Origin of the sequence: Arsenicicoccus sp. UBA7492 (genome assembly GCF_002479615.1) — a bacterium.
GTDB classification, from domain to species: Bacteria; Actinomycetota; Actinomycetes; order Actinomycetales; family Dermatophilaceae; genus Arsenicicoccus; species Arsenicicoccus bolidensis.
In genome coordinates, this window is the sequence record NZ_DLOE01000048.1 from 52,155 (window position 1) to 107,532 (window position 55,378).

Here is a 55,378-nt window from a genome sequence, read left to right on the forward strand (position 1 = left end):
CTCATGCTGCAGGGCGAGACGACCTCGGCGGGGTGAGACCGCGCGCTGGTGGCGAGGTCGTCTCAGGCTGCGGGGCGAGACGCGTTCGGCGGGGTGCGACTGCGCGCCGGCGGCGAGGCTGTCTCATGCTGCAGGGCGAGACGACCTCGCCAAGGGTGGGCCGGTGCGCCGGCACCGACTCAGCGGGACCGGCGCGTCTCCGTCGGGTCGTTGGCCAGCAGGAAGGCCTGCAGGCCCACCAGGTCGTCGGTGTTGATCTGGTCGACGTCCGCCGCGACGAGCTCGCGCCAGACCGCGTCGCGAGCGGGGCCGGCCAGGTCCGGGGTCGCCCAGAAGCGCACCTCGTAGCCCGCACGGTGAGCGGCGTCGACGATCTCGTGCAGCTTCGCGCGCTCGGCTGCGGGCATCGGGCCGACGCCCTGCCAGGTGAAGGTCTTGGTCCAGTTGTCGCTCACGACCGGCATCAGCTCCGCCGAACGCCCCGAGTGCAGGTCGGCCAGGCGGCCGTCATACGCCGAACGACGCACGCGGGCGCTCGTCATCGCGACCAGGTCGCGGTTGCCGGAGACGACGACCTCGACGGGTCGATCGATCCGTCGGCCGTCGCGCCAGGTCGTCACGAGCTGGGGATAGCGGGCGAGGATCCGCTCGAGGGTGGCCCAGGTCTCGGGGCCGGACTTCACATCGACGTAGAGCCGGAACCGGCCGTCGTAGCCGCGGTAGACGGAGTGGGCGTTGCGCCGGACGCGGCGCGCGAGCGGCTCGAGGTACCCGTCCTCGAACGTGCGCGACAGGTCGGGGGCGTCGTGCCCGAGGTAGAGCTGCCCGTCGACCAGCCAGACGTCGGCCTTCACGCTGGTGAAGCCTTGGTCCAGCGCGTCCAGCAGGGGACGGTCGTGCTCGTAGTCGTTGTGCGCGTGTGCGCGCTCGAGGGGCTGCACGTCGCCGGGACGGGGCTTCGGCGCGGCCTGGACGGGGACGGTGGTGGTGAGGGCCAGCAGCGCCGCGACGAGGGCGACGAGCATGGCGCGCAGGGGGATTCGCATGGGCCAAGGTTTCCGTCGCCCGGGCGACGTCGGGCGAAGGCCGGCCCAACTCCAGGACACGGAGAGCCGACGACTGCCTGCGCCACCAGTGCGCGCTGGTGGCGAGGTCGTCTCGTGCTGCAGGGCGAGACGCGTTCGGTGAAGCGAGACGGCGGGGCGAGACGGTGGCGCGCCGGAGGGTCTGTCGGTGGGCCGTGGGAGGCTGTACGCCGTGACCGCAGCCCCCGCCTCGCGCATCCCGCCGCTCGTCCTCGTCGCCGGGCCCGAGGGGGTGCTCGCCGACCGGGCGCTGCGCTCGACCGTCGCCGAGATCAAGGGGCTGCACCGCGACCTCGAGACCGTCCCGCTGCAGGGCTCGGCCTACGAGGGCGGCGAGATCGCCATGCACGCCAGCCCGTCATTGTTCGGCAACGCCAAGGCCATCGTCGTGCGCGACCTGGACGAGGCGACCGACGAGCTGCAGACCGACCTGCTCGCCTACCTCGGGGCGGCGCCGGCCGACGACGTCTGGCTGATCGTGACGCACAAGGCCGGCAACCGCGGCAAGAAGGTCCTCGACGCGATCAAGAAGGCCGGTGCCCGGGTGATCGACTGCCCGGCCATCAAGTCCGACGCCGACAAGGCGAGCTTCGTCACCAACGAGTTCCGCACCGCACGCCGCAAGGCGACCCCGGATGCGGTGCGCGCGCTCGTCGAGGCCGTCGGAAAGGACGTGCGCGAGCTCGAGTCCGCCTGCTCCCAGCTCGTGCAGGACACCACCGGGACCATCGACGAGGGCGTGGTCTCGACCTACTACGCGGGGCGGGTGGAGGCGACGGGCTTCCGGGTGGCCGACGCGGCCATCGCGGGCAACGCCGCCGAGTCGCTACGCCTGCTGCGGCACGCCATCGCGGGGGGCGACAACCCCGTGCCGATCGTCGCCGTGCTCGCGATGAAGCTGCGCCAGCTCGTCAAGGTCGGCTCGGCCGGGCGGGGCCCGTCGGGACAGCTGGCGAGCTCGCTCGGCATGGCGCCCTGGCAGGTCGACAAGGCTCGCCGCGAGCTGTCGGGCTGGGAGGCCGAGGCGCTGGGCCGGTGCATCCAGGCGGTGGCGCAGGCGGACTACGACGTCAAGGGTGGCGGTCGCGACCCGGTGTATGCCGTGGAGCGGGCGATCCTCACCATCGCCCGGGAGCGTCACGGCGGCCGCTGAGGCGGGCTTCCCGGCATACGGCCAGGCTCAGTCGACCTCCTCCAGGAAGTCGATGACCCGCTGCATCATGAGCTCGGTGGCGGCGGCGTCGTACTCGTCCGGCAGGCCCTGGTCGTTGAACAGGTGCCCGGCGCCCTCGTAGGCGAAGTCCTCGACCTGCGCGCCGCCCGCCCGCAGGGACGCCAGAGCCTCCTCCGCCTCGTCGGGCTCGTAGAAGGGGTCCTCCGCCTTGTGGTGCACCTGCACGGGGCAGTCCGCGGGCCAGGTCTTGTCGCCGAACCACTTCGTGGCGGCCGCACCCCCGACGAGGATCGCGCCGCGAGCCTGCATCTGCAGGGCGACGTGCCCCGCCATGCCCGCGCCCATCGAGAAGCCGGCCACCACCATGCCCGGCGGGACGTCGTCCTTGGCGAGCTTGAGGGCGTGGCCGAGGACGACCTTGTCGTCGTGCTCCTGCGCCGCCTTCATCCCCTCCTCGTAGGTCTCGAAGGTGCGGCCGTCGAGGTAGTCGAGGATGCGCACGTCGTGCCCGACGGCACGCAGCCGGTCGGCGAAGTCGTAGATGCCGGCGCGGACGCCGAGGACGCTGGGGAAGAGGGCTACGGTGGCCATGATTCGACCGTAGTCCGCCCGCCGCCGAGCGGCCAGGAGACGCCCCGAACTCTGGTAACGTTGGACTCTGCGTGCGCGCCTAGGTCGTGCGCGCAACGCAGCACCACCCAGCCACTCCTCATCCCACGGGTGCCCCACGCCCGGTCCCGAGGACGGCTGCCGCCCTCAACGGCAATGATCGACCTGACACACAGAAGGATTCTCGTGGCAAACATCAAGTCCCAGATCAAGCGGATCAAGACCAACCACGCTCGGACGGAGCGCAACAAGGCGTACAAGTCCGAGCTGCGCACCTTCATCCGCAAGTTCCGCGCTGCGGTGGAGTCCGGCAACGCCGAGGAGAGCGCCGTCGCCCTGCGCGACGCCTCCCGCAAGCTGGACAAGGCCGTCAGCAAGGGCGTGATCCACAAGAACCAGGCCGCTAACAAGAAGTCGGCCATGGCCAAGGCCGTCAGCAAGCTCGGCTGAGCCTGCGACACCCAGCCTTCGCAAGGGCCGTCACCTTCGGGTGACGGCCCTTCGGCATGCCTGGGGTGCGTATGACGCAGCGCGGGGTCTCGGGGTGCCGACCCCGTCTCGTGCTGCAGGGTGAGGCATCTGCGGCGGCGAGTCAGAGGGGGCGGGGTCTCGGGGTGCCGACCCCGTCTCGTGCTGCAGCGTGAGACGCGCTCGCCGGCGGAGCCAGCGCGGGCGGGTCAGGGGCGGCGGGCGCGGACGGCCGCGGCCACCTCGTCGAACCGTTCCCGCGACAGCGTCGCCCCGATCCGGCGCACCGTCGTCGGGTCCAGCTGCAGCACCCGGTCGACGCGCACCTCGCTCGGGCGGCCGCGCGAGTCCCAGGCGCCCGAGCCGATGTCGCACCAGTGGCGCCCCAGCGAGGCCTCCTGCTCCGCGTCGCGGTCGTGGTCCTTGCTCGTGAGGGGGAGCGCGAGCAGCAGCGCACCGTGCCGCCCCACCACCAGCACCGGGCGGTCCTTGCCCCGCGCGTGGTCCTCCTCGTAGGGCACCCACGCCCACACGACCTCGCCCGGGTCGGGGAGGTCGTCGGTCACGGGAGCATAGGTCAGGTCCGGCACCCCGTCGTAGTCCCCGGCATACGGGCTCGTCACCGGCTCACGGGCCGGCCTGGGCGAGGGGCGCTCCCCACCCGACCGTCCACGCTCCTGCTGCCCCGCGCGACGGGCCGCGTCGACGACCGCACCCGCGAGAGCGCGGGCGATCCTCCTGCCGAGTGATGCCATAGTGGGACGTTAGCGCTTGCCGAGGTCGCCGAGCCGCACCCCCACCCTCGTCGACGTCCAGGAGCACCCGTATGCCGCCCGCCAGCCCCCTCGCCGACCGCCACCAGGAGGCGTCCCGCCGTCACGCGGGGCTGGCGATCCTCGCTCTCGCCGTGGGCGGATTCGCCATCGGGACCACGGAGTTCGCGTCGATGGGCATGCTGCCCGAGGTGGCGCGCGGGATCGGCGTCGACATCCCGACCGCCGGGCACCTGGTGTCGGCCTATGCCCTGGGCGTCGTGGTCGGCGCGCCGACGCTGGCGGTGCTGGGATCGCGCCTGCCGCGCCGGCGGGTGCTGGTGGCCCTGATGGCCCTGTTCGCCGTGGCGCACCTGGCGAGCCTGCTGGTGACGAGCTACTGGCCGCTGATGCTGGTCCGGTTCGTGGCCGGGCTGCCGCACGGCGCCTACTTCGGGATCGCGTCGCTGGTCGCCGCCTCCCTGGTGGACGACCGTCGTCGCACGCAGGCCGTCTCCAACGTCCTCATGGGTCTGACCGTCGCCAACATCGTCGGCGTGCCTGCCGCGACCTGGCTGGGCCAGGCGCTCGGGTGGCAGCAGTCCTACGCGGTCGTCGGGGTCCTCGGCCTGGTCACGATGGCTGCCGTGTCGACGCTCGTGCCGCACCAGCCCGCCAACCCGACCGCGTCCGTGCGGCGCGAGTTCACGGCGCTGCGCCGCCCTCAGGTGTGGCTGGCCCTGCTGATCGGGACCGTGGGGTTCGGCGGCATGTTCTCGACCTACGCCTACATCTCGCCCACGCTGCAGGAGCTCGGCGGCTGGTCCTCGGCCGCGGTGCCGTGGATCCTCTCCCTCTACGGCCTCGGCTCCACGACCGGTGCGGCGCTGGCGGGCCGGGTGGCGCGGCACGGCATCCTGCGCGGCATCGCGGTGCTGCTGGTGCTGATCGCGATCCTGCTCGCGGTCTACGCCCTGCTCCTGCCGTATGCCGTGGTCGGGCTCGCGGCCACCTATGCCCTGGGGATGCTCCCGAGCATGCTCGTCCCGATGCTGCAGACCCGCCTGATGGACGTGGCGCACGAGGGCCAGTCCCTGGCCGCTGCGCTCAACCACTCCACGCTCAACATCGCCAATGCCCTGGGGGCCTGGCTCGGGTCGCTGGTCCTCGCGGCGGGCTGGGGCTACGCGTGGCCGAGCCGGATCGGCGTCGTGCTGGCGGTCCTGGGCCTCGCCGTCACCGCCTGGAGCGCCCTGCTCCAACGACGAACCGCCTGATCAGAGGGTCTGTCAGGGTCCTGCTGGACGACATCGAGGGTGTGGAGTGGCTCCTCCGTCGGGGCGACCGGCCGAGGGACAGCTGGCTCGGGTCGTGCCGGAGACGTGGTCTCGGCTGTGACGAAGGCAGATGGGAACGAACCGAGGGTGCGGGGAGTCCGACTGGCATGACTCTCCTCCACGCCGACGTGCTGGTCATGGACCAGGTCACCAGCTTCATGAGCAACGACTTCGCCATCCGGGACCAGGCTGGTGCCCAGGTGGGCGAGATCCGCACCGAGGGGTCCGCGTTGTCGCGGATGTTCCTCGGCTCCCGCAAGCTGTCCGTCCACGACACCGACGGGTCCGTGCTGGTGCGGCTCGACGACGTGATGACGATGGGCCGCGACCGGTTCACCCTCCAGGACGGGCAGGGCTACGAGATCGGTCAGCTGGTCAAGGAGTTCACGTTCTTTCGCAAGCGCCTGACCTTGCAGCTCGTCAACGGCGAGGGGCTCGACGTGCAGGGCCAGCTCTTCGACTACGACTTCGAGATCGCGGGTCCGGGCGGCTCGGTCGCGCGGGTGTCGCGGCAGTGGCCGGGCCTGGCCGCGGGGCTCCTCGGCCGCAACCGCTACGTCGTGTCGTTCAACTCAGGGGTGCCGGTCACCCTGCGGGTCGCCGTGGTCGGGGCCGTGGTGGCGCTCGACCTGATCCGCGCCAAGGAGGAGAACTCCTCCGGCGGCTGACGTGCCGGCGGCGCCCGGGAGCTGGTCGGTGAGGTCCGTCAGCAGCGCGGCATCCTCGTCGATCGGCAGCTCGGGAGCGCCATCGGTCGACACCGGAGCAAGGCCGCCGGGGGCGGTGCTCTCAGGGGTCGTGCTCTCAGGGGTCGTGCTCGGAGGCGTCGTGCTCGTCGTGCTCGTCGTCGTGCCGGGGCGCAGCTGGTCCCGCAGCCACCACAGGACGTGCGCGGCGCCCAGCAGCGTCACGACCGTGATCACGCCGAACGCCCATCGGTACGGCACCAGCGACACCACGACCGCACCGACGGCCAGCGACACCGCCTGCGGGACGCTCATGACGACCTCGGCGGCCATCGTCACGCGCGCCATCACGGCCTGCTCGGTGCGTCGCTGGATCAGCGTGGTGTAGGCCACGAACATCAGCGGCAGCCCGAACCCGAACACCGCCGAGGCGGCCAGCAGCACCGGGATCGTGCCGGCGAGCGCCACGACGGCCATGCTGGTCGCGAGGATCACGCAGGAGACGACGATGGTGCTGACCTCGCCGAGGTGCCGCACCGACCAGCTGCTGGCCAGCCCGCCGAGCACCGCGCCGATGCCCTGCACCATCACCACGATCGCCACGTAGGTCGCGGGCTTGCCGAACGCGTCCAGCACCGCGTAGATCCCCGACTCGGTGAACCCGACGACCAGCAGGGTGAGGCCGAGCCCGACCAGCACGTGCTTGAGGACGCGGTCGGCGACCAGGAGCCGCACCCCCGAGGTCATGGCGTCGACCAGCCCGGCCGTATGCCGCTGCGGGGCGGCCTCGTCGACCCGGATCCGCGCGATGAGGACCGCCGCGACCAGGAAGGACACGGCGTCGACGACGGCCACGGTCCAGCCGCCCCACGCCGCGAACATCGCCGCCCCTGCGAGCGGGGCGAACAGCCGGAAGGCCTCCTTGGTGGTGGCCAGCGCCGAGTTGGCGTCGACCAGGGCCTCGTCGTCGAGGAGCTCCTTGAGCAGGCCGTTGACGCCCGCCGGCACGATGACGAAGGACAGGCCGTAGAGGACGGCGACGCCGTAGAGGATCCAGATGTCGGAGGCGTCGTCGACGACGGTGAGCGGCAGCACCGCCAGCGCCGAGGCGACGTTGGTCCAGATCAGCAGGGGCTTGCGGCGGAACCCGTCCGCCCAGGCGCCGAGGAAGGGCGCGACCAGCGCGGGCACGAGCATGCACAGGTAGACGATCCCGACGCTGCCGTTCTGACCGGTGAGGGTCTTGGCCCAGACGCCGAGGACGAGCAGCAGGACCGAGTCGCCGAGCGCCGACGTCGACAGGGCGGCATACATGAGGGGGAAGCCTGGCCGGCGGAAGACGGCGGTAGGGGACGGTGGCACCCCATGACGGTAGCGGAGGGCGGCATACCGGCTGGTCGACCTGTGGGAGACTGGGCCGCTGACCGTGCCCTGTGCTCCCCGGACCCCAAGTTGAGGTAGTCGCCCCGTGTCTCCCATGGCCACCACCGCGTTGAAGCCCCACGCGACGCCACCGGAGCTGATCCGCAACTTCTGCATCATCGCCCACATCGACCACGGCAAGTCGACGCTGGCCGACCGCATGCTGCAGAAGACCGGCGTGGTCGAGGAGCGGGCGATGCGCGCGCAGTACCTCGACCGGATGGACATCGAGCGCGCGCGTGGCATCACCATCAAGTCGCAGGCCGTCCGGATGCCCTGGTCCCTGGAGAATGCCGCGGGCGAGCTGGAGACCTACTGCCTCAACATGATCGACACGCCGGGGCACGTCGACTTCACCTACGAGGTCAGCCGCTCCCTGGCCGCGTGCGAGGGTGCCGTCCTGCTCGTCGACGCGGCGCAGGGCATCGAGGCGCAGACGCTGGCCAACCTCTATCTCGCGATGGAGAACGACCTCACGATCATCCCGGTGCTCAACAAGATCGACCTGCCCGCCGCGCAGCCGGAGAAGTACGCCGCGGAGCTCGCCGGCCTCATCGGCTGCGACGAGTCCGAGGTGCTCCGGGTCTCGGGCAAGACCGGCGTCGGGGTGGAGGAGCTGCTCGACGAGATCGTGCGCCAGCTCCCGGCCCCCACGGGTGAGGCGGACAAGCCGGCCCGCGCGATGATCTTCGACTCCGTCTACGACACCTACCGCGGCGTCGTGACCTATGTCCGCGTGATCGACGGCAACCTCAACCCGCGCGAGCGGATCCAGATGATGTCGACGCGGGCCACCCACGAGCTGCTCGAGATCGGCGTCATCTCGCCCGAGCCGGCGCCCTCGGACGGTCTCGGCGTCGGCGAGGTCGGCTACCTCATCACCGGCGTCAAGGACGTCCGCCAGTCGCGCGTCGGTGACACCATCACCAACCTCGCCAAGCCGGCCTCCGAGGCCCTCGGCGGCTACCGTGACCCGCGCCCGATGGTCTTCTCCGGGCTCTACCCGATCGACGGCACGGACTACCCGCTGCTGCGCGACGCGCTCGACAAGCTCAAGCTCAACGACGCCGCCCTGGTCTACGAACCCGAGACGTCGGCGGCGCTGGGCTTCGGCTTCCGCGTCGGCTTCCTCGGGATGCTGCACCTCGAGATCGTGCGCGAGCGGCTCGAGCGGGAGTTCGGCCTGGACCTGATCTCGACGCTGCCCAACGTGGAGTACGAAGTCACGATGGACGACGGCAAGCTCGTCGAGGTGACCAACCCCAGCGAGTTCCCCGACGGCAAGATCGCCGACGTGCGCGAGCCGGTCGTGCGCGCCACGATCCTCGCCCCGAGCGACTTCATCGGCGCGATCATGGAGCTGTGCCAGTCCAAGCGCGGCACCCTGCGCGGCATGGACTACCTGTCCGAGGAACGCGTCGAGATGCGCTACACGCTGCCCCTCGCCGAGATCGTCTTCGACTTCTTCGACCAGCTGAAGTCCAAGACCCGCGGCTACGCCTCCCTGGACTACGAGCCCGACGGCGACCAGCTCGCCGACCTGGTCAAGGTCGACATCCTGCTGCAGGGCGAGCAGGTCGACGCGTTCAGCTCGATCGTGCACAAGGACAACGCCTACTCCTACGGCGTGATGATGGCCGGCAAGCTGCGCGAGCTGATCCCGCGGCAGCAGTTCGAGGTGCCGATCCAGGCCGCCATCGGCTCGCGCGTCATCGCCCGCGAGACCATCCGCGCCATCCGCAAGGACGTCCTGGCCAAGTGCTATGGCGGTGACATCAGCCGCAAGCGCAAGCTGCTCGAGAAGCAGAAGGAAGGCAAGAAGCGCATGAAGATGGTCGGCCGCGTCGAGGTGCCCCAGGAGGCCTTCATCGCCGCGCTGTCCAACGACGGCGGCGGGGACGGCAAGGCCAAGGGCAAGAAGTGACCGAGCCCCTCCCGGAGGAGCGCGCTTACACCGTCGGTCTCGGAGAGCCTTTGCCGCACAAGGGCGCTCGTCGGATCGTGAGCTTCGCGCGGACCGACGCCCGGTTGCAGGACAAGGACGCCCGGGCCCTCGAGCGGTATGGCGACGCCTACCTGATCGAGGTGCCCCGCGACGCGGCGCGCACCGACGTGGACCCGGCCGCCCGCCTCGACCCCGCCACCGTCTGGGGCCGGGTGGCCCCGCTGGTCGTGGAGGTCGGCGCGGGATCCGGCGACGCGACCGTGGCCGGCGCGGCGGCATACCCCGACCACGACCTGCTGTCCCTGGAGGTCTACCGCCCGGGGCTGTACGACATGCTGCGCAAGGTCGGGTCGCGCGAGCTGACCAACGTGCGGCTCATGGAGGCCGACGCGGTGCCGGTGTTCGAGACGCTGCTGCCCGCGGGGTCCGTGCGCGAGGTGTGGACCTTCTTCCCCGACCCCTGGCCCAAGACCAAGCACCACAAGCGGCGGATCGTGCAGCCGGCCTTCGCCTCGCTGGTGGCGCGGGTCCTCGAGCCCGGCGGGGTGTGGCGGCTCGCGACGGACTGGTCCGACTACGCGGAGTCGATGCGCGAGGTGCTCGACGCGCACCCGGACTTCGAGGGTGGCGACGTCGAGCGGTTCGACGTGCGGCCGATGACCCGCTTCGAGCGTCGGGGGATCGCCGCCGGCCGCTCGATCCACGACCTGACCTATCGCCGCCGCTGACCGCTCCGCCGGCGGGGTGCAGGGTGTGCGCTGCCTGGGGGACACGACCAAAGGTGACCCGTCGGGTCAGCCCTGGCGCCTGTGACGGACGTTTGATCGATCACGGCGCCCCGGCAGGTCACTTCGTGTCGGGTCGGGTCGGGGCGCGGTCTGGGCGTGAGTCGGGGCGCGCGTCGAGGGCCGAGGACGGGGCACGGGCCGGGGCACGGGCCGGGGCGCGGGTCCGGGGCGCGGGTCCGGGGCGCAGGTGCCGGGTCGGGGCCGAGGGCGGGGCGCGGGGTGGCGGTCAGCGGACCTGGGTGAGCGCCAGGACGCAGGAGTCGCCGACGCGGCGATAGCCGACTCGCTGGTAGAGGCGGCTCGACGCGGGGGAGTCGAGGTCGGTGTAGAGCAGGCAGCGGTGGCCGGCGCGACGCTGCAGGGCGCTGACGGCGGCGACGGTGGCGGCGGCATACGCGTGGCCGCGCTGCTCGGGCGGGGCGTAGACCCAGGAGATGCGGGAGACGCCGCCGTGGGGGCGGGACGCGTGGGTCATGGCGACGGGCTCGCCGTCGACGTCCCAGACGCGCATGTCGCCGCGGGACACCCACTGCTGCAACGGGAATCGCGGCGGCGCCTCGGTCCCGGTCTCCTCGAGGTAGGCCCGCGCCCAGGTGTCGAGGAGCGGGATGTCCGACTCGCGCGCGGCACGCAGCTCGCCCGGGACGCCCTCGGGGTGGCGCGGCGGGCGGGGGAGGTCGTGCATGCCCTCGCGCCGCACCACGCGGATGTGACCGCCGGACTCGAAGGCGATCGTCTCGGCGAAGGCCAGCGCGCCCGTGACCAGCCCGCCCACGCGCTCGACGTGCAGCCCGTCGGCCAGCACGCGCCGGGCGATGGCTCGCGCGACGTGGGTGTCGACCGTCGCCACGTGGAAGGGGCGCGGTGGGGTGTGCATCGCGAGGGCGGTGACGCGGCCGTCCCGCTTGGCCCAGTACCACTGGGAGCCGGGGTAGTCCGCGGGGGACTCCAGCGCGTGGGCGAGCGTCGTGGCGACGACCGAGTGGATGACGGGGGCGGCGGCGACGCGAGGGGCCGACACCTGCTGGAAGTCGCGACCGGCGGTGGTCCGCGCCACCGTGATGCCCCTCGCCGTACCCCGCTGCATGAGGGTCACTGTGTCACGCGCGGCGAGCCGGCGCCCACCCTCAGCCGGACCGCTCGCTCGTGAAGGCGAGGGTGACGGTCTCGCCGATCCGGCGGTAGCCGAGCGCGTGGTAGATCCCGTTGCTGGTGGGGTTGGCCAGGTCGGTGAGCAGCATGCAGCGGTGGCCGTGCTCCTGCTGGTGCCGCGACCAGGCGGCGACGACGGCGCTCGCGTAGCCGTGGCCCCGGTCCGCGGGCGGGGTCCAGGCGCCGCTGATGCGGGTGACCCCACCGGACGGCTCGGTCGCGTAGCACATGGACACCGGCCGCCCGTCGACCTCCCACAGGGCCGTGCGTCCCTCGAGGACGTGCGGGGAGGGGTCGGGGGGTGGCGGCTCGCTCGGCCCGTGGGCCTCGCGGTGGAAGTCCTGCAGCCAGCCGCGGACCAGGTCGAGATCGGCGGGTATGGCGGGCCGCAGCCGTCCCGGGACGGTGAAGGGCAGGTGCGGCGGCCGGGGCAGGTCGTACATCCCCAGGTCCATCACCACGTCGGCGTCGAGGTCCTGGTCGGCGCACCACCAGTCGCTGAAGGCGAACGCCCCCTCGCGCAGGCCGCCGACGCCGTCCACGGGACGTCCCCGCGCCGCGAGCTCACGGGCGACGCTGACGGCCAACAGCGGCGAGGACAGCGGGAGGTGCGGCGGGTAGGGCGGCGTGTGCATGGACACCCCGACGATCCGTCCGCCGCGCCGCAGCTCGATCCACCACGGGTCGGGGATCCGGCCCGGGTGGCGCCGCGCGATGAGCACGTTGCTCGCCAGGATCGAGTGGATGACGGGCTCGGACTCCATGAAGTCCCCGGCGTCGCGAAGGAACTCGTCGGGGTCCCTGGTGATGCGGACCGTGATGGGGCTCGTGTGCGCCATGGGCCCAGCCTCTCAGGTCGACCCAGGCGGGGTCGGAACCCTCAGGCGCATGAGACGGCACGAGGCGCGATCGGGGCGGGGCGGGTCAGGTCAGGTTGGGACGGGGTGGGGTCAGGGGAGTGGCGCGCGCCAGGTCAGGGTGGGATCAGGGGAGTGGTGCGCGCCCGGTCCGGGCGGCGATCGACACGAGGTCGGCGGCGGCGCCTCGCAGCGGGTCGCGGCGCCATACGGCCCGGAGCTGTCGCTCGAGGGTGAAGCCCTCGGTCGGCACGACCGCGAGGTGACCGTCGTGCACGGCGTCGGCGACCGCCAGCAGGCTGAGGACGGCGGGAGCGGTGCCGGTCACGGCGCTGGCCCGGACCGCGGCGTTGCTGGACAGCTCCAGGGCCGGGCCGCAGGGCTCCAGCGGTGAGAGGGCCGCGTCGAGCGCCTCGCGGGTGCCCGAGCCGCGCTCCCGGGTGACGAGCGGGGTGCCCGCGAGCTCGGCGGCGCCGACGGGGGAGGTGCGCTCCATCCACGGGTGGTCCAGGCCGATGACGAGGGCGAGCTCGTCGCGGGCCACCACGGTGCTGGGCAGGTCGTGGGGCGGCTCCGGGCCCTCCACGAAGCCCAGCTCGACTGCACCCCGGCGGACCTGGTCGATCACCACCGTGGAGTTGGCCACCGTCATGCCCGCCAGCAGCCTCGGGTGGTGACGCCGCAGCTCGGTGAGCCAGGTGGGTGCCAGGTGCTCGGCCACGGTCAGCGACGCGGCGATGCGCAGCTCGGGGATGCTCTGCCCCTGCAACGCCTCGATGGCCTTCTCGAGCCGATGCGTGGACGCGAGGATCTCGCGGGCATGCTCGACGAGCATGACCCCCGCGGGGGTGAGCTGGGCGCCCTGCGGCCGGCGGACGACGACCCGCTGCTGCAGGTCGCGCTCGAGCCGCCCCACCAGGCGCGACGCGTTGGGCTGGGCCATGCCGATCGCGCGGGCGCCGGCGCCGAGGCTGCCCTCGTCGTGCACGGCGACCAGCAGCTCCAGGGCCTTGAGGTCGGGCATCACCCTGTCGTCATATCACATTGATATGACGGGGTGCAGGACTGGGGGCTGCCGCTCACCCGTCCGCCCGGCCAGGCTGGCAGCATGACCACCGCTGCCGGCCGCGCCACCCCTGCCGGCCGCGCCACCCCTGCGGTCATCCCCGCCCGACACGCACGCCGCCCTCACCCCGCCCGGCGCGCACCACGTGTCCTCCGCACGGGCCCCGTGCCCGGGCTCGCCCTGTGCTCCGTCGTGGTGATCCTCGCCCTGCTGGTCAACCACCTCGTGCCCGTGGTGTCCCCGCTCCTCGTCGCGATCCTGCTCGGCGCCGTGCTCGCCAACGCCTGGCCGCTGCCCACCGCGCTCGCGCCCGGCCTCGCCGTCGCGGCCAAGCCGCTGCTGCGCGCCGGGATCGTGCTGCTCGGGCTGCAGGTCGTCCTGGGTCAGGTCCTCGGGCTCGGCTGGGGGATGATTGCCGTCGTCGTGGCCGTGGTGGGGCTGGGGATCGCGTCGACGCTGGCCTACGGGCGCCTGCTGGGGGTCCCCGCGGGCCTCACCCTGCTGGTGGCCTGCGGCTTCTCGATCTGCGGCGCCGCGGCCGTGGCCGCCGTCGACGGGGTCGTGGACGCCGAGGAGGAGGACGTCGCGACCGCCGTCGCCCTGGTCGTCGTCTGCGGCACCCTGATGATCCCCGTCGCGCCGCTGGTCGTCACCGCCCTCGGGATGGGCCCGTATGCCGGGGGTCTGTGGGCCGGCGGCTCGATCCACGAGGTCGCCCAGGTCGTGGCGGCGGGCGGCGCCATCGGGGGAGGCGCGCTCGCGGCCGCCGTCATCGTCAAGCTCACCCGCGTGCTCATGCTCGCGCCCGTCATGGCGACCATCTCCTGGCGGCGACGCCGGGCCCTGGCGGCCGCAGGCGGACGCGCTGACGGGGGACGGCTGCCGCCGCTGGTGCCGGTGTTCGTCCTGGGGTTCGTGGCGATGGTGCTCGTGCGGTCCTTCCTGCCACTGCCGGCGCCCGTGCTCGACGGTGCTCGCCAGTTGCAGACGGTCCTGCTGACGGCGGCGATGTTCGCCCTCGGCTGCGGCGTCCGGCTCGGCCTCGTGCGCCAGGTGGGCGTCCGGCCGTTCGTCCTGGCGGCGCTGTCGACGGCGACGGTGGCGCTGGTCTGCCTCGCCGGCGTCACCCTCGCCACCTGACCGGTGGCGCCAGGTGGTTGCTCGCGGTGAGGGGGGAGGAGCCGTTCGTGCCCTCTCACGGCTCGACGGACGGGGGAGGTCAGGCGTCGATGATGTCGCCGTTGCGGGGCAGCCACGGACGACCGTCGACGGGGTGGCGGAAGGCCATGGGCAGGCCCCGCGCCTGCTCCCAGCGCGTCGACGAGCTGACCTGCAGGTGCAGGTGCGGCTGGGTGCTGTTGCCGGAGTTGCCGCACTGCGCCAGGACGTCGCCGGCGCGCACCGGGTCACCCGCCGCCACCCGGATCGACCCGCGCCGCAGGTGCGCCAGGAGCACGACCGGGCCGCCGTCGCCGAGCGCCAGCACCACGTGGTTGCCGGCGATCCCGGCGGCGCCCGCCCGCACGCGCCGGCCCTGCGTCAGCAGGTAGCCCACCAGCAGCAGCTGCGATCGCCGCGCCTCGTGGTCGGGTTCGCCGTCGTGCACATCGACGACGGTCCCGTCGACCGGGGCCATGACGGCGGCGCCGAACCCGTGGAAGACCTCGGGCCGCTCCGTCGCCAGGGCCGTGCGCCAGCTCCACGGCCCCGAGCGTCCGCGCGCGTCGACCGGGACGAGGTCGATCGCGTGGGACGAGCCGAACGCCTGGGTCCCGTGGCTCGGCACCCGGTCGGCCGGGCTGTTCTGCACGAGCCACCGACCCCGCACGGGGAGGTCGAGCACGGTCGTCGCTGCGGATGCGCCGTCGAGGTCCACGCGTCGAGCCTGGCACAGCCGCGCCACCTGGCGGTCGCCTGACGGGGGCGGGCGCGGTCGTCATACACAATGGGCCGTATGCCGAGCGCCCTGCCCGAAGGACTGCCCGCCCCCTCCGACGGAACGCTCCCGAGCACCGCGCTGGACCGTCTGGGGCTGGGCCCGTTCGGCATCTACGTGCATGTGCCGTTCTGCCGAGTCCGTTGCGGCTACTGCGACTTCAACACCTACACCCTGACCGAGCTCGGCACGCCGGGGGCGAGCGTCGGGTCCTACGCCGACACCGTCCTGGCCGAGCTGGACCTCGCCAGGCGGGTGCTGGGCGAGGACGCGCCGGCCGTCGAGACGGTGTTCGTCGGCGGGGGCACCCCAACCATGCTCGCGGCCGAGGACCTGGCCCGGATCGTCGAGGGGATCGGCGAGCGCTTCGGCTACACCGGCGACGTCGAGATCACGACCGAGGCCAACCCCGACACCGTCGACGAGCACTACCTGGACTGGATCGCCGCTCGCGGCTTCTCGCGCGTCAGCCTCGGCATGCAGTCCGCCGTCCCGCACGTCCTGCGCACCCTCGACCGCACCCACGACCCCCTCAACGTGGAGCGTGCGGTCAAGGCCGCCCGCGCGCACGGGCTCGACGTCTCGCTCGACCTCATCTACGGCACCCCCGGCGAGTCGCTCGAGGACTGGCGCACGTCGCTGGAGACCGCGATCGCGCTGGAGCCCGACCACGTCTCGGCCTACGCCCTGGTCGTGGAGGAGGGCACCAAGATGGGTGCCCAGGTGCGGCGCGGCGAGGTCGCGCTGCCGAGCGACGACGACGAGGCCGACAAGTACGAGCTGGCCGACGGCCTCCTGCGGGCGGCGGGGTACGGGTGGTACGAGGTGTCGAACTGGGCCCGCGGCGAGGAGCACCGGTGCCGCCACAACATCGGCTACTGGAGCGACGGCGACTGGTGGGGCGCCGGCCCCGGCGCGCACAGCCACGTCGGCGGCGTCCGCTGGTGGAACGTCAAGCACCCGAGCGCCTATGCGTCGCGCCTCAACGGCGGCCAGTCCCCGGCGGCGGCGCGCGAGCTCCTCAGCGCCGAGCAGCAGTACGACGAGCGGGTGCTGCTCGGCATACGGCTCGTGGACGGGCTGCCCATCGACGACCTGGACGAGACCGGCCAGGAGGCCGTGGCGGGACTGATCGCCGACAGCCTCGTCGACGGGGGCGCGGCGCTGCGGGACCGCCACCTGGTGCTCACGCTGCGCGGACGCCTGCTGGCGGACACCGTGGTGCGGCGGCTCCTCGGCGTCTGACCTGCCCCGGCCAGGGTCTGATCAGGGTCGGATCAGGGTTGGTTCTGAGGTCCTCGAGGGATCCGACCTGGGCAGACTGGAGTCCGAAGGGTCGAGCGGCACGTCGCCGCGCCGACCACGAACCACACGGAGGGGACCATGAGCACCGACGACCAGTTCCGCAACGACCGCGAGATCCCGAGCTACCCGCAGGCCGGGTCGACCGGTCAGGGCGCGAGCCCGCAGGGTGGCTACCAGCAGAGTGGCTACCAGCAGAGTGGCTACCAGCAGGGCGGCTACCAGCAGGGACAGTCCGTCCACGGCAACGCCGCCCCGCTCAACCCCGAGTACGAGCGGCAGCTGGTCTGCGCGGCGCACTGGTCGCCCATCGCCTCGGTGCTGCTCGGTGGCCTCACGTTCTTCGGCCCCGTGATCGTCCTGCTCGTCGGGGGCGGGCGCAGCCGCGCGGTCCGGGAGCACTCGATCGATGCGCTGAACTTCCAGATCACCGTCTGGATCGCCACGGTGGCCGTGGTCCTGATCTCGCTGCCGCTCATGATCGTGCTGGTCGGCTTCGTCACGATCTGGCTGGCCGGGCTCCTGCCGCTGGCGGCCCTGGTCGTCCACGGGCTGGCGGCGATCAAGGTGTCGGCGGGCGAGCCCTACAGCTACCCCTTCACCTGGCGCATCATCACGTAGCAGCGCACCCTGGTGCGGTCGTCGGGCTGAGGCAGCGGCCCGGCAATGGAGTTGGACGGGCCGGCGCGGTGAGCGACCATGGAGGAGCACCCCGTCCGACGCTGCTCCGGGTTGCCCCCACCGCACGTCATACGACCGGAGACCCCGCATGCATCCCGACGCCCCCGTCCAGGCGACACCACTGCCCGACGTGGACCGCTCCCGAACCCGCACGATCCTCACCGTGCTGGTCCTCGCGACCTTCGTCGTGATCCTCAACGAGACGATCATGACCAACGCGATCCCGCGCCTCATGCGGGAGTTCGACGTGACCGCGTCCACCGCCCAGTGGCTGTCGACGGTGTTCATGCTGACCATGGCCGTGGTCATCCCCGCGTCGGGCTGGCTCATGGAGCGGCTCGCGACCCGGCGGACCTTCGCCCTGGCGATGGTGCTGTTCTCGATCGGGACCGCCGCCTGCTTGGTGGCACCCACCTTCGCGGTGCTGATCGGCGGGCGCGTCGTGCAGGCCTGCGGCACCGCGATCATGATGCCGCTGCTGATGACCACGCTGATGAACCTCGTGCCCGCCCACGAGCGCGGCAAGGTCATGGGCAACGTCACGCTCGTCATCTCGGTGGCGCCCGCCATGGGGCCGGCGGTCTCGGGGGTGCTGCTGCAGCTGGGCTCGTGGCGGCTGATCTTTGCCGTCGTGCTGCCGATCGCCATCGGTGCCCTGGTCGTCGGGCTCCGCTCCCTGGTGGACCTCGCCGAGCCGGGGCACAGCGACCTCGACCTGCCGAGCCTCGCGCTGTCCGCCGTCGGCTTCGGCGGCCTCGTCTACGGCCTCAGCGGTTTCGGCGAGGGCGCGTCCCACGGCGGGGCGTCCTCGGGCCTGCCGCCGTGGGTGTTCGTGGTCGTCGGTCTCGTCGCCATGGCCGTGTTCACGCGACGCCAGCTCGCCCTGCAGCGCAACGGCACGCCCCTGCTCGACCTGCGCACCCTGTCCCACCGCACCTTCACCATCGGCCTGGTCCTCATGGTGCTCTGCTTCATGGGCCTGATGGGCACCGTGATCCTGCTCCCCATCTATCTGCAGGAGGTGCGCGGGATGTCCTCGCTGTCCACCGGTCTGCTGATGATCCCGGGCGGCCTGGCGATGGGCCTGCTCGGCCCGCAGGTGGGCAAGGCCTACGACCGGTATGGCGCCCCCCGGCTCGTCGTCCCCGGCGCCGCCGGCCTGGTCGCGGGGCTGGTCATGCTCGCGCTGCTCGCACCCGTCGTGGCGCCCTGGGGCGTCCTCGTCCTGCACGTCCTCATCAGCGTCTCGCTGGCGCTGGTCTTCACCCCCGTGTTCACGGCGTCGCTCGGCGTCCTGCCCCCGCACCTGTATCCCCACGGCTCGGCGATCCTCGGCTCGCTGCAGCAGGTCGGGGCCGCGGCGGGCACCGCGACGACGGTGGCCGTCATGGCCTTCATGACCGCGCGTGCCAGCAGCGGTGGTGCGTTCGCGAACGACGCCCTGATGAGCGGCGTCCAGGGCGGCTTCGCGGTCGGCGCGGTGCTGGCCGTGCTGGCGCTCGGGGCGGCGACCCTGGTCCGCACCCCGCGGCCATAGGGGTCGCGAGCACGGCAAACGGCCGCGACAGCCGACGCGCTCAGCGGGTGCGCAGGGCCGGCAGCTTGGTGCCCGCGACCTGCCGCTCGTCGAGCACCGAGCGGCGGAAGCGGTAGAGGCGCGCCGGCCGACCGCCCGTGCCCGAGGACACCGACCCGGTCTCCTCGACCAGGGCCTGCTGCTCGACGAGGCGGCGGAAGTTCTGCTTGTGCAGCGCCTGGCCCGCGAGCGCCTCGACGCACGACTGCAGCTCGCCGAGGGTGAACTCGGGTGGCATGAGCTCGAACACCACCGGGCGGTACTGGATCTTGGCCCGCAGCCGTGCGAGGCCCGTCGCCAGGATGCGGCGGTGGTCGCCGATCATCCGCTCCCCGGGCACCAGGTCGTCGTCCGGCAGCCGCCAGGCGCCGCGCGCCTCCGGGACCAGGCCGACCTCGTAGAGCAGCTCGTAGCGCTGCAGCGCCAGGTCGGGCAGCCAGGCGTGGCCGCCGCGGCCGAAGGTCAGGTCGCAGCGGTGCCGCCGGGCCGTGCGGTCGGCGGGTGATCCGGCGGCGCCGACCCAGTGCGTCAGCTGCGGGGCGATCACCTCGTCGACGAGGCGGGTGCCGTCCCGCTGGTCCTCCCACGGCAGCAGCGCGTAGGCGTCGTACCAGTCGGTCTCCTCGGACGTCATGGACGTCGTGGACGTCATGGACGGAGCGGACCCCGTGGCCGCGTCGCCTCCCTCGGTCGCTGCGGCGCCCTCGGCTCCGGCGGTCGTCAGGCCGAGGTAGGAGATGGAGATCCGGCGGCCACTCGTGTCGTCGAGCCCGCGGTCGTGGTCGGCGAAGGTGTACAGCTGCTCGACATACCCGAGCTGTCTGCCGGTCTGCGAGGCGACCCAGGAGCGCAGGCCGGCCTGCAGGGACGGCTGACCGGCCTCGAGGGGGCCGGCCGGGAGGGCGGGTATGCCGGGGGCCGGCGGGGGAGCCGTGAGGACGCGCGGTCGCCCGGACACGACGGCCACCACGACGGCGACCAGCTCGACGGCGAGCTGCTCCTGCTCCTCACCCACGCGTGACCTCCTGCTGGCCGCTCGCGTGCTGGTCGTCGTCGAGCGGGACGGTGACGAAGTCGATCAGCTCCTCGACGCTGGCCAGCAGGGTCGGCTCCAGATCGGCGTACGTGCGCACCGTACCCAGGATCTGCTTCCACGCCCGCGCGATGTCCGCCTGGGAACGGTGCGGCCAGCCGAGGTGCGCGCAGATCCCGTGCTTCCAGGAGGTGCCACGGGGGATGACGGGCCACTGCTCCAGGCCGAGCCGCTCGGGGCGCACCGACTGCCACACGTCGACGTAGGGGTGCCCGAGGACCTTGACGAACCGCGAGTAGCCGGGGACCCGGCGGGCCTCCTCGACGATGCGCGCCTCCTTGGTGCCGGGCACGAGGTGGTCCACGAGGACGCCCATGCGACGGTCACGGTCGGGGGCGAAGTCCTTGATGACCGCGGCCAGGTCGTCGACGCCGTCGAGCATCTCCACGACCACGCCCTCGATGCGCAGGTCGTCGCCCCAGACCTTCTCCACCAGCTCGGCGTCGTGGCGGCCTTCGACGAAGATGCGCGACCCGGTGGCGACGCGGGCGGGGGCGCCGGCGACGGCGACGGATCCGGAGGCCGTGCGCGAGGAGGCCTGGCGGGCCTCGGCGAGGCGGGCGTTGCTGCCGCTCTTGTCGGGGACCAGCGTGACCGGGCGCCCGTCGACCCAGAAGCCGGGGCCCATCTCGAAGCCCCGGGTGCGGCCCTTGCGGTCCTCCAGGTGGACGACGTGGACGCCACCGGCCTTCTCGACCCGCACCACGGCGCCGACCCAGCCGGACTCGACGTCCTCGACGACCAGGCCACGGGTGGCGGGGACCGCCTCCGAGCGCCCACGGCGGGGAGCCTTCCAGTCGCCCGAGAGGACGTCGGTGCCGTATCGGTCCGCCACGGGGGCCTCCTGCTTCTGCCTGTTGCTGGCGCGACGGGTCGTGCTCGAGACCCGCCCCGACGCGGTCGTCGGACGGTGCTGAAGGCTAGCCCGAGGACCGGCGGAGTTCGTCGTGGCGCGCCACCCGGCGTAGAATTGGCACTCGCCCCACCCGAGTGCCAACCAGCGAACGTGAGGAGGTCGACGATGAGCGACGGACGCCGCCTGCAGGTCCTGCGGGCCATCGTGCAGGACTACGTCGCGACCTCCGAGCCCGTCGGCTCCAAGGCGCTGCTCGACCGGCACCAGCTCGGCGTCAGCGCGGCGACGGTCCGCAACGACATGGCCGCGCTCGAGGAGGAGGGCCTGATCTGCGCCCCGCACACGAGCGCGGGCCGCATCCCCACCGACGCGGGCTACCGGCTCTTCGTCGACCAGCTGTCCGAGATCAAGCCGATGTCGCCGCCCGAGCGCGCGGCCATCGCCGAGTTCCTCGCGGGGTCGGTCGACCTCGACGACATCGTCGACCGCACCGTGCGGCTGCTCGCCAGCCTTACCCACCAGGTCGCGGTGATGCAGTACCCCTCGCTCACCCGGTCGTCCGTGCGGCACGTCGAGCTGGTCCCCATCGGTGGGCCGCGGCTGATGGTCGTGCTCATCGTGACGACGGGTCGGGTGGAGCAGCGCGTCGTCGACGCCGGCCGCGACCTCGGCGACGTGGACGGCGAGCGCCTCGTCTTCGACCTGCGCGGACGGCTCAACGGCCTCGCCGCGGGCCGCCCGTTCCCGGAGGTGGCGCCCGCGCTCGCCGGGCTGTCCCAGGGCTTCGAGGTGGCCGACCGCCCGGCCGTCGAGGCCGTCACCACGGCGCTGGCCGAGATCGTCGTGGAGGAGCGCGAGGAGCGGGTGGTGCTCGCCGGCACCAGTAACCTCGCCCGCCGCTCCGAAGACTTCCCGACGTCGCTGCGCCCGGTCCTCGAGGCGCTCGAGGAGCACGTCGTGCTGCTCGGCCTGATCGACGCCATGCACGACGACCCGGCCCGCCCCGCCGTGGCCGACTCGGACCTCGTCTCGGTGCGCATCGGCAGCGAGCTCTCGCACGCCGGTCTGGTGTCCACCTCGGTCGTGTCGACCGGATACGGTGCGGGGCCGGACCTCGTCGCCGGGCTCGGGGTCCTCGGCCCCACCCGCATGGACTACCCCACGACGATGGCGGCGGTGCGGGCGGTTGCGGCATTCGTCTCCCGGTCCCTCGGTGGCTAGCCACCGGGCGTCGGCGGGTGCGGCGCACCCGGCCGGCTCGGCCCGCCCCGTCGTCCCCGTCCCCCCGATCGCCCCAGCACCCCACGTCACTCTCGCCAACCACTCCGTCAGGCAAGGACTTTCGTGAACGACTACTACGCAGCCCTCGGGATCGAGCGCGGCGCCAGCGCCGAAGAGATCAAGAAGGCCTACCGCCGGCTCGCGCGCAAGCTGCACCCGGACGTCAACCCCGGCCCCGAGGCCGAGGAGGAGTTCAAGCGGGTCTCGCAGGCCTACGACGTGCTCGGCGACCCCGCCAAGAAGCAGGCCTACGACATGGGCGCGGACCCCTACGCCAGCGCCGGTGCGGCGGGCTTCGGCCAGGGCTTCACGTTCAGCGACATCATGGACCAGTTCTTCGGCGCGGGGGCGGGTGGCGCGGGCGGTCGTGGACCCCGCTCGCGCGTGCGACGCGGCCAGGACGCGCTCGTGCGGGCGGACGTCGACCTGCGCACCGCGGTCTTCGGCGACACCCACGAGCTCACCCTCGACACGGCCGTCGAGTGCGGCACCTGCCACGGCGACGGCTGCCAGCCCGGCACGTCCCCGCAGACCTGCTCCTCCTGCCAGGGCCGCGGCGAGGTCCAGCAGGTCCAGCGCAGCTTCCTCGGCCAGATCATGACCTCGCGCCCCTGCGGCGTGTGCCAGGGCTACGGCACGGTGATCCCCAACCCCTGCTTCGAGTGCTCGGGGGAGGGGCGCGTGCGCACCCGCCGGTCCGTCTCCATCAAGGTCCCGGCCGGCGTCGACACCGGCACGCGGATCCAGCTGCGTGGCGAGGGCGAGGTCGGCCCGGGCGGCGGCCAGCCCGGCGACGTCTACGTCGAGATCGTCGTGACGCCGCACCCGACCTTCCAGCGCAACGGCGACGACCTGCACTGCACCCTCGACGTGCCGATGACGGCCGCGGCCCTCGGCTCGACGATCACGCTGGACACCTTCGACGGCGCCCACGACGTGCACGTGCGGCGGGGGACGCAGTCCGCCGACACCGTCACGCTCGACGACCTCGGCGTGACCCACCTGCGGGGCGGCGGTCGCGGCGACCTGGTCGTGCACCTCAACGTCACCACGCCCACCCGCCTCGACTCCCGCCAGGAGGAGCTCCTGCGCGAGCTCTCCGAGCTGCGCGGCGAGGAGAACCCCGACGCCCACGTCACCTCCCTCGACAAGGGGCTGCTCGGCAAGCTCCGCGACGCCTTCCGCTGAGCCGATGACGGCGCCGCTGTTCCTCCTGCCCGCCGGGTCGCTCGGGTCCGTGACGCCAGGGTCGTCCGTGCTCGTGGACGGCGCCGAGGGGCGGCACGCCTCCGGGTCGTTGCGCCTGCAACCCGGCGAGCCCGTGCTGCTGTCCGACGGGAGCGGGGCCGAGGTGGCCGGGTCGGTCTCCTCGGTCGCGCCGGGAGAGATCACGGTGAGCGTCGAGACCGTATGCCGTCCTGACGCCCCCACGCCGCGCTTCGTCCTGGTGCAGGCGCTGGCCAAGGGCGATCGCGACGAGCAGGCGGTGGAGTCGGCGACCGAGCTCGGCGTCGACGAGGTCGTGCCGTGGGGTGCCGCGCGGTCGATCGTGCAGTGGCGCGGCGACCGGGCTGCCAAGGCCCACCGCAAGTGGGAGCAGGTCGTGACCGCGGCCACCAAGCAGTCCCGACGGCACCGCACCCCGGTCGTCGCCCAGCACGTCACGAGCAAGCAGCTGGCTGCACGGCTGGCCTCCACCTCGCTGGCGCTGGTGCTGCACGAGGACGCGACGACGTCGGTCAACGACGTGGAGCTGCCCTCGTCCGGTGAGGTGATGGTCGTGGTCGGCCCCGAGGGCGGGATCTCCGCCGACGAGCTGGCGGCGTTCGAGGAGGCCGGGGCGCGCGTCATACGGCTGGGGCCGCACGTGCTGCGGTCTTCCAGCGCCGGCCCGGCCGCCCTCGCGGTGCTCCTCGCACGCGCCCGCTGGTGACCTACCTCAGGTGGTCATCCGCCTGGGCTCGCACGGCAGGTCGATGTGTCCAACTCAGGCTGATCCCGGAGATCGCCGACCGCCGGTATGCCGACACGCCCGCGCGGCGTGGGCGGGTGGGTTCGGCCACCGTCATGGGTGGTGGAGTCCACCCGATCCTCACGCGTGGGTGGCGGCGAGGTATCGGGTGGGTTCGGCCACGGTCATGGGTGGTGGAGTCCACCCGATCCTCACGCGTCGGGTGGCGGTGAGGTATCGGGTGGGTTCGGCCACGGTCATGGGTGGTGGAGTCCACCCGGTCGTGAATGCGTCCGTGTTGACCGAGGTCGGCACGGCCCGTCTGGCGTCGCCGCATCCGCCTGGGTTCGTCACACCAGCCTGGTCTCGTCACATCCGCCCGGCGTGCGAAGTCGGGCTGATGTGACTACCTGAGGTAGGTCAGCGGACGGTGAAGGTGCGGGTGGCTCGGCCGAGGTCGCGCTGGCCGTCGGCGGGGCTGGGCGCCCACACCTGGAGCTGGTAGCTGCCGGCCGCGAGCCGGCCGAGGTCGACGCGCCAGGTGCCGCGCGTCGGACACGCGATGGAGGCGGTGGTGTGGCCCGAGCGGACCGCCTTGCCGGCGCGCGTGAGGGAGTAGGACACCGAGCCCTCGAAGGCGCACGCCTGCCCGGTCGCCACGACCGGTCCCGCCTTGAGCGCCGCGCCCGCGCCGGGGGAGTCGATCCACACCGCCGCCAGCTCGCTGGTCTGGGCGACCCCGGCCGACCGGGAGTAGGTCTTGCTGGTGGGGAGGGTCCCGAGCACCCGGCCGTCGGGGGAGCGGAACCGGACCGGGAGGTTCTTGCCCGTGGCGGCGGTCACCGTCCACACGACGGATGCCGTGCCGATGCGCGCGGTGGCGTCGTCGACCGTGCGGGTCGGTCCGTCGAGGGTCACGTCGATCGCGCCCGCGCCCACCTTGACGTCCGTGACGGTGCGCTCGCCCCACACGTTGAGGTAGCCGCGCGACCCGGCCTCGCGCATCGCGACGTTGGCGGCCGTCTCGGCGCGCTGCTCGGTCGAGCCCGATCGCTGCGCGGGCACGAACTCGCGGAACAGGCGCAGCCGCGGCGTCGCGGCACCGCCGCCCTCGCGGACCTGGGTGCCGTCCCGACCCAGGAAGTAGACGGGCAGGGCAGCCCGTGACGGTGCCACGGACCGGGCGGCGACGTCTGGTGCGGCTGACGACGGGGCTCCGGCGGTGGTGGCGTCGACCGGTGCGGGCGTCCCGGCCTGCTCCGAGCCGGCCCCGTCGGTGCCGGCTGACGGCGTCGCGGACGAGGTGGTGGACGTGCCGGAGGCCGCGGGCGTCGTGGAGCCCGCGCTGCTGGAGGCGCTGGCGGCTCGGGACACCTGCGAGCTGGTGGTCTGCTGCGCGCACCCGGACAGTGCCACGGCGACCGACGCGGCGACCGCGGCCGTGGACATGGTGGACAGGACCTGGCGGGACGTCGTGCTCGTGCTGGTCACGTCGAGCTCCTTCGCTGACGACGACGGGGTTGCTCACAGTGTCACCCACGTCGGGGCCCCGCACCACGGCGCCCCGCCGACGGATGCTCGCCCGGCCGGGGCGGGGGTCCCTGGCTAGGCTGGCCGCATGACCCCACGTGACCCTGACTGCCTGTTCTGCAAGATCGTCGCCGGGGAGATCCCGGGGGACGTCGTGCACGAGACCGAGACGACGCTCGCCTTCCGCGACATCCAGCCGCAGGCGCCCACGCACGTGCTCGTGGTGCCCAAGGCGCACCACCCCAACGCCGTGGCGACGGCCCAGGCCGACCCCCAGCTGATGGTCGACGTGGTCCTGGCAGCAGGGCAGGTCGCCGAGCAGCAGGGACTGGTCGAGCGCGGCTACCGCCTCGTCTCCAACACCGGCCAGGACGCCCAGCAGAGCGTCGACCACCTGCACCTGCACGTCGTGGGCGGCCGCGCGCTGCAGTGGCCCCCCGGCTGAGTCCCCCGGCCGACACACGCAGAGCCTCGGCCGGCCGGCCACGTGTCCCAGGGTGTGTCGGACCCGGCACGTAGACTGACGGGACGATGACAGACACCCCACGACCCGACACCCCGAGCCCTGGTGCCGCCCCTGCCGCGCACCACGCGATCGTCATACCCGCGTCGGTCCCCATGATCTCGCTGCTGGGGCCGCACGACGAGCTGCTACGCACGATGGAGCGCGCGTTCCCGCGGCTCGACATCCACGTCCGCGGCAACGAGTTCCGCCTCGACGGCCCCTCCAGCGACGCCGCGCTGGTCGAGGAGCTGGTCGGCGAGCTCCTCGTCGTCGTCGAGGCCGGTGGCGCCATCAACCGGGACGCCGTCGAACGCTCGATCGTTATGCTGCGCAACCGCTCCGTCGAGCGGCCCGCCGACGTGCTCACCACCAACATCATCTCGGCGCGCGGGCGCACGATCCGCCCCAAGACCCTCGGGCAGAAGCGCTACGTCGACGCCATCGACACGCACACCATCGTCTTCGGCATCGGGCCCGCCGGCACCGGCAAGACCTATCTCGCGATGGCCAAGGCCGTCGCCGCGCTGCAGGCCAAGGACGTCACGCGGATCATCCTGACCCGGCCGGCGGTCGAGGCGGGGGAGAAGCTCGGCTTCCTGCCCGGCACGCTCACCGACAAGATCGACCCCTACCTGCGCCCGCTCTACGACGCGCTGCACGACATGCTCGACCCCGAGCAGATCCCGCGGCTGATGGCCGCCGGGACCATCGAGGTGGCGCCGCTGGCCTACATGCGCGGCCGCACCCTCAACGACGCGTTCATCATCCTTGACGAGGCGCAGAACACCTCGCCCGAGCAGATGAAGATGTTCCTCACCCGTCTCGGGTTCGGCTCCCGCATCGTCGTCACCGGTGACGTGACCCAGGTCGACCTGCCGGGCGGCACCCAGTCGGGCCTGCGCGTCGTGCGCGACATCCTGTCCGACGTCGAGGACATCCACTTCTCCGAGCTCTCGGCGGCCGACGTCGTGCGCCACCGGCTCGTCGGCGAGATCGTCCAGGCCTACGGCGCCTGGGACGAGTCGCAGCACGGCGGCACCTCGCAGGGCCGCACCACGCACCACCAGAGGGGACAGGCGCCGCGCCGATGAGCATCGACGTCCACAACGAGACCGACCACCGGGTCGACGTGCGCGAGCTCGTCGCGCTGTCCCAGTTCGTCTACGGCGCCATGCGGGTCCACCGCGGCGCCGACCTCGCCATCACCCTCGTCGACGAGGACTCCATGGAGCGGCTCCACGTGCAGTGGATGGACCTCGAGGGTCCGACCGACGTCATGAGCTTCCCGATGGACGAGCTGCGGCCGGGTCGCGAGGGGCAGCGGCTGCAGGAGGGCGTGCTCGGCGACATCGTGCTGTGCCCCTCGGTCGCCAAGAAGCAGGCCGCGGGGGCCGGGCACTCCTTCGAGGAGGAGCTGCTCCTGCTGACCACCCACGGCATCCTGCACCTGCTCGGCTACGACCACGCCGAGCCGGACGAGGAGCGTGAGATGTTCGACCTGCAGCGCACGCTGCTCCTCACCTACCTCGCCGGCCGCGGGCGACCGCAGGGCTGATCGTGACGATCCAGCTCGTCCTGGGTGCGGTGCTGGCCCTGGTCCTGACCTTCGTGCTGGCGCTGACCGAGTCTGCGGTGCAACGCGTCTCGCGGCACACCAGCGAGGAGATGCTCGACGAGGGCCGCCCCGGCGCGCGAGCCCTCGCCACGGTCGTCGCCGACAAGCCCGGCTACATCTCGGCCGCCACCTTCCTCCGTGTCGTCATGGAGGCGACGATGGCCGTGCTCGTCACGGTCGCGGTGACCGAGCGCCTCGACGGCCCGGTCGCGCCCGTGCTCGTCAGCATCGGCGTCATGGCGCTGCTGTCCTTCGTCCTGGCGGGGGTCTCGCCGCGGACGCTGGGGCACCAGCACGCCACGCGCGTGTCCCTGATGATGTCGCCGACCCTCGTGTGGCTGCGCCGCGTCCTCGGCCCCGTCGTCCGCCTGCTCGTCGCCTTCGGCAACGCCGTGACGCCCGGAAAGGGTTATGCCGAGGGGCCGTTCGCCACCGAGGCGGAGCTGCGCGACCTCGTCGACATCGCGAGCCAGCGCGACGTCATCGAGGACGACGAGCGCGAGATGATCCACTCCGTCTTCGAGCTCGGGGACACCGTCGCCCGCGAGGTGATGGTGCCGCGCACCGACATGCTCACCCTGGAGCACGACAAGACGCTCGGCAAGGCCATGTCGCTCTTCCTGCGCTCCGGGTTCTCGCGCATCCCGGTCGTGGGGGAGGACAGCGACGACGTGCTCGGGCTGCTCTACTTCAAGGACGTCACCCGGCGGGTCAACGACGACGAGCAGGCCAGGTCGCTGCCCGTCGAGGAGCTGATGCGGCCCATGCACTTCGTCCCCGACAGCAAGCCGGTCGACGACCTGCTCCGCGAGATGCAGCAGGACCAGGTCCACCTGGCCGTGGTGGTCGACGAGTATGGCGGCACCGCCGGCCTCGTCACCATCGAGGACATCCTCGAGGAGATCGTCGGCGAGATCGCCGACGAGCACGACCGCGAGGCGCAGGGGGTCGAGCCCCTCGAGGACGGCACGGTCCGGATCCCCGCCACCATGCACGTCGACGACTTCGCCGAGGAGTTCGGGATCGACCTCGAGGAGGAGGACGTCGACACCGTCGGCGGGCTGATCGCCAAGGCCTCCGGCCGCGTCCCGATCCCCGGGTCGCGGGTCGAGCTGCTCGGCCTCGAGCTCACCGCCGAGCGTCCGGCCGGCCGCCGGCACCGGATCGCGACCGTCGTCGTGCGCCGCCTGCCGCAGGAACCCTCGCCGGTCGACGTGTGGGAGGCTGAGCGTGATCGGGACCGCACCCTTCGCGCCGACACCGTCGACGCCGCCCGGCACCAGGAGGACCACTCATGAGCACACCCTTCCGCGCAGGATTCGCCTGCCTCGTGGGTCGCCCCAACGCCGGCAAGTCCACGCTGACCAACGCCCTCGTCGGGCAGAAGGTCGCGATCACCAGCAGCAAGCCCCAGACGACCCGGCACACCATCCGTGGCGTCGCCAACACCGAGCAGGGCCAGCTGATCCTGGTGGACACCCCGGGACTGCACAAGCCGCGCACCCTGCTCGGCCAGCGGCTCAACGACCTCGTCCGCGAGACCCTGCTGGAGGTCGACGTCATCGGCTTCTGCCTCCCTGCCGACCAGCGACCCGGCCCCGGCGACCAGTTCATCGCCGCCGAGCTCGCCGAGCTGCAGCGGTCGCGTCGTCGCCCGGTCGTCGCCCTGGTCACCAAGAGCGACAAGGTCGATCGGCAGCGGCTCGCCGAGCACCTCATCGCCGTGGACCAGCTGGGCTCGTGGGACGCGATCATCCCCTGCTCCGCCACGTCCGGCGACCAGGTCGGCGAGGTCGCCGAGGTGCTCGTGTCCTACCTGCCCGAGTCGCCGCCGCTCTATCCTGAGGGTCACCTCACCGACGAGCCCGAGGCCGTCATGATCGCCGAGCTCGTGCGCGAGGCGGCGCTCGAGGGCGTGCGCGACGAGCTGCCGCACTCCCTGGCCGTGGTCGTCGAGGAGATGGTCCCGCGCGAGGACCGGCCCGAGGACAGCCCGCTGCTCGACGTGCGGGTCAACGTCTTCGTCGAGCGCCCCTCGCAGAAGGCCATCGTCATCGGCCGCGGCGGCTCCCGCCTGCGCGAGGTCGGCACCCAGGCCCGCACCCAGATCGAGGCCCTGCTCGGCCAGCGGGTCTATCTCGACCTGCACGTCAAGGTCGCCAAGGACTGGCAGCGCGACCCCAAGCAGCTGCAGCGCCTCGGCTTCTGACCCTCGTGGCGCGGCCTGTGGATGACGGATCCGGCCGCGTGCCCCGCCTGTGGATGACGCGGGGCCGCGAGGCGGCGGTCGCCATACCCTCCTGACATCAGTCGAGCAGGAGGTGGCCCGCAGATGAGCCGGTATGTCGTGACCGTGCCGGCCGTCGTCGACGGCGGCACCTGCGTGCGTGGCGCCGCCGACGAGCTGGCCCACGCGCGCGTCGCGCCGGTGGTGGAGCCGCTCGCCGGTGCTCTCCCCGGCAGCGTCAGCGCCGAGGTGGCATCCAGGTTGGCCGAGCTGCTGGACGGCCGGCTCGCGCTGCTGCACCAGGCCCTTGGCCTGCTCGGTGACGCCCTCGTGGGCGCGGGCGAGGCCTACGGCGCGTGCGAGGACGCGGCGACGACCGCCCTGGACGGTGCGCCATGACGACGCTGGAGCAGGTGCGGCGCTGGTCGGCGTCCGGGGTCCGCGACGTGGCCGCCTCGGTCGGCGGGCGTGCCGTGACCCTCGGCGGCGTCGCCCAGCGGCTGCCCGACGAGGTCGCCGGATGGCGCGGCGAGGCCGCCGACGCCGCGCGGTCCGGGCTCGACGGCGTCAGGGCAGGCGTGCGGGCCGAGGCGGCCGAGGTCGCGGCGGTCGCCGAGGCCCTGCAGGCGGCCGCCGGACGGCTCGACCAGCTCGTCGTCGCCCTGCGTCAGCTCGAGGAGTCGTTGCGCACCACCGGGTTCGAGCTCACCGACGACGGGCGGGTCGTCGACCTGCAGGCGTGCCTCCCGGCCGTGGACGCGGCGTGGTCGCCGGCCGAGCGGCTCGGTCTGCGGACCACGGCGGAGGGCGATGTCCAGGCACTCCTGGCGACGGCTGACGACGTCGACCACTCGCTCGCCCGGGCCCTGGCCGGCATCGGCGCCGGGGAGGTGACCTCGTCCTCGGCCGTCTGTCGACCCGGCGTGGCCACGGCCACCTCCGTGGCCGCCTCGGCCGCCTCCCGCGACGAGGACCTGCGCACCCGTGCCCACCAGGTGGTGGGGGTCGTCTCCTCGCACACCCACAAGAGGGGCCGGGGCCCGGTGAGCGAGGAGTCACGGCAGCGCTATGCCGAGGACGAGGCGTTCGCCACCGCGGCGGACGAGTACTCCGACCACGGGGACGCCGGGATGCTCGCGCGCTCCGTGCTGCTGGCGACCGGCGATCACGAGCTGGCGCAGTGGGTCTACACGCACCCCTACGAGTGGGCCCACGAGGCGGAGCCGTTCGAGTCCCCGGACGGCGCGCCATACGTGATGGACGTCCCCGTGCAGCACTCGACCCTCACGCTGTGGGCTCGCGCGGCGACCGCCGTCTCCCAGGGATATCTAGACGGGCAGCGCCCCCGGGTCGTGCGCACGCCGCGGCCCGACCCGCGGGCCGTCGAGGTCGCCCGCAACCGCGCCGCCCACGACATGTTCGGCAAGGTGACCAACCGGGTGCACGTGGAGTACGGCGCCACGGCGCAGCGGATCGCCCGGGGCCACTCCTACGACAAGCACGTGCTCGGTCTCGACAAGAAGGGCGCCAAGGTCCACACCCCCGACATGCCGGAGATCACGTCGCACGCGGAGCTCGAGGAGCGCATCTTCCGCACGATGTACACCCAGCCGCGCGTCGAGCTGGCCGGTCAGCGGGCCTACCACCTGGACCGCACCGACCAGCACATCGTGATCACCAACGAGCGCGCGTCCGACGGCGGCACGAGCTTCCGCGTCACGCAGGAGGCCCACGAGCAGCGGATGCTGGCCCAGGACGCCGCGCAGCGCGCGAGGGAGGGGCTCGATCCCACGCCGCCCCCGCGGACCGCGCCGGGCGATCTGCAGCAGGAGTATGTCGACCGAAACCCCCTCCCCGAGAAGCCCCCGACGACCTGGAGGACCGAGATGACCACGACCTTGACCACGCTCAGGGACGGCACCCAGCCGACGTGGACCTGGCCGTGGAGCTCGGAGGAGCGACGATGAAGCTGCTGGCGCAGTACCCCGACGCCGTCGCCGTGTCCTTGCACGACCTGGAGGCGGAGGTCCTGACGACTGCCGCCCGCGAGATCGAGTTCATGGCGCTGCTGGACCCGGACGCGCTCGGGGCCGTGACCCTGAGCGGGCAGGACCTGCGCGCGGACCTGGCCGACTGTCGCGCACTGTCCCCTGGCCTGGCGCCCGGCAACCCCGATCATCGTCCGCTGGAGCTGTGGGGGTTCCTGCGCTCACCGGCCCCGCAGGCGCTGGAGCCGATCGACGGACGCATCGCGGACCTCCTGCAGCGTCATACGGCCCGACTGCCGGCCGACCAGCGGCGTCTCGCGGCGGAGTCGCTCGAGCTGGGCAGCGGGCCGCTCGCTCTGCTGCTGCTCATCGACGCGCTCAGGCAGTCGGCCGCCGTCCTCGACAACGAGGAGTACGAGACCTGCCAGCTGCTCGCCCAGCGCTACCTGGCCTCGTCTCGCTACACCTCTGCGCTGCGGTCCTGCTGGGGTCGTCTCGGGCAGGGGCGCAGCGACCAGCTGCGGGCGGAGGCCGCGGCGGCCGTGCTGCCCCTGACCGGCCGGTGCCTGCTCTACCTCGACACGGTGGACGGCCGGCTGCACGTCCGCGTGCCACGCACCCGGCTCCCGGACCTGCTCGCCACCGCAGCCGTGGCCCGCGACAGCATCGATCCCCTCCAGCACCGCTTCCCGGCGCACTACCGGCGCGGGCTGGAGCAGCTGCACGCCGACATCGAGGTCGTGCTGCGCTATCTCGACGCCGGCCCGGTGCATCGGACGCTGTGGCGCTGGGGCGCCGGGAGATAGGGGCTGCTAGCCGTCCAGCTGGTCGAGGATGCAGAGCTCGTTGCCCGAGGTGTCCCGCAGGACGACCCAGTGATGCCCCTGTGCCCAGTCGTCGTCGGCGCGGGTGGCCCCGAAGGTGAGGGCGAGGTCGACGAGCTCGTCCCGCGACGGATCGTCGGCCTCGGGCCGGACGTCGAGGTGCAGCCGGTTCTGACCCTGCTTGGGCGACAGCTCTCGGCAGAGCTCGAGCAGAGGGCCTCGCAGGCTCGGGTGCCGCAGCGTGACCGGCGCGGAGCCGACGACCTGCACCCATCCGGTCAGGGCGGCATACAGCGCGGCGTCGCGCTCGGGATCGGCGCTGTCCAGCGGCAGCGCGGCGATCGGCCCGGTGTCGCGAAAGGCCTCGCGATCCTCCATCACGCAGAAGGGGTTGCCGTCGGGATCGGCGAGCACGACCCACGGCACGTCGCGCTGACCGACGTCAAGGTGCCGAGCGCCCAGGCCGAGCAGACGGTCGACCACCTCCTGCTGGCGCGCGCCGCCGGCCAGGTCGGGGTGTAGCCGAGGGGAGGGGGTCGGCGCCCGGTCGACCTGCTCGACGCTGAGGTCGAGGAACAGGTCGTCGCCGAGCACCAGCCGGCCCTCGAACCCGAAGTCCGTGGGGCCGGCGTCCACCAGCCCCAGGGCCTGGGTCCAGAAGACACCGACGCGCTCGGCGTCGCGGGCCTGCATGACCAGATTCTCGAGGCGCACGCCACCACGCTAGTCGTCGGAGTCCTTGCCGGTGGCCGGCTCGACCCCGACCTGCTGCCACGCCTGTGCGACGGCGGTGCTCTCCTCACTGTCGGCACCGTAGCGGGCGGCCGCCGCGTCGAGGGTGGCCCGCGCGAACCGGGCGAAGTCGCAGTCCTGCGGGATCCGCACGCCGTGCGCCGCCGTCAGCACGTCCCACCACACCTGTCCGGCCCGCTCCCACGCGTGCCCGCCCAGCGCAGCCGCCGCGAGGTAGAACGCGCGGTTGGGGATGCCGGAGTTGATGTGGACCCCACCGTTGTCGTTGTCGCTGTCGTGCGGCAGGTCGACGTAGTCCTCCATCGACCCCGGCTGCGGGTCCTTGCCCAGGGCGGGGTCGTCATAGGCCGTGCCGGGCGCCTTCATGGACCGCAGCGCCACCCCGTGGACCTTGGGGGTGAAGATCCCGGCCCCGATCAGCCAGTCGGCCTGGTCCGCGGTCTGCCCGAGGGAGTGCTGCTTGGTCAGCGAGCCGATGACGTCCGAGATCGACTCGTTGAGGGCGCCGGACTGCCCGACGTAGGTCAGTCCCGCCGTGAACTGCGTGATGCCGTGCGCCAGCTCGTGGCCCATGACGTCGATGGAGTCGGTGAACGACGCGAAGTAGACCCCGTCGCCGTCGCCGAACACCATCTGCTCGCCGTCCCAGAAGGCGTTGCTGTAGTCCCGGTCGTAGTGCACCGTCGCCACCAGCGTCAGCCCGCGCCCGTCGAGCGAGCCCCGGCCGTAGACGTCCGCCAGCAGGCGATAGGTCGCCCCCAGCCCGTCGTAGGCCTCGGTCACGGACTCGTCCTTGGTGGGGGGATCGTCCTCGGAGCGGACCAGCTGACCGGGCAGGGTCGTGCCGTGCCGGGCGTCGTGGAGGCGGCGGTCGGGCTTCAGCGTGGCGGGCTGCGACGGTGAGCCCGGTTGTGGCGCAGCAGGAGTCGTATGACGGGTGCGCGAGTCCCGCAGGCCGATCGCCCCCGGCAGGCGCGGCTCCGGACGGGTGGTGCGGACCTCGCGTGTGCTGCGCTTGCGCGTGTCGTGCTGCAACGTGTGCCGCGCCGCCTCGACCGCGCGCCGCTCCGGCGCGTCCTCGGCGATGTGCCGCAGCAGGTGCGGCGGGACGATGCCGCAGCAGCGCGGCAGGACGGGGGCGGGGAGCTGCGCAGGCGCGGTCGGCATACGACCAGCATGTGACTGCTGGGGCTCGACTACCTGCCGAGACCGCGCCATCAGGAGAACGCCCCGCGCCGTCTCCAGCAGGACGTCACGTGGACACGGCGTCCCAGGATGCGGGACCGCCCGGCGTGCCAGGTGGACGGGCCGGGGGCATCGCCATACGGTCAGGATCGTGCGTATGCGGAACGGGGCCGTCCACCCGGCCACCTGGAGCCTCCTCCTTCCCTGCCGCGGCGAGGCCCTCTAGAGACGGCCGCCCTCGCCGCGGAGCTCGCTCTGCTCGGCCGTCGAGCATGACAGCGACCAGCGAACTGTGAGGCACGAGAGCATGATCCACCCCCAGCAGCCCAGCCCGATGCCGGTTGGCAAGTACGTCCCCTTCCACGAGCAGATCCGCGTCGAGCTGCCCGACCGCACCTGGCCCGACAAGGTCATGCAGGCCGCCCCGCGCTGGTGCGCCGTCGACCTGCGGGACGGCAACCAGGCCCTCATCGACCCGATGAGCCCGGAGCGCAAGCTGCGCATGTTCCAGCTGCTCGTCGCCATGGGCTACAAGGAGATCGAGGTCGGCTTCCCGAGCGCCAGCCAGACCGACTACGACTTCGTCCGCCAGCTGATCGAGGGCGGTCACATCCCGGACGACGTGACGATCCAGGTCCTCACGCAGTGCCGCGACCACCTGATCGAGCGCACGTACGACGCCCTGCGGGGCGCCAAGCAGGCGATCGTCCACTTCTACAACTCCACCTCGGTGCTGCAGCGCAAGGTCGTCTTCGGCCTCGACCAGGACGGCATCGTCGACATCGCGCTGCAGGGCGCCCGCCTGTGCAAGAAGCTCGAGGAGACGCTGCCCGACACGGACATCTACTACGAGTACTCCCCGGAGTCCTACACGGGCACCGAGCTCGAGTTCGCCGCCCGCGTCTGCAACAAGGTCATCGAGGTCATCGACCCGACCCCGGACCACAAGATCATCATCAACCTGCCGGCCACGGTCGAGATGGCCACGCCCAACGTCTACGCCGACTCGATCGAGTGGATGAGCCGGCACCTGGACCGCCGCGAGTCCGTCGTGCTGTCCCTGCACCCGCACAACGACCGCGGGTCGGGCGTCGCGGCGGCCGAGCTGGGCTACCTGGCCGGGGCGGACCGCATCGAGGGCTGCCTGTTCGGCAACGGCGAGCGCACCGGCAACGTCTGCCTGGTCACGCTCGGCATGAACATGGTCAGCCAGGGCATCGACCCGCAGATCGACTTCTCCGACATGGCCGGCATCCGCTCGGTGGTCGAGCACTGCAACCAGCTGCCCGTCCACGAGCGCCACCCCTACGGCGGCGACCTCGTCTTCACGGCCTTCTCCGGGTCGCACCAGGACGCCATCAAGAAGGGCTTCGACTGGATGGACCGCGAGTCCGCGTCCTCCGGCAAGGGGATCGACGAGCTCGTGTGGGGCGTGCCCTACCTGCCGATCGACCCGCACGACATCGGCCGGTCCTACGAGGCGGTCGTCCGCGTCAACAGCCAGTCCGGCAAGGGCGGCGTCGCCTACATCCTCAAGTCCGAGCGCGGGCTGGACCTGCCGCGCCGCCTCCAGATGGAGTTCAGCGCCGTCGTGCAGGCCCGCACGGACGCGCAGGGCGGCGAGGTGTCGCCGGCGCAGCTGTGGGAGGTCTTCGAGGACGAGTACCTGCCGGCCGAGCGGCGCTGGGGCCGGTTCGCGCTCAAGGGAGTTCGCACGGACGACGAGGGCGAGGGCGGACGCGGCACGTGGTCCTTCCGGATCGACGACCGTGGGGTCGAGCAGGTCCTGACGGGCAGCGGCAACGGTCCGATCGCGGCCTTCGTCGACGCGCTGGGTGCCTATGGCGTCGACGTGCGCGTCCTCGACTACGCCGAGCACGCCATGTCGGCGGGTGGCGACGCCCGGGCGGCGTCATACGTCGAGTGTGCCGTCGGCGAGCGCGTCCTCTGGGGCATCGGCCTGCACGAGAACATCCTGCGCGCCTCGATCGAGGCCGTGGTCTCGGCGGTCAACCGCGCCGAGCGCTGACGACTCACCCCTCCCACCCACCCCCACGATCGTGAGTGTTTGGTCCAAGAGTCTTGGACCGAACACTCACGACCTGCGGTTGTGGGGGGACAGATCTGGCCTAGTTGCAGGGTTAAGGGGTCAGATCTGGCCCCGTGTTGCTAGTTTGGCTGTATGACGAGCCCGACGCCACGCCCCGTCACCCGCGCTCTGGCGAGCCTGGGGGAGTCGTTGCGCGGCTGGCGGGTGCTGCAGGGACTGACGGTGGCCCAGGTCGCCGACCGCGCAGGCATCTCGGAGCGCACCGTCAAGCGCCTCGAGGCCGGTGAGGGGGCGGCGCTGGAGCACGCCCTGCGGGTGGCCCGGGCGCTGGGTGTGCTCGACGAGATCGTGGCGTCGGTCGATCCCCTCCGCAGCGACGTGGGACGGCTGCGTGCGGAGGAGCTCCTGCCGCGGCGGGTGCGACGCCGGGCCGGAGCGGGGGAGCCGTGATCACCGTCGAGGTGTGGCTCGACCCCGACGTGCGGGTGGGGACCATGCACGTGCACCAGGGGCGCGGGGCCGAGTCCCTCACCTTCACCTACGACCCGGGCTACCTCGCGCGCGAGGGCGCCTATGCGCTCGAGCCCGGTCTGCCGCTGCGATCCGGTGGGTTCCACAGTGCGGGGCGGTTGTTCGGCGCCTTCGCGGACAGCGCGCCCGACCGGTGGGGGCGGACGCTGGTGCGGCGCACCCTCGCCGAGGCGGCTCGCGAGGCTGGCGAGACGCCCCGTCAGCCAGGGGAGTCCGACTTCCTGCTCGGCGTGCGCGACGACCTGCGGCAGGGCGCGCTCCGCTACCGCCTGCCGACGGACCCGCCGGGCAGCTTCCGGGCGGGGGCGCAGGACGGCGGGCCCGTCCTCACCGAGCTCGGCACCCTGCTGTCGCTGGCGGACAAGGTGCTGTCCGACGAGGCCGACCTGGGGGAGCTGCGGCGGCTCGTCGGTGCCGGGTCGTCCCTCGGCGGGGCACGCCCCAAGGCTCACGTGCGCCTGCCCGGAGGGGCGGTCGGCATCGCCAAGTTCCCCGCGGACCGGCACGACGACTGGAACGTCATGGCCTGGGAGAAGGTCGCGCTCGACCTGGCCGCCGCGGCGCAGGTCGTCGTGCCGCCGTCACGGCTCGTGGCGGTGGGCGGCCGCGACGTGCTGGTCGTGGAGCGCTTCGACCGGCGGGGCGCCGACCGTCTCGGCTACGTCAGCGCCATGACGATGCTCGAGGCCACCGACGGCGACCGCGCGACCTACCTGGACATCGCCGAGGTGGTCGAGCAGGTCTCGCCCCGGGCGCGCGAGGACCTGCACCAGCTCTGGCGACGCGTCGTCCTCGGCGCCCTGATCAACAACACGGACGACCACCTGCGCAACCACGGCTTCCTGCGCGAGGGCGACGGGTGGGTGCTCTCGCCGGCCTTCGACCTCAACCCGACGCCCTTCGCCGGCCCCTTCGCCACGGACGTCGCCGACCCGGGCGACGGAGGGTCGATCGAGGCGGCGCTGGACGTCGCGGAGTACTTCCGCCTCGGGGCGGCCGACGCCGCGCGGATCCTGGACGAGGTCCGGGCCGCCGCGAGCGGGTGGGACCGCGCAGCGGCGTCATACGGCATCGGCGAGCGCGAGCGAGCCCGCATGGCAACGGCGTTCACCTCGCCCGACCAACGATGATCGTGGGGGTTTCGTCCAAGGACGTTGGACGAAACCCCCACGATGTCGGTGGAGTGGGGGGAGGGTCAGCGGACGCCGCGGGGGCGGAACTGGATCGAGATGCGGGGGCCGGTGGCGGAGGTCGACTTCGGTATGGCGTGCTCCCACGTCCGCTGGCACGAACCACCCATGACGACGAGGTCGCCGTGACCGAGGGAGAACCGGTGCGCGGTGGGGCCACCCCCGCGGGGCCGCAGGGCCAGCGTGCGTGCCGCCCCCACCGAGACGATGGCGACGATCGTGTCGTGAGTGGAGCCGCGACCGATCGTGTCTCCGTGCCAGGCGACCGAGTCGGCGCCGTCGCGATAGAGGCAGAGCCCCGCGCTGGTCAGGGGCTCGCCGAGCTCGGGCAGGTAGTGCGCCGACAGTCGGTCCCGGAGGTCGTCGAGCAGGGGGTCGGGCAGCGTCTCGCGCGAGCCGTAGTACTTGGTGAGGCGCGGGACCGCGACGACGTTGTCGTACATCTGGCGCTCCTCCGCGTGCCACGGCACGACCTCGACGAGGCGGTCGAAGAGCTGGTCTGAGCCCTGCAGCCAACCGGGCAAGTGATCGACCCAGGCGCCCCGCGTCAGCTCCGTGCGCTGCATCCCGTCGAGGGGACCCGGCGCACACTCCTCCGCCAGGTCGAAGATGGAGCCCTGCAGTCCGATCATGCGTTCGATCATAGCGCCGAAAACTCCCTCGGCGCCGTCTCTTCGCGTCGCTACGGTGGCCGCATGGAGCTGCTCACCCCCACCCTGCGCACCGATCGCCTGCTGCTGCGCCCGTTCGCGGCGTCCGATGCCGACGACCTGACGGCCCTGATGAGCGACGCGAGGGTGCTGGAGTACTGGGACTCACCGCCCTGGACCGATCCCGCCCGCGCCGGGGTCTTCCTCGAGCGCTGCCGCACCATGGCCGAGCAGGGCAGCGGCATCCGGGTGGCGGTCGAGCGTCTCGAGGACGGGGCCTTCCTCGGGTGGTGCCTCTTCGTCGACTGGGACGACACCTTCCGCAGCGCCCGGCTCGGATACTGCTTGACCCAGACGTCCTGGGGCCACGGCTACGCCACCGAGGCCTCCCGCGCCGTGCTGACCTGGGCGTTCGACGCGCTGCCGCTCAACCGGGTGCAGGCCGAGTGCGACACCCGCAACCCCGCGTCCGGTCGCGTGCTGGAGAAGCTGGGCTTCGTCCTGGAGGGGACGCTGCGACAGGACTGCATCGTCGACGGCGTGGTCTCGGACTCGTGGGTGTACGGCCTGCTCGCCGAGGACTGGCCCGTGCGTCGCTGACCGGTCGCCGGCCTGAACGCACCGGGAGGGTGTCCGGGTGGGTGTCGGGGAGTGACCTGCGGGCGGGAGCAGGGATGATGGGGGTGATGGCGCTCTATCGGGATCAGGCGGTGGTCCTGCGCACCCACAAGCTGGGTGAGGCGGACCGCATCGTCACCATGCTCTCGCGGCGCCACGGCAAGATCCGCGGTGTGGCCAAGGGCGTGCGCCGCACCAAGTCCCGCTTCGGGGCCCGGCTCGAGCCGTTCATGGTCGTGGACGTCCAGCTCTACCAAGGGCGTTCGCTCGACACCGTGACCCAGGTCGAGACGCTGGGTGCCTACGGCGACACGATCATGCGCGACTACGGCGCCTACACCGCGGCCAGCGCGATGGTCGAGACCGCCGACCAGCTCACGGTCGAGCACGAGCCCAACGCCCAGCAGTTCATGCTCCTGGCCGGCGCGCTGCGCAGCCTCGCGGTGCACGAGCACGACAGCGGCCTGGTCCTGGACGCCTATCTCCTGCGCGCGGTCGCCACGGCCGGCTGGGCGCCGAGCTTCGACGAGTGCGCGCGGTGCGGTGCGCCGGGCCCGCACCGTGGCTTCAACCTCGCCTCCGGCGGTGCCGTATGCCGAGACTGCCGCACCCCGGGGTCCGCCGCACCCAGCCCCGCCACGATGATCCTGCTGTCGGCGCTGCTGTCGGGCGACTGGGAGACCGCCGACTCGAGCGACGTGCGGCACCGGCGCGAGGGGGCAGGGCTGGTCGCGGCCTTCGTGCAGTGGCACCTCGAGCGCGGGGTCCGGTCGCTGCGGCTGGTCGAGCGCACGTGACCAGCGCATCCAGGAGGTCGATCCGAGCTATCAGAAGGAGCAGGTCGTGGCGCTGAGGTCCCGTCGAGCCGAGCCCCGTCGAGCGGAGGCGTGGAAGGGTCAGGTCCGGCCGCCGTTCCCGCACCCCTCCGGCGCCCGGCCGCCCGGCATACCGCGCGAGCTCGTCCCCAACCACCTGGCCGTCGTCATGGACGGCAACGGTCGCTGGGCCAACCAGCGGGGCCTGCCGCGCACCCAGGGTCACGAGGCGGGGGAGGCTAGCCTGCTCGACGTGGTCGCGGGGGCCATCGAGATGGGGATCCCCAACCTGTCGGCCTATGCCTTCTCCACCGAGAACTGGCGCCGCAGCCCGGACGAGGTGCGCTTCCTCATGGGCTTCAACCGCGACGTGATCCACCGCCGCCGCGACCAGCTGGCCGAGTGGGGCGTGCGGATGCGCTGGGTCGGCCGTCGGCCGCGCCTGTGGTCCAGCGTCATCAAGGAGCTCGAGCACGCCCAGGACCTGACCCGCGACAACGACGTCCTGACGCTGTACTTCTGCGTGAACTACGGCGGTCGCGCCGAGATCGCCGACAGCGTGCGGCGCATCGCCGAGGAGGTCGCGGCCGGCCGGCTGTCGCCGCGCGGCATCGACGAGCGGACGATCGCGCGCCACCTGGACTACCCGGACATGCCCGACGTCGACCTGTTCCTGCGGTCCTCGGGGGAGCAGCGCACGAGCAACTTCCTGCTGTGGCAGAGCGCGTATGCCGAGATGGTGTTCCTCGACACGCTGTGGCCCGACTTCGACCGGCGGGACCTGTGGCGCGCCGTGCAGATCTATGCCGAGCGGGACCGGCGCTACGGCGGTGCGGTGGACAAGCCGGGTGAGGACGCCGCTCGCTGAGGTGGCACGGCACCGGCGGCGAGCTCGTCTCGTGCTGCAGCGCGAGACAGGTGCGGCAGCGCGAGACGCCGGGCCGCGGCATACGAGCAATTGTGCATAGCCATGCAGCCGCCCGTATGATGACCGTATGCCCAAGGTTCTCACCTCCCTCCCCATCGGCCGGCGCGTCGGCCTGGCGTTCTCCGGCGGCCTCGACACCTCTGTGGCGGTCGCGTGGATGCGAGAGAAGGGCGCCGTGCCCTTCACCTACACGGCCGACATCGGCCAGCCCGACGAGCCCGACATCGACGGCGTCCCCGGCCGCGCGATGGAGTACGGCGCCGAGGCCGCCCGCCTCGTCGACTGCCGACCCCAGCTCGTCGAGGAGGGCCTGGCCGCGCTGACCTGCGGGGCGTTCCACATCCGCACGGGCGGTCGCTACTACTTCAACACCACGCCGCTCGGCCGCGCCGTCACCGGGACGCTGCTCGTGCGCGCCATGCTGGAGGACGACGTCCACGTCTGGGGCGACGGCTCGACCTTCAAGGGCAACGACATCGAGCGGTTCTACCGCTACGGCCTGCTCGCCAACCCGGGGCTCAAGATCTACAAGCCCTGGCTGGACGCGGACTTCGTCGACGAGCTCGGCGGGCGCAAGGAGATGTCCGAGTGGCTCTCCACGCGTGACCTGCCCTACCGCGACGCGACGGAGAAGGCCTACTCCACCGACGCCAACATCTGGGGGGCCACCCACGAGGCCAAGACCCTCGAGCACCTCGACACCGGCCTGGAGTCGGTCGAGCCGATCATGGGCGTGAAGTTCTGGGACCCCTCGGTCGAGATCGAGACCGAGGACGTCACGATCCGCTTCGAGTCCGGCCGGCCGGTCGCCATCAACGGCGAGGGCTTCGCGAGCGACGTGGGGCTGGTCCTCGAGGCCAACCGCATCGGTGGACGCCACGGCCTCGGCATGTCCGACCAGATCGAGAACCGCATCATCGAGGCCAAGTCGCGCGGCATCTACGAGGCGCCGGGCATGGCGCTGCTCTACGTCGCCTACGAGCGGCTGCTCAACGCGATCCACAACGAGGACACCCTCGAGACCTACCACGAGATGGGGCGCAAGCTCGGTCGCCTGATGTACGAGGGCCGCTGGCTCGACCCGCAGTCGCTCATGATCCGGGAGTCCGTGCAGCGCTGGGTCGGCTCCGCCGTGACCGGCGAGGTGACGCTGCGCCTGCGCCGTGGCGAGGACTACTCGATCCTCGACACGCAGGGCCCCGGCTTCAGCTATCACCCGGACAAGCTGTCGATGGAGCGCACCGAGGGCGCGGCCTTCGGTCCCGTGGACCGCATCGGCCAGCTGACCATGCGCAACCTGGACATCGCCGACTCCCGCGCCCGGCTCGAGCAGTATGCCGGGATGGGGCTGCTCGGCGTCGCTCAGGGCAGGCTGATGGGAGAGCTCGAACCCGGTGGGGCCGACCGCATCTCGCGCGACCGCCGCTACCTGGAGGCGGACGAGGACGTGGAGAGCCTGGACCACGCCGCGATCGAGTTCGGTGTGGACTGACGACGAAGGCGTGAGGACCCGACCGAGGGACGAGGGAGGCCCGGAGCGTCGAGGAGTCGGTCCCGAGGGTGTGGACTGACGACGAGGCTCGTCCACGCCAGCTGCCTCGGCGGGACGTTCCGGTGCCCGTGGCGGCGGCTGGTGTCCGTGGCGAGCTGCAGCACGCCACGGGGGCTGGTGGGTGCCGCGGCGGATGGCCGGGCCGACGGGGGACGGTCGCCGAGACGGGGGACGGCCGTATGCCGGGGCCCGGGAGGCGGTGGGCGCTGCGGCATACGGCCGGATGCGCACGCGCCTGCACCGGCATCGAGCATCCGGATGAGAAGGTTGGCGGGTGATCGAGTACAAGACGCCGGCCGAGGTCCAGGCGATGCGCCCGGCGGGGGAGTTCGTCGCCCGGGTGCTCGCGACGCTGCGCCGCGAGGTCGGCGTGGGGACGGACCTGCTGGACGTCGACGCGCGGGCGCACGAGCTCATCCGGGAGCGCGGGGCGACGAGCTGCTACCTCGACTACCACCCGAGCTTCGGCGACTCGCCGTTCGGGCACGTGATCTGCACGAGCGTCAACGACGCTGTGCTGCACGGACTTCCGCACCGCTATCGGTTGCGTGACGGGGACCTCGTGACCCTGGACTTCGCCGCGTCGGTGGACGGGTGGGTGGCCGACAGCGCCATCAGCTTCATCGTGGGCGAGGCCGCGCCGGCCGACCTGGAGCTCATCGACACCTGCGAGCGGGCGCTGACCGCGGCCATCGACACGGCGCGCGTGGGCCAGCGGCTCGGCGACGTCAGCGCGGCCATCGGGGAGGTGGCGGCGGAGGCGGGCTACGGGGTCAACACGCAGTTCGGCGGTCACGGCGTCGGTCGCACCATGCACGGCGAGCCGCACATCCCCAACGACGGGCGTGCTGGACGCGGTCTCGGGCTGCGTCCCGGCCTCGTCATCGCGATCGAGCCCTGGCTCATGGCCACCACGGACGAGCTCGCCAAGGACCGCGACGGGTGGACGCTGCGCAGCGCCGACGGCTCCCGCACCGCGCACGTCGAGCACACGATCGCCGTCACCGAGGACGGGCCGCTCGTCCTGACGGACCGTCGGAGCCTGGCCTGACCCCGCTGCACCACCGGCCTCGGACCTCGGACCTCAGGCCCTCGGACCTCAGGCCCTCGGACCTCAGGCCGCGGACCTCGGACCTCGGACGTCAGGCCGCGGCCTGACGCTGGCGGCGACCGTATGACGCCCCCGCGCCACCGCTCGGCGACCCACCGTGGGGGCGCGCGGGCGGCATACGGCCGACGTCCCTAGTCTCGGGGTGACCGACACGAGAGGGGCAGGGCGATGAGCGACGGCAGGGCGTTCCAGGACGGCTATCCCGAGGACGTGGCGCACTGCTACGGCTGCGGGCGGCTCAACGAGACGGGGATCCGGCTGCGCAGCTACTGGGACGGCGAGGAGACGGTGGCGCGCTACACGCCGCGGCCGGAGCACACGGCGATCCCGGGCTATGTCTACGGCGGGCTGGTGGCGTCGCTGATCGACTGCCACGGGACGGGCTCGGCGGCGGCCGCGGGGTCGCGGGCGGCGGGGCTGGACCCGGCGACGGAGCCGCTGCTGCGCTATGTCACGGCGAGCCTGCAGGTGGACTACCTCGCGCCGACGCCGATGGGGGTCGAGCTGGAGGTGCGGGGCGTGATCGAGCAGGTCAAGGGGCGCAAGGTCGTCGTCAAGGAGACCGTGTCGGCGGGGGAGACGGTCGTGGCTCGTGGGCGGGTCGTGGCGGTGCAGATGCCGCAGTCGATGGCGCCCGTCTAGGAGCCGGTCAGGACCCGCCGCCGGTAAAGGCATCAGCCTGGGGGACGAAGGCCGGTCGATGCCCCGGCCCCCGGCGGGTCAGCGGGGGAGCAGGCGGACGAGGACCAGGGCCGCCCCGAGCAGGGCGGCCGCGATGCGGATCAGCTTGGCGTTGGTCGAGGCGTAGGGCCACGCGAGGTAGAGGAGCCAGGCGACGAAGGCCACGGCGAGGCCGAGCAGCACCCAGCCGACCGGTCCGCCGACGATCGCGGCGATCACCAGCAGCGCGACCCAGACCACGGTGGTGGCCCAGCCGGGGAGCCGCGACAGGGCGGCGGCGGCGGGGGTGCTGGCGCGTTCGACGGACTGGCGCAGGGGGGTGGTCTCAGGCACCGCACCACCCTACCGACTAGATTTCGGTCCATGCCCCAGCATCGCTCGACCATCGACGACGTCCTGTCGCTGTGCAAGCGCCGGGGCTTCGCCTACCCCTCCGGCGAGATCTACGGCGGGACCGGCGCCTGGGACTACGGCCCCCTCGGGGTCGCCCTCAAGGAGGCGATCCAGCGTCAGTGGTGGCGGGCGATGGTGCAGCTGCGCGAGGACGTCGTGGGGCTGGACTCCTCGGTCGTGCTGCCCGCGGCCGTATGGCGCGCCTCCGGGCACGTGGACGCCTACACGGCACCGGTGCTGGAGTGCGAGCGCTGCCACGACGTGGCGGCGGTGCCGGAGCTGCGCCAGGCGGCCGGCGAGGAGGGGCTGCGCCTGGACGCGATCCCGTGCCGCGCCTGCGGCGCCATGGGCTCGTGGGTCGAGGCGTCCCCGGTGACGCGGCTGGTGTCGACCCGGCTCGGGGCCGGTGCGGCCGGGGGAGAGGCGCACTACCTGCGGCCGGAGCTGGCGCAGGGCGCCTTCCTCAACTTCGCCAACGTCGTGACCACCTCCCGGCGTCGGCTGCCGTTCGGGATCGCCCAGGCGGGCAAGGCCTTCCGCAACGAGCTGTCGCCCGGGGCGTTCCCGTTCCGCACGCACGAGTTCGAGCGGCTGGAGCTGGCCTACTTCGTGGAGCCGGGCGCGGCGGCCGGGTGGCACGACTACTGGGTGGAGCAGCGGCGCGAGTGGTACGTCCGCCTCGGGGTGGACCCGGCCCGCCTGCGCCGGACCGAGCGGCCCGCGGACGACCTCGCCCACTTCGCCACGCGGGGCACGACCCTGGAGTACCACTACGGCGACCCCGAGGCCGAGTGGGGCGAGCTCGAGCGGATCGCGGACCGGTCCGACGACGACCTCGCCCGGCACTCGCACGCGTCGGGCGCGGACCTGCGCTACTACGACCAGCGGACCGGTGAGCGCTACATCCCGCACGTGGTCGAGCCGGTCGCCGGCCTGACCCGCGCGTTCATGGCCTTCCTCGTCGACGCCTACGCCGAGGACGAGGCACCGACCACCAAGGGCGGGGTCGAGCAGCGGGTCGTGCTGCGGCTGCACCCCCTCCTGGCGCCGGTCAAGGTCGCCGTCCTGCCGCTGTCGCGCCACGCGGACCTGTCCCCGCTCGCCGCGGACCTGGCCGACCGCCTGCGTCGCCACTGGATGGTCGAGACCGACGACGCGCAGGCCATCGGGCGGCGCTACCGCCGCCAGGACGAGATCGGCACCCCCTACTGCGTCACCGTCGACTTCCACACGATCGGCGACCGGTCCGTGACGGTCCGGGACCGCGACACGATGCGGCAGGAGCGCGTGGGTCTGGACGCGCTCGAGGGCTACCTGGCCGAGCGCCTCGTCGGCTGCTGAGGCCCTCGTCCGAGGTCGTTGAAACTGGCCATATCGGCTAATTCGTCCGTATTCACCACCTGACCCGGGCAGCTGTGCCATCGTTGATCCATGGCCCGACAGCTACGAGCACTGCACGACGCGGAGATGATCTCCACGTCGGCCGAGGCGCGCGCCGCTGCGCTGCAGTACGTCCGCGTCGTCACTGGTTCCGCCCGCCCCCGGCCGGAGCATCGCGAGGTCTTCGAGGAGACCGTCCTCCAGGTGGCCGTCGCCACCCAGGCGCTCATCGACCGCATGGAGTCGGCAGCCGAGGTCGAGCGTTCCCGCCCCCGGCGCGACGAGCGTCAGTCGTTCGACGCCGCCGGCTGACCGCACCACCGCCACCACGGAGCAGCAGGCCCGCTCGACGATCACGTCGGGCGGGCCTTCCCGTCATACGGGAATGGATCCCCGGGGTCGCCTGTTAGAGTGGTTGAACATTCAACCAACAGCGTGGAGGAAGACCCCATGCAGTTCGGCATCTTCTCGGTCGGCGACGTCACCACGGACCCGACCACCGGTCGCACCCCGACCGAGCACGAGCGCATCACGGCCATGACGCAGATCGCCCTCAAGGCCGAGGAGGTCGGCCTGGACGTCTTCGCGACCGGCGAGCACCACAACCCGCCGTTCGTGCCGTCCTCCCCCACCACCCACCTGGGCTACCTCGCCGCCAAGACCGAGCGTCTGCTGCTGAGCACCGCGACCACCCTGATCACGACCAACGACCCGGTCAAGATCGCCGAGGACTACGCGATGCTGCAGCACCTGTCGGGCGGTCGCGTCGACCTGATGATGGGCCGCGGCAACACCGGCCCCGTCTACCCGTGGTTCGGCAAGGACATCCGCCAGGGCATCCCGCTCGCGGTCGAGAACTACCACCTCCTGCGGCGGCTGTGGCGCGAGTCCGTCGTCGACTGGGAGGGTCGGTTCCGCACCCCGCTGCACGGCTACACCTCGACCCCCGCGCCCCTGGACGGCACCCCACCGTTCGTGTGGCACGGCTCGATCCGCAGCGCCGAGATCGCCGAGCAGGCGGCCTACTACGGCGACGGCTTCTTCCACAACCACATCTTCTGGGGCCCGGAGCACACCCGGCAGATGGTCTCGCTCTACCGCCAGCGGTTCGAGCACTACGGCCACGGGTCCGCGGACCAGGCGATCGTCGGGCTCGGCGGTCAGGCCTTCATGGCCGAGACCGAGGCGGAGGCCAAGCGTCGCTTCCGCCCCTACTTCGACGTCGCCCCCGTCTACGGCCACGGCCCGTCGCTGGAGGAGTTCACCACCGCGACCCCGCTGACCGTCGGCACGCCCGAGATGGTCATCGAGCGGACCCTCGCCTCGGCGGACTACGCCGGTGACTACCAGCGCCAGCTGTTCCTCATGGACCACGCCGGCCTGCCCCTCGACGTGGTGCTCGAGCAGATCGAGATCCTCGGCCGCGAGGTCGTCCCGACCCTGCGCACCGAGTTCGAGCGTCGTCGTCCGGCCCACGTTCCGAGCGACCCGCCCACCCACGCCTCGCTCGTGGCCGCCGGCCCCGAGTCACCGCACCACCTCGTCACGCCGACCGCCTCCCTCGCGTCGGCGGCCACCACGGAGGAGACCGTATGACGCGCCGCATCGTCGCCGTCACCGCCGGGCTCTCGCAGCCCTCGTCCACCCGCCTGCTCACCGACCAGCTCACCGCCGCCGTCACCGCCCAGGTGACGGCGCGCGGGGAGGCCGCCTCCGTCGAGGTGATCGAGGTGCGCGAGCTCGCGACCGACCTGGCGCAGCTGATGACCTCGGGCCTGGCCACGCCGCGGATGGACGAGGCGCGCGAGCTCGTCTCGTCGGCCGACGGCCTCGTGCTCGTGACCCCGGTGTTCAACGGGAGCTATGCCGGCCTGTTCAAGCTGTTCGTCGACGCCCTGTCGCCGGACTCGCTGACCGGGATGCCCGTGATCGTCGCGGCCACCGCCGGCACCGCCCGCCACTCGCTGGTCCTGGACTTCGCGATGCGGCCGCTGCTGACCTACCTGCGCGCCGTCGTCGTGCCCACCGGGGTCTTCGCCGCGACCGAGGACTTCGGCGGCGCCGAGGCCGGGTCGGGGCTGGCCTCCCGGGTGCGCCGCGCGGCGTCCGAGCTGGCCGCGCTGGTCGTGGCCGAGACCGGGGCCGTGGCGGGGTTCGCCGAGGGCTCGGCCGACCGGGACCGGTCGGACCGTGCCGCCCGCTCCTCCGGCGTCGGGCTCGCGCCGGTGACCCCCTTCGAGCAGCTGCTGGCGGGGCACACGGGCTAGGGTTCGGCCCATGGCTCACCCCCTCGCCCCCTGGTTGCGTCACGTCGTGCTGCCGGGGGCGGCGATCAGCGTCGGCATCGCCGCCCTCGGGCGCGTCATCGAGGGGCCGCTGCAGGGCTGGCCGGCCGAGGACGAGCTCAACCGCTGGTGCGTGCGTCACCGCACTCCCCTCGGCAACGCCCTCACCTGGGTGCCGTCCACGTATGCCGACACGCCCGCCACCATCGTCATGTCGCTGGTGTACGGCGGGTGGCTGTGGCGCGAGACCCGCAGCGTGCGCGAGACCGTCGCGCCGCTCGCCGCCATCACGATCGAGACGGTGTGCTTCATGAGCGCCGCTCGGGTGGTCGGGCGCGAGCGTCCCGACGTGCCCTGGCTCGACAAGCCCGCCCACACCTCGAGCTTCCCCTCGGGGCACACCGGCGCCACGACCGCGATGAGCCTCACCGTCGCGCACGCCATCGCCCGCCGGGACGTGCCCGGCTCGCGCGGTCTCGCGCGGGCCATCCGGTGGGGTGTCCCGGTGAGCGTCGCCGCGTCTCGCGTCTATCGCGGGATGCACCACCCCTCGGACGTCGTCGTGGGGTCGCTGCTGGGCGCGTGGACGGCGGGCGCCGTGCGGCGGGCCCTCGGCATACCGACGCTGTAGCCCTCTCCGGGCCACTGCCCGGCTGTCCAGACAGGAGGTCGCCGCCCGAGGCGCGTGGGCCGACGGGCGTGAGTCGTCTGCTCGTTGAGAGGCGACAGATGGGGGTTATGGAGGTCGGTTGACCCCCATCTGTCGCCTCTCAACGATGGGGCGGCGGGGCTGGTGGGGGTGATGCGGCGGGCGCTCGGCATACCGTCCCGTGTTGGCACCCGACAACGGCACCCGGCGCGGCCTGAGACAATCGACGGGATATGACTGCTGTCCTCCCGCCCCTCGTCATCGGCCGCCACACCTATGAGTCGCCCGTCGTGCTCGCCCCCATGGCCGGCATCACCAACCGTGCCTTCCGCCGCCTGTGCCGCGAGCACGGGGCCGCCGGGCTTGCGGCGGCGGGCACGCCCGGCGCCAAGCAGCTCTTCGTCTCCGAGATGATCACCACGCGCGCCCTGGTCGAGCGCGTCCCCTTGACGATGAAGCTCATCGAGATGGACGAGGACGAGTCTCCCCGGGGGATCCAGCTGTATGGCGTCGACCCGGTCACCGTCGGGCAGGCGGCCCGCATCATCGCGACCGAGGACCGCGCCGACCACATCGACATGAACTTCGGCTGCCCCGTGCCCAAGGTCACGCGCAAGGGCGGCGGCTCGGCGCTGCCGTGGAAGACGGAGTGGTTCCGCGCCATCGTCCGGGCCGCCGTGCGCGAGGCCGCACCGTACGACATCCCGGTGACGGTCAAGATGCGTGTGGGGATCGACGCCGACCACGTCACCTACCTGGAGGCCGGCCGGATCGCCGAGCAGGAGGGTGCCTCCGCCGTCGCGCTGCACGGCCGCACCGCCAACCAGCACTACTCGGGGCAGGCGGACTGGTCCACGATCGCCCGGCTCAAGGAGGCCGTGACGACGATCCCCGTGCTCGGTAACGGCGACATCTGGTCCGCCGAGGACGCGGTGCGGATGGTGCGCGAGACGGGGTGCGACGGGGTCGTGGTGGGGCGCGGCTGCCTGGGGCGGCCGTGGCTGTTCGCGGACCTCGCGGCAGCCTTCGCCGGCGTGACCTATCGCGCGCGGCCGAACCTCGGCGAGGTGGGGGACACCATGCGCCGGCACGCGGCCTACCTCGCCGACTTCTACGAGGACGAGGGCAAGGCCTGCCGCGACATCCGCAAGCACATCGCGTGGTACCTCAAGGGATTTCCCGCCGGCCACGACGTCCGCAACCGCCTGGCCCTGGTGGACTCCCTGGCCGCGCTGGACGAGCTGATCTTGACGCTGGACCCGTCGGTGCCCTGGCCGGACGAGGCCGCCGAGGGACCACGGGGGCGGGCGGGGTCGCCCAAGGCCGTGGCCCTGCCCGACGGGTGGCTGGACTCGCCGCAGATCGACGAGCGCCAGCAGCGGCTCATCGCCGAGGCCGAGCTGAGCGTCAGCGGCGGCTGATCATCGGGGGCGGGGGCGGGGGCTGCGGCATACGGCCTGGACCGCTCAGGCGCCGGTCTCGACCGGCCGGCTCGGGTCGGCGATGTAGTCGCTCCACGACCCCGCATAGACGGCCAGGTCGTCGCTGATGCCGACCGCCGCCGCGGCCAGGGCGACGTGGCAGGCCTGCACCCCGGACCCGCAGTAGACGCCGACGGTGCTGCCGTCGTGGACGTCGCGCCGGTGGAACCTGGCGAGCAGCTCGTCGCGCGGCAGGAAGCGCCCCTCGTCATCGACCAGCTCGAGCGCGGGCAGGGAGACGGCACCGGGGACGTGCCCGGCGACGGGGTCGACGGTCTCGTCCTCGCCCTTGAACCGGTTGGCCGGCCGGGCGTCGAGCAGCGTGCTGCTCTCGGCGTAGCGCAGCGCCTGGTCCGCGTCCAGCACGGTCAGGGCACCGGGCCCCACCTCGACGTCGCCTGGCTCGGGCGTGACCTCGCCGGTCTCCACGGGCAGGTCCGCGGCCTGCCACGCGCCCCAGCCTCCGTCGAGGACGCTGACCTCGGCGTGGCCGGCGTGCCGCAGGAGCCACCAGGCCCGGGACGCGGCGATCGAGCGCCAGTCGTCGTAGACCACGACCGGGCGGTCCCTGCGCACACCGGCGGCACGCAGCCCGGCCTGCAGCTGCTCGGGCCGGGGGAGCGGGTGCCGGCCACCGGCGCCGTCCGGGCGGATGTCGGCCAGGACGGTGTCCAGGTCCACGTAGGCCGCCCCCGGCACGTGGCCGGCGGCGTGCTGCTCGCGCCCGTCGGATCGACCCATGGCGTAGCGGACGTCCAGGACGACGGGCCGATGCTCGACGGGGGCACGCAACGCCTCGCCGAGCTCGTGGACCGAGATCAGGGGCAGACGGGACAACGGCGTCGTGGTCATGGCGCCAAGCCTAGGCCTCGGGCCGCGTGGAGGGGTCTGTCGGTGGGGCGCCCTAGAGTGCTGGCTCAGAGGTGAGGAGGGGTTGATTGAGATGACGCAGCAGGGACATCCGGCCTACGAGGGGTATGCCGCGGCCGACCGTGATCGGTGGGTGGGCGAGGACCCGGCGCAGAAGTCGGGGGACCGGGACGACTTCGCGCGGGACCGGGCCCGGCTGGTGCACTCGGCGTCGCTGCGGCGGTTGTCGGCCAAGACGCAGGTCGTGCGTCCGGGGTCGAGCGACTTCGTCCGCAACCGGCTGACCCACTCCCTCGAGGTCGCCCAGATCGGGCGCGAGCTCGGCGGCGCGCTGGGGTGCAACGCCGACGTGGTCGACACCGCATGCCTGGCCCACGACCTGGGCCATCCGCCGTTCGGCCACAACGGCGAGCAGGCGCTCGACGAGATCGCCCAGGACATCGGGGGATTCGAGGGAAACGCCCAGACCTTCAGGCTCCTGGTGCGACTGGAGGCCAAGCGGTTCCACCCCGGCACCGACCGCTCGGCGGGGCTCAACCTGACGCGGGCCAGCCTGGACGCCTCGTGCAAGTACCCCTGGGGACGTGGCCAGGGACCGACCGTGACCCGCAAGTTCGGGGTCTACGACGACGACCTCGAGGCCTTCGACTGGGTGCGCGAAGGGTCGCCGACGAGCCATCGGTGCATCGAGGCGCAGACGATGGACTGGTCGGACGACGTCGCCTACTCCGTGCACGACGTCGAGGACGCCATAGCCTCCGGGGGCCTCGACGTGCGCGAGCTCCACCGCGGGGCGGCGGTGGAGCACGTCCTGCCGATCGCCCGGGACCGCTACGCCCGCGACGTCGAGATCGGGTCGCTGGAGGAGGCCTACTGGCGCCTGGTCGTGCCCCACCTGGTGCCGGTGACCTTCGACGGCGGGTCGCGCCGTGACCTCGCGCGGCTCAAGGACCTGACCTCTCGCCTGGTGGGGCGGTTCGCCGGGGCCGCCGAGCGCGCGACGCGGGAGCGCTACGGTCACGGACCGCTCACCCGGTATGCCGCCAACCTGGTCGTGCCCGAGGACGTGCGCGCCGAGGTCGCCGTCCTCAAGGCCATCGCGGCGCACTACGTCATGCAGACCCGCGAGCGCGTGGACCTCATGGCGCAGGAGCGCATCGTCGTGGCGGGGCTGGTCGAGGGCTTCCTCGCGGACCCCGAGGCCCGGCTCGACCGCGAGCTGCTCGCGGACCACCGGGCCGCCGAGACCGACGGGGAGCGGCTGCGGGTCGTGGTGGACCAGGTCGCCAGCCTCACCGACGCCCGTGCCCTCGCCCTGCACCAGGCCTGGCGCGGGTGAGGGTGCCTCGTGCGCTCCGGCATACGGCCTAGACTCGACCCGACGACGACGGGGAGGTGCAGGTGGCGCTGATCAAGCCCGAGGACATCGCGCAGGTCAAGGAGCGCACCTCGATCGAGGACGTCGTCCGCGAGCACGTCACCCTCCGCAGCGCCGGGCCGGGCAGCCTCAAGGGGTTGTGCCCCTTCCACGACGAGAAGACGCCGTCGTTCACCGTGCGTCCGGCCGTCGGGGCCTACCACTGCTTCGGCTGCGGCGAGGGCGGCGACGTCATCCGCTTCGTGCAGGAGGTCGACCACCTCAGCTTCGTCGAGGCGGTCGAGCGGCTGGCGGCGAGGGCCGGCGTGGAGCTGCGCTACGAGGACGGCGAGGCGCCGCAGCGCGAGCCCGCCGGCAAGCGGCAGCGGCTGGTCGAGGCCCACCGCGTCGCGTCGGAGTTCTACGCCGAGGCGCTGCTGGCCATGCCCGAGGCGCGCGCAGGGCGAGACTTCCTTCGCGCCAAGGGTTTCAGCGGCAAGGACTGCGCGGTCTTCGGCGTCGGCTACGCGCCGCGAGGTGGCGAGCTGATCACCGACCACCTGCGCTCCAAGGGCTTCACGGACGACGAGATCGTCACGTCGGGCCTGTCGGCCCAGGGGCGGCGCGGACCCTACGACCGGTTCCGGGGTCGCGTGGTCTGGCCGATCCGCGACGTCACCGGCGACACCGTCGGCTTCGGCGCGCGGCGCATCTTCGACGACGACCGGATCGAGGCCAAGTACCTCAATACGTCCGAGACGCCGATCTACAAGAAGACCTCCGTGCTCTACGGCCTGGACCTGGCCAAGCGCGCCATGGCCCGGGACCGGCAGGCGGTGATCGTCGAGGGCTACACCGACGTGATGGCCTGCCACCTCGCCGGGGTCGAGCAAGCGGTCGCGACCTGCGGCACGTCCTTCGGCGTCGACCACATCAAGACGCTGCGGCGGATCCTGCGCGACGAGGCGGGACAGTCTCCGGCCAAGGTCATCTTCACCTTCGACGGTGACGCCGCCGGGCAGAAGGCCGCCATGCGGGCCTTCGCGGAGGACCAGCGGTGGGCGTCGCAGAGCTTCGTGGCGGTCGCGGACGCCGGGCAGGACCCCAACGAGCTGAGGCAGTCCGGCGGCGACGACGCCGTGCGCCACCTCGTCGAGGACGCCGTCCCGATGTTCGAGTTCGCCGTCCGCACCACCATCGGCCGGTTCGACCTGGAGACGGCCGAGGGCCGGGTCATGGCGATCCGGTCGGTCGCGCCGATCATCGCCGGGATCCGCGACCAGGGCCTGCGCCCGGAGTACATCCGGACCGTCGCGGGCTGGCTCGGCGTGACGGTGGAGCAGGTCGCCCACGAGGTCACCACCGCAGGTCAGGCTGCCACCCGGGTGCCGGTCTCCCCACCCGCGCACGCCCAGGCCCCAGAGGCGACGCAAGACCCCCGCAGCACGGCCCTGCCGAGGCCGGACCTGCGCGACCCCGTCGTCTTCGCCGAGCACCAGCTCCTGCAGTGCCTGCTGCAGTACCCCTCGTTGTTCGACCCCGAGGAGGTCGACGGCCTCGCGCCCGAGGCGATGGTCGCACCCGCCTACCAGCTCGTGCTGCAGGCGGTGCACGAGGCCGGGGGACTGTCGACCGCCGTCGCCGTGTCCGGCCAGGCCTGGACCACCGCCGTCACCGAGCACGCCGACGAGGAGGTTCGGCCGCTGCTGCACGAGCTCGCCGTCGCGCCCGTGCCCACCCGGCTCGACGCGTCCACCGGCATCCCCAGCCGGCGCTACACCGACGAGCTGATCCGTCGGGTGCGCGAGGTGACGCTCCGCCGGCGCATCGCTGACGCGATCAGTGCGCTGCAGCGCATGGACCCCGCCCAGCCCGGGGAGTCCCGTGCCCTCGGCATCCGCATCCAGGGGCTCCAGCGCGAGCTCGCCGTCCTCCGATCGGAGATGTCCTGATGGTGTCCTGGCCCAGGCGCGCCACGCAGCACCCCAAGCCGACGCTGTCGCGCACCGAGCTCGATCGGCTCGGCCTCACCAGGCAGGACCGGGTGCTCGCCGTGCTGGAGTCGCCCTCGTCCGAGCTGCGCCTCGTCATCACCCAGCACCAGCTGGTGCTGCTCCCGGACGCCGGGACACCGGTGGCCCGCCCCTGGCACCTCGTGGACCGGGGCTCGTGGTCCCGCGAGGACGAGGCGCT

General features: G+C 72.6%; 55 protein-coding genes (1 of these 55 running past the window's edge). 39 read left to right on the forward strand and 16 right to left on the reverse strand.

From position 1 onward, the window contains the following. Positions 1-179: 179 nt before the first annotated feature. Positions 180-1,046 (reverse strand): phosphatidylinositol-specific phospholipase C/glycerophosphodiester phosphodiesterase family protein, encoded by an 867-nt coding sequence (locus B4E97_RS14440; RefSeq protein WP_286960386.1) that lies wholly within the window; start codon positions 1,044-1,046, stop codon positions 180-182. Positions 1,047-1,257: 211 nt separating this feature from the next. On the opposite strand from B4E97_RS14440, the gene holA reads away from it, so the two are divergent. Continuing rightward, positions 1,258-2,238 carry a DNA polymerase III subunit delta gene (gene holA / locus B4E97_RS14445; RefSeq protein WP_286960389.1) on the forward strand — a complete coding sequence of 327 codons (981 nt, stop codon included), beginning with the start codon at positions 1,258-1,260 and terminating at the stop codon, positions 2,236-2,238. 27 nt (positions 2,239-2,265) lie between these two features. On the opposite strand, the gene B4E97_RS14450 is transcribed toward holA, so the two are convergent. After that, complete coding sequence (locus B4E97_RS14450; RefSeq protein ID WP_286960391.1) at positions 2,266-2,850, reverse strand: dienelactone hydrolase family protein; 585 nt, start codon at positions 2,848-2,850, stop codon at positions 2,266-2,268. 204 nt (positions 2,851-3,054) lie between these two features. Here B4E97_RS14450 and rpsT point away from each other — a divergent pair, with 204 nt between their 5' ends. Continuing rightward, positions 3,055-3,318 carry a 30S ribosomal protein S20 gene (gene rpsT, locus B4E97_RS14455; RefSeq protein ID WP_019284601.1) on the forward strand — a complete coding sequence of 88 codons (264 nt, stop codon included), beginning with the start codon at positions 3,055-3,057 and terminating at the stop codon, positions 3,316-3,318. A 227-nt stretch (positions 3,319-3,545) separates the two neighbouring features. Here rpsT and B4E97_RS14460 read toward each other — a convergent pair whose 3' ends face one another. Continuing rightward, positions 3,546-4,091: a type II toxin-antitoxin system PemK/MazF family toxin gene (locus B4E97_RS14460; protein ID WP_029212669.1), complete on the reverse strand. Its 546-nt coding sequence runs from the start codon at positions 4,089-4,091 to the stop codon at positions 3,546-3,548. A gap of 71 nt (positions 4,092-4,162) precedes the next feature. On the opposite strand from B4E97_RS14460, the gene B4E97_RS14465 reads away from it, so the two are divergent. After that, positions 4,163-5,365 carry an MFS transporter gene (locus tag B4E97_RS14465; RefSeq protein WP_019284603.1) on the forward strand — a complete coding sequence of 401 codons (1,203 nt, stop codon included), beginning with the start codon at positions 4,163-4,165 and terminating at the stop codon, positions 5,363-5,365. 167 nt (positions 5,366-5,532) lie between these two features. Further along, positions 5,533-6,093 carry an LURP-one-related/scramblase family protein gene (locus B4E97_RS14470; protein ID WP_029212671.1) on the forward strand — a complete coding sequence of 187 codons (561 nt, stop codon included), beginning with the start codon at positions 5,533-5,535 and terminating at the stop codon, positions 6,091-6,093. On the opposite strand, the gene B4E97_RS14475 is transcribed toward B4E97_RS14470, so the two are convergent. Further along, entirely contained in the window at positions 5,998-7,473 is a 1,476-nt protein-coding gene (locus B4E97_RS14475; protein ID WP_286960397.1) for an MFS transporter, read from the reverse strand. The two genes, B4E97_RS14470 and B4E97_RS14475, sit on opposite strands and share 96 nt — an antisense overlap. 115 nt (positions 7,474-7,588) lie before the next feature. On the opposite strand from B4E97_RS14475, the gene lepA reads away from it, so the two are divergent. Both lepA and trmB read left to right on the forward strand, forming a co-directional pair. Then, positions 7,589-9,457, forward strand: a complete 1,869-nt coding sequence (lepA, locus tag B4E97_RS14480; RefSeq protein ID WP_286960399.1) for a translation elongation factor 4 — start codon at positions 7,589-7,591, stop codon at positions 9,455-9,457. Continuing rightward, positions 9,454-10,206, forward strand: a complete 753-nt coding sequence (trmB, locus tag B4E97_RS14485) for a tRNA (guanosine(46)-N7)-methyltransferase TrmB (protein WP_286960401.1) — start codon at positions 9,454-9,456, stop codon at positions 10,204-10,206. Before lepA ends, trmB begins: the two co-directional genes overlap by 4 nt. Positions 10,207-10,492: 286 nt before the next feature. Here trmB and B4E97_RS14490 read toward each other — a convergent pair whose 3' ends face one another. The 3 genes from B4E97_RS14490 to B4E97_RS14500 form a co-directional block, all read right to left on the reverse strand. Next, positions 10,493-11,353, reverse strand: a complete 861-nt coding sequence (locus tag B4E97_RS14490; protein WP_156911451.1) for a GNAT family N-acetyltransferase — start codon at positions 11,351-11,353, stop codon at positions 10,493-10,495. 40 nt (positions 11,354-11,393) lie between these two features. Beyond that, entirely contained in the window at positions 11,394-12,257 is an 864-nt protein-coding gene (locus tag B4E97_RS14495; RefSeq protein WP_286960404.1) for a GNAT family N-acetyltransferase, read from the reverse strand. A gap of 145 nt (positions 12,258-12,402) precedes the next feature. Further along, entirely contained in the window at positions 12,403-13,299 is an 897-nt protein-coding gene (locus B4E97_RS14500; RefSeq protein WP_286960407.1) for a LysR family transcriptional regulator, read from the reverse strand. 84 nt (positions 13,300-13,383) lie between these two features. Between B4E97_RS14500 and B4E97_RS14505 the strand changes: the two genes are divergently transcribed. Continuing rightward, the gene (locus B4E97_RS14505; RefSeq protein WP_286960409.1) at positions 13,384-14,481 is read left to right on the forward strand and encodes a YeiH family protein; all 1,098 of its coding nucleotides are present in this window, start codon (positions 13,384-13,386) and stop codon (positions 14,479-14,481) included. A gap of 79 nt (positions 14,482-14,560) precedes the next feature. Here the strand turns inward: B4E97_RS14505 and B4E97_RS14510 are convergent, their stop codons facing one another. After that, positions 14,561-15,217, reverse strand: a complete 657-nt coding sequence (locus tag B4E97_RS14510) for a M23 family metallopeptidase (RefSeq protein WP_286960411.1) — start codon at positions 15,215-15,217, stop codon at positions 14,561-14,563. A gap of 78 nt (positions 15,218-15,295) precedes the next feature. Between B4E97_RS14510 and hemW the strand changes: the two genes are divergently transcribed. From hemW to B4E97_RS14525, 3 genes are all read left to right on the forward strand, one after another. Further along, a complete protein-coding gene (gene hemW, locus B4E97_RS14515) occupies positions 15,296-16,522 on the forward strand; it encodes a radical SAM family heme chaperone HemW (protein WP_286960413.1) in 1,227 nt (408 codons plus the stop codon). Between the two features lie 138 nt (positions 16,523-16,660). Then, positions 16,661-17,200 (forward strand): DUF4870 domain-containing protein, encoded by a 540-nt coding sequence (locus B4E97_RS14520; RefSeq protein ID WP_286960414.1) that lies wholly within the window; start codon positions 16,661-16,663, stop codon positions 17,198-17,200. A 148-nt stretch (positions 17,201-17,348) separates the two neighbouring features. Further along, the gene (locus B4E97_RS14525; protein WP_286960415.1) at positions 17,349-18,797 is read left to right on the forward strand and encodes a DHA2 family efflux MFS transporter permease subunit; all 1,449 of its coding nucleotides are present in this window, start codon (positions 17,349-17,351) and stop codon (positions 18,795-18,797) included. Positions 18,798-18,837: 40 nt separating this feature from the next. Here B4E97_RS14525 and B4E97_RS14530 read toward each other — a convergent pair whose 3' ends face one another. Together B4E97_RS14530 and B4E97_RS14535 are read right to left on the reverse strand one after the other, a co-directional pair. Continuing rightward, positions 18,838-19,851: an NUDIX hydrolase gene (locus tag B4E97_RS14530; RefSeq protein ID WP_029212683.1), complete on the reverse strand. Its 1,014-nt coding sequence runs from the start codon at positions 19,849-19,851 to the stop codon at positions 18,838-18,840. After that, the gene (locus B4E97_RS14535) at positions 19,844-20,764 is read right to left on the reverse strand and encodes a DUF3097 domain-containing protein (protein ID WP_019284618.1); all 921 of its coding nucleotides are present in this window, start codon (positions 20,762-20,764) and stop codon (positions 19,844-19,846) included. Before B4E97_RS14535 ends, B4E97_RS14530 begins: the two co-directional genes overlap by 8 nt. A 186-nt stretch (positions 20,765-20,950) precedes the next feature. On the opposite strand from B4E97_RS14535, the gene hrcA reads away from it, so the two are divergent. The 3 genes from hrcA to B4E97_RS14550 all read left to right on the forward strand — a co-directional run bounded on the left by hrcA (position 20,951) and on the right by B4E97_RS14550 (position 23,999). Then, complete coding sequence (gene hrcA, locus B4E97_RS14540) at positions 20,951-22,006, forward strand: heat-inducible transcriptional repressor HrcA (RefSeq protein WP_286960416.1); 1,056 nt, start codon at positions 20,951-20,953, stop codon at positions 22,004-22,006. Between the two features lie 123 nt (positions 22,007-22,129). Beyond that, complete coding sequence (gene dnaJ / locus B4E97_RS14545; protein ID WP_286960417.1) at positions 22,130-23,254, forward strand: molecular chaperone DnaJ; 1,125 nt, start codon at positions 22,130-22,132, stop codon at positions 23,252-23,254. Positions 23,255-23,258: 4 nt separating this feature from the next. Then, the gene (locus tag B4E97_RS14550; protein ID WP_029212687.1) at positions 23,259-23,999 is read left to right on the forward strand and encodes a 16S rRNA (uracil(1498)-N(3))-methyltransferase; all 741 of its coding nucleotides are present in this window, start codon (positions 23,259-23,261) and stop codon (positions 23,997-23,999) included. 438 nt (positions 24,000-24,437) lie between these two features. Here the strand turns inward: B4E97_RS14550 and B4E97_RS14555 are convergent, their stop codons facing one another. Further along, positions 24,438-25,508 (reverse strand): Gmad2 immunoglobulin-like domain-containing protein, encoded by a 1,071-nt coding sequence (locus B4E97_RS14555; RefSeq protein ID WP_286960418.1) that lies wholly within the window; start codon positions 25,506-25,508, stop codon positions 24,438-24,440. A 127-nt stretch (positions 25,509-25,635) separates the two neighbouring features. Between B4E97_RS14555 and B4E97_RS14560 the strand changes: the two genes are divergently transcribed. The 8 genes from B4E97_RS14560 (at position 25,636) to B4E97_RS14595 (ending at position 32,688) form a co-directional block, all read left to right on the forward strand. Further along, entirely contained in the window at positions 25,636-25,992 is a 357-nt protein-coding gene (locus B4E97_RS14560; RefSeq protein ID WP_019284624.1) for a histidine triad nucleotide-binding protein, read from the forward strand. Between the two features lie 86 nt (positions 25,993-26,078). Beyond that, on the forward strand, positions 26,079-27,143 hold the full coding sequence (locus B4E97_RS14565; RefSeq protein ID WP_286960419.1) for a PhoH family protein: 1,065 nt from the start codon (positions 26,079-26,081) through the stop codon (positions 27,141-27,143). Next, positions 27,140-27,607: an rRNA maturation RNase YbeY gene (ybeY, locus tag B4E97_RS14570; RefSeq protein ID WP_019284626.1), complete on the forward strand. Its 468-nt coding sequence runs from the start codon at positions 27,140-27,142 to the stop codon at positions 27,605-27,607. Before B4E97_RS14565 ends, ybeY begins: the two co-directional genes overlap by 4 nt. Before the next feature lie 2 nt (positions 27,608-27,609). Then, the gene (locus B4E97_RS14575) at positions 27,610-28,965 is read left to right on the forward strand and encodes a hemolysin family protein (protein ID WP_019284627.1); all 1,356 of its coding nucleotides are present in this window, start codon (positions 27,610-27,612) and stop codon (positions 28,963-28,965) included. Next, positions 28,962-29,876, forward strand: coding sequence for a GTPase Era (gene era, locus B4E97_RS14580; RefSeq protein ID WP_019284628.1), 915 nt, complete (start codon positions 28,962-28,964; stop codon positions 29,874-29,876). The genes B4E97_RS14575 and era overlap by 4 nt, the downstream gene beginning before the upstream one ends. Before the next feature lie 123 nt (positions 29,877-29,999). Next, the gene (locus B4E97_RS14585) at positions 30,000-30,293 is read left to right on the forward strand and encodes a hypothetical protein (RefSeq protein WP_029212402.1); all 294 of its coding nucleotides are present in this window, start codon (positions 30,000-30,002) and stop codon (positions 30,291-30,293) included. Then, positions 30,290-31,861, forward strand: a complete 1,572-nt coding sequence (locus tag B4E97_RS14590) for a hypothetical protein (RefSeq protein ID WP_286960422.1) — start codon at positions 30,290-30,292, stop codon at positions 31,859-31,861. Before B4E97_RS14585 ends, B4E97_RS14590 begins: the two co-directional genes overlap by 4 nt. After that, on the forward strand, positions 31,858-32,688 hold the full coding sequence (locus B4E97_RS14595; protein ID WP_286960424.1) for a hypothetical protein: 831 nt from the start codon (positions 31,858-31,860) through the stop codon (positions 32,686-32,688). The genes B4E97_RS14590 and B4E97_RS14595 overlap by 4 nt, the downstream gene beginning before the upstream one ends. 6 nt (positions 32,689-32,694) lie before the next feature. Here B4E97_RS14595 and B4E97_RS14600 read toward each other — a convergent pair whose 3' ends face one another. Together B4E97_RS14600 and B4E97_RS14605 are read right to left on the reverse strand one after the other, a co-directional pair. Next, on the reverse strand, positions 32,695-33,420 hold the full coding sequence (locus B4E97_RS14600) for a VOC family protein (protein ID WP_286960427.1): 726 nt from the start codon (positions 33,418-33,420) through the stop codon (positions 32,695-32,697). A gap of 9 nt (positions 33,421-33,429) precedes the next feature. Next, complete coding sequence (locus B4E97_RS14605; RefSeq protein ID WP_286960429.1) at positions 33,430-34,626, reverse strand: M4 family metallopeptidase; 1,197 nt, start codon at positions 34,624-34,626, stop codon at positions 33,430-33,432. A 325-nt stretch (positions 34,627-34,951) separates the two neighbouring features. On the opposite strand from B4E97_RS14605, the gene leuA reads away from it, so the two are divergent. From leuA to B4E97_RS14620, 3 genes are all read left to right on the forward strand, one after another. Further along, positions 34,952-36,673 (forward strand): 2-isopropylmalate synthase, encoded by a 1,722-nt coding sequence (leuA, locus tag B4E97_RS14610; RefSeq protein ID WP_286960431.1) that lies wholly within the window; start codon positions 34,952-34,954, stop codon positions 36,671-36,673. 153 nt (positions 36,674-36,826) lie between these two features. Continuing rightward, on the forward strand, positions 36,827-37,144 hold the full coding sequence (locus B4E97_RS14615; RefSeq protein ID WP_286960433.1) for a helix-turn-helix transcriptional regulator: 318 nt from the start codon (positions 36,827-36,829) through the stop codon (positions 37,142-37,144). Continuing rightward, complete coding sequence (locus B4E97_RS14620; protein ID WP_286960435.1) at positions 37,141-38,355, forward strand: type II toxin-antitoxin system HipA family toxin; 1,215 nt, start codon at positions 37,141-37,143, stop codon at positions 38,353-38,355. The genes B4E97_RS14615 and B4E97_RS14620 overlap by 4 nt, the downstream gene beginning before the upstream one ends. A 65-nt stretch (positions 38,356-38,420) precedes the next feature. Here B4E97_RS14620 and B4E97_RS14625 read toward each other — a convergent pair whose 3' ends face one another. Further along, positions 38,421-39,047, reverse strand: a complete 627-nt coding sequence (locus B4E97_RS14625; protein WP_286960438.1) for an alpha-ketoglutarate-dependent dioxygenase AlkB — start codon at positions 39,045-39,047, stop codon at positions 38,421-38,423. Between the two features lie 63 nt (positions 39,048-39,110). On the opposite strand from B4E97_RS14625, the gene B4E97_RS14630 reads away from it, so the two are divergent. The 6 genes from B4E97_RS14630 (at position 39,111) to B4E97_RS14655 (ending at position 44,731) form a co-directional block, all read left to right on the forward strand. After that, entirely contained in the window at positions 39,111-39,665 is a 555-nt protein-coding gene (locus tag B4E97_RS14630; RefSeq protein ID WP_019284637.1) for a GNAT family N-acetyltransferase, read from the forward strand. 86 nt (positions 39,666-39,751) lie between these two features. Beyond that, entirely contained in the window at positions 39,752-40,480 is a 729-nt protein-coding gene (gene recO / locus B4E97_RS14635; RefSeq protein WP_286960441.1) for a DNA repair protein RecO, read from the forward strand. Between the two features lie 52 nt (positions 40,481-40,532). Continuing rightward, complete coding sequence (locus B4E97_RS14640) at positions 40,533-41,366, forward strand: isoprenyl transferase (RefSeq protein ID WP_286960595.1); 834 nt, start codon at positions 40,533-40,535, stop codon at positions 41,364-41,366. A gap of 127 nt (positions 41,367-41,493) precedes the next feature. Next, positions 41,494-42,918, forward strand: a complete 1,425-nt coding sequence (gene argG, locus B4E97_RS14645) for an argininosuccinate synthase (protein ID WP_286960443.1) — start codon at positions 41,494-41,496, stop codon at positions 42,916-42,918. 334 nt (positions 42,919-43,252) lie between these two features. Continuing rightward, positions 43,253-44,029 (forward strand): type I methionyl aminopeptidase, encoded by a 777-nt coding sequence (gene map / locus B4E97_RS14650; RefSeq protein ID WP_286960445.1) that lies wholly within the window; start codon positions 43,253-43,255, stop codon positions 44,027-44,029. Between the two features lie 228 nt (positions 44,030-44,257). Then, positions 44,258-44,731, forward strand: coding sequence for a PaaI family thioesterase (locus B4E97_RS14655; RefSeq protein ID WP_286960446.1), 474 nt, complete (start codon positions 44,258-44,260; stop codon positions 44,729-44,731). Between the two features lie 78 nt (positions 44,732-44,809). Here B4E97_RS14655 and B4E97_RS14660 read toward each other — a convergent pair whose 3' ends face one another. Next, positions 44,810-45,103 carry a DUF6703 family protein gene (locus B4E97_RS14660; RefSeq protein ID WP_286960448.1) on the reverse strand — a complete coding sequence of 98 codons (294 nt, stop codon included), beginning with the start codon at positions 45,101-45,103 and terminating at the stop codon, positions 44,810-44,812. A 30-nt stretch (positions 45,104-45,133) separates the two neighbouring features. Here B4E97_RS14660 and B4E97_RS14665 point away from each other — a divergent pair, with 30 nt between their 5' ends. The 6 genes from B4E97_RS14665 to dusB all read left to right on the forward strand — a co-directional run bounded on the left by B4E97_RS14665 (position 45,134) and on the right by dusB (position 50,898). Further along, positions 45,134-46,504, forward strand: coding sequence for a glycine--tRNA ligase (locus B4E97_RS14665; RefSeq protein WP_286960450.1), 1,371 nt, complete (start codon positions 45,134-45,136; stop codon positions 46,502-46,504). Positions 46,505-46,594: 90 nt separating this feature from the next. Further along, entirely contained in the window at positions 46,595-46,855 is a 261-nt protein-coding gene (locus tag B4E97_RS14670) for a DUF2277 family protein (protein WP_286960452.1), read from the forward strand. 138 nt (positions 46,856-46,993) lie between these two features. Beyond that, complete coding sequence (locus B4E97_RS14675; RefSeq protein ID WP_029212421.1) at positions 46,994-48,139, forward strand: LLM class flavin-dependent oxidoreductase; 1,146 nt, start codon at positions 46,994-46,996, stop codon at positions 48,137-48,139. Continuing rightward, on the forward strand, positions 48,136-48,810 hold the full coding sequence (locus B4E97_RS14680) for a CE1759 family FMN reductase (RefSeq protein ID WP_239266119.1): 675 nt from the start codon (positions 48,136-48,138) through the stop codon (positions 48,808-48,810). The genes B4E97_RS14675 and B4E97_RS14680 overlap by 4 nt, the downstream gene beginning before the upstream one ends. A 10-nt stretch (positions 48,811-48,820) precedes the next feature. Further along, complete coding sequence (locus B4E97_RS14685) at positions 48,821-49,459, forward strand: phosphatase PAP2 family protein (RefSeq protein WP_286960454.1); 639 nt, start codon at positions 48,821-48,823, stop codon at positions 49,457-49,459. Between the two features lie 251 nt (positions 49,460-49,710). After that, positions 49,711-50,898 carry a tRNA dihydrouridine synthase DusB gene (gene dusB / locus B4E97_RS14690; protein ID WP_286960456.1) on the forward strand — a complete coding sequence of 396 codons (1,188 nt, stop codon included), beginning with the start codon at positions 49,711-49,713 and terminating at the stop codon, positions 50,896-50,898. Between the two features lie 45 nt (positions 50,899-50,943). Here the strand turns inward: dusB and B4E97_RS14695 are convergent, their stop codons facing one another. Next, complete coding sequence (locus tag B4E97_RS14695) at positions 50,944-51,810, reverse strand: sulfurtransferase (protein ID WP_286960458.1); 867 nt, start codon at positions 51,808-51,810, stop codon at positions 50,944-50,946. 91 nt (positions 51,811-51,901) lie between these two features. Between B4E97_RS14695 and B4E97_RS14700 the strand changes: the two genes are divergently transcribed. The 3 genes from B4E97_RS14700 to B4E97_RS14710 all read left to right on the forward strand — a co-directional run. Next, positions 51,902-53,167 (forward strand): deoxyguanosinetriphosphate triphosphohydrolase, encoded by a 1,266-nt coding sequence (locus tag B4E97_RS14700; protein ID WP_286960459.1) that lies wholly within the window; start codon positions 51,902-51,904, stop codon positions 53,165-53,167. A 62-nt stretch (positions 53,168-53,229) separates the two neighbouring features. Then, positions 53,230-55,137 carry a DNA primase gene (dnaG, locus tag B4E97_RS14705; RefSeq protein ID WP_286960461.1) on the forward strand — a complete coding sequence of 636 codons (1,908 nt, stop codon included), beginning with the start codon at positions 53,230-53,232 and terminating at the stop codon, positions 55,135-55,137. Further along, a protein-coding gene (locus tag B4E97_RS14710; RefSeq protein ID WP_286960462.1) for a hypothetical protein crosses the window boundary here: on the forward strand, positions 55,137-55,378 show its beginning. Its footprint extends 304 nt past the window's final position; the window shows 242 of its 546 coding nt (coding positions 1-242); its start codon is at positions 55,137-55,139; the stop codon falls past the right edge of the window. The genes dnaG and B4E97_RS14710 overlap by 1 nt, the downstream gene beginning before the upstream one ends.

Coding starts and splice junctions, on each gene's coding strand:
- B4E97_RS14460 (WP_029212669.1), bottom strand. CDS start 4,091: ATGGCATCACTCGGCAGGAGGATCGCCCGCGCTCTCGCGGGTGCGGTC.
- B4E97_RS14585 (WP_029212402.1), top strand. CDS start 30,000: ATGAGCCGGTATGTCGTGACCGTGCCGGCCGTCGTCGACGGCGGCACC.
- B4E97_RS14440 (WP_286960386.1), bottom strand. CDS start 1,046: ATGCGAATCCCCCTGCGCGCCATGCTCGTCGCCCTCGTCGCGGCGCTG.
- B4E97_RS14655 (WP_286960446.1), top strand. CDS start 44,258: ATGAGCGACGGCAGGGCGTTCCAGGACGGCTATCCCGAGGACGTGGCG.
- B4E97_RS14490 (WP_156911451.1), bottom strand. CDS start 11,353: ATGCAGCGGGGTACGGCGAGGGGCATCACGGTGGCGCGGACCACCGCC.
- lepA (WP_286960399.1), top strand. CDS start 7,589: ATGGCCACCACCGCGTTGAAGCCCCACGCGACGCCACCGGAGCTGATC.
- B4E97_RS14605 (WP_286960429.1), bottom strand. CDS start 34,626: ATGCCGACCGCGCCTGCGCAGCTCCCCGCCCCCGTCCTGCCGCGCTGC.
- B4E97_RS14550 (WP_029212687.1), top strand. CDS start 23,259: ATGACGGCGCCGCTGTTCCTCCTGCCCGCCGGGTCGCTCGGGTCCGTG.
- B4E97_RS14465 (WP_019284603.1), top strand. CDS start 4,163: ATGCCGCCCGCCAGCCCCCTCGCCGACCGCCACCAGGAGGCGTCCCGC.
- B4E97_RS14450 (WP_286960391.1), bottom strand. CDS start 2,850: ATGGCCACCGTAGCCCTCTTCCCCAGCGTCCTCGGCGTCCGCGCCGGC.
- B4E97_RS14685 (WP_286960454.1), top strand. CDS start 48,821: ATGGCTCACCCCCTCGCCCCCTGGTTGCGTCACGTCGTGCTGCCGGGG.
- B4E97_RS14500 (WP_286960407.1), bottom strand. CDS start 13,299: ATGCCCGACCTCAAGGCCCTGGAGCTGCTGGTCGCCGTGCACGACGAG.
- B4E97_RS14495 (WP_286960404.1), bottom strand. CDS start 12,257: ATGGCGCACACGAGCCCCATCACGGTCCGCATCACCAGGGACCCCGAC.
- B4E97_RS14560 (WP_019284624.1), top strand. CDS start 25,636: ATGACCCCACGTGACCCTGACTGCCTGTTCTGCAAGATCGTCGCCGGG.
- B4E97_RS14625 (WP_286960438.1), bottom strand. CDS start 39,047: ATGATCGGACTGCAGGGCTCCATCTTCGACCTGGCGGAGGAGTGTGCG.
- B4E97_RS14470 (WP_029212671.1), top strand. CDS start 5,533: ATGACTCTCCTCCACGCCGACGTGCTGGTCATGGACCAGGTCACCAGC.
- B4E97_RS14615 (WP_286960433.1), top strand. CDS start 36,827: ATGACGAGCCCGACGCCACGCCCCGTCACCCGCGCTCTGGCGAGCCTG.
- era (WP_019284628.1), top strand. CDS start 28,962: ATGAGCACACCCTTCCGCGCAGGATTCGCCTGCCTCGTGGGTCGCCCC.
- B4E97_RS14595 (WP_286960424.1), top strand. CDS start 31,858: ATGAAGCTGCTGGCGCAGTACCCCGACGCCGTCGCCGTGTCCTTGCAC.
- B4E97_RS14695 (WP_286960458.1), bottom strand. CDS start 51,810: ATGACCACGACGCCGTTGTCCCGTCTGCCCCTGATCTCGGTCCACGAG.
- B4E97_RS14630 (WP_019284637.1), top strand. CDS start 39,111: ATGGAGCTGCTCACCCCCACCCTGCGCACCGATCGCCTGCTGCTGCGC.
- leuA (WP_286960431.1), top strand. CDS start 34,952: ATGATCCACCCCCAGCAGCCCAGCCCGATGCCGGTTGGCAAGTACGTC.
- dusB (WP_286960456.1), top strand. CDS start 49,711: ATGACTGCTGTCCTCCCGCCCCTCGTCATCGGCCGCCACACCTATGAG.
- B4E97_RS14505 (WP_286960409.1), top strand. CDS start 13,384: ATGACCACCGCTGCCGGCCGCGCCACCCCTGCCGGCCGCGCCACCCCT.
- B4E97_RS14680 (WP_239266119.1), top strand. CDS start 48,136: ATGACGCGCCGCATCGTCGCCGTCACCGCCGGGCTCTCGCAGCCCTCG.
- B4E97_RS14670 (WP_286960452.1), top strand. CDS start 46,595: ATGGCCCGACAGCTACGAGCACTGCACGACGCGGAGATGATCTCCACG.
- B4E97_RS14520 (WP_286960414.1), top strand. CDS start 16,661: ATGAGCACCGACGACCAGTTCCGCAACGACCGCGAGATCCCGAGCTAC.
- B4E97_RS14675 (WP_029212421.1), top strand. CDS start 46,994: ATGCAGTTCGGCATCTTCTCGGTCGGCGACGTCACCACGGACCCGACC.
- B4E97_RS14565 (WP_286960419.1), top strand. CDS start 26,079: ATGACAGACACCCCACGACCCGACACCCCGAGCCCTGGTGCCGCCCCT.
- hrcA (WP_286960416.1), top strand. CDS start 20,951: ATGAGCGACGGACGCCGCCTGCAGGTCCTGCGGGCCATCGTGCAGGAC.
- B4E97_RS14700 (WP_286960459.1), top strand. CDS start 51,902: ATGACGCAGCAGGGACATCCGGCCTACGAGGGGTATGCCGCGGCCGAC.
- B4E97_RS14665 (WP_286960450.1), top strand. CDS start 45,134: ATGCCCCAGCATCGCTCGACCATCGACGACGTCCTGTCGCTGTGCAAG.
- ybeY (WP_019284626.1), top strand. CDS start 27,140: ATGAGCATCGACGTCCACAACGAGACCGACCACCGGGTCGACGTGCGC.
- B4E97_RS14525 (WP_286960415.1), top strand. CDS start 17,349: ATGCATCCCGACGCCCCCGTCCAGGCGACACCACTGCCCGACGTGGAC.
- B4E97_RS14590 (WP_286960422.1), top strand. CDS start 30,290: ATGACGACGCTGGAGCAGGTGCGGCGCTGGTCGGCGTCCGGGGTCCGC.
- hemW (WP_286960413.1), top strand. CDS start 15,296: ATGCCGAGCGCCCTGCCCGAAGGACTGCCCGCCCCCTCCGACGGAACG.
- recO (WP_286960441.1), top strand. CDS start 39,752: ATGGCGCTCTATCGGGATCAGGCGGTGGTCCTGCGCACCCACAAGCTG.
- argG (WP_286960443.1), top strand. CDS start 41,494: ATGCCCAAGGTTCTCACCTCCCTCCCCATCGGCCGGCGCGTCGGCCTG.